Source organism: Enterobacter sp. CC120223-11, assembly GCF_900215375.1.
In the GTDB taxonomy this organism is placed as follows: Bacteria; Pseudomonadota; Gammaproteobacteria; order Enterobacterales; family Enterobacteriaceae; genus Scandinavium.
The window spans coordinates 1-57,490 of record NZ_OBEF01000011.1 but is presented as its reverse complement, the minus strand read 5'-3'; the positions used below and the strand labels follow the sequence as shown (position 1 = coordinate 57,490).

Genomic DNA, 57,490 nt, shown 5'->3' with positions numbered 1-57,490 from the left:
CTGCCTGCAGATTTTCAGTGTTTACCTGCAGAACTTTACGCCGCTCTTCAAGAGCGCGCAGCTTATCTACATCCAGCTTAAAGCCCCGGCGTGCCAGTTTTTCTGCGACTGCGTCTGGCTCGGTACGCAGCAGATTGGGATCGAGCATGCTTATCCTGTGCTTATCGAATTAAAGTGAGGAAAAGACCGCAGCCTGCGGTCTTTAGGGATACAGCGATAACCTTACCGCAACGTCTTGTTTAGCGGTAGCGTTTTATGGGGCTATTTTGATCCTGTTCGGCAAGCCAGGCGAGCTTTTCACCAATCTTCCCTTCAAGGCCGCGCGATGTTGGCTGGTAATAGCGCGTTGACGACATTTCCGGCGGAAAATAGGCTTCACCTGCCGCGTAGGCGTTAGGCTCGTCGTGGGCGTAGCGATACTCCTGCCCGTAGCCCATCTCTTTCATCAGTTTGGTTGGCGCATTGCGAAGGTGAACCGGCACGTCATAGTCCGGGCGCTCGCGCGCATCCGCCATTGCCGCTTTGAAAGCGGTGTAAACGGCGTTGCTCTTCGGTGCGCAGGCCAGATACACGATGGCTTGCGCGATGGCACGTTCACCTTCAGAGGGGCCGACGCGGGTAAAGCAATCCCAGGCAGAGATAGCCACCTGCATCGCACGCGGATCGGCGTTGCCGACATCTTCTGACGCTATGGCCAGGCAGCGACGAGCGACATACAGGGGATCGCCCCCGGCGGTGATAATACGCGCATACCAGTACAGCGCCGCATCCGGGGCGCTGCCGCGAACGGATTTGTGGAATGCGGAAATTAAATCGTAAAAGCGGTCGCCTTTATTATCAAAGCGCGCGCTGCGCTCCCCGGCGATTTCCGTCAGCAACTCTGGCTGCAGAACCCGCTTGCCGGAGGCATTCAGCTCCGCCATGTCGGCCATCATTTCCAGCGTGTTCAACGCCCGACGCGCATCGCCGTTAACTAACTCCGCAATCGCCTTGCGGGTTTCGTCCGGCAGAACGATGTCCTGGCCGCCGTAGCCGCGCGCGCTGTCGGTCATTGCCTGGGTCAGCACCTGTTCGATGTCTTCGACGGTCAGCGATTTCAGCAGGTATACGCGAGCACGGGAGAGCAGTGCAGAGTTGAGTTCAAAAGAGGGATTTTCGGTCGTCGCGCCAATAAAGAAAATGGTTCCGTCTTCAATGTGCGGCAGAAACGCATCCTGCTGACTTTTGTTGAAGCGGTGGACTTCATCGACAAACAGGATAGTGCGCCGCCCGGCATTGCGGTTTTGTCGGGCGCGTTCAATGGCTTCACGAATTTCCTTCACGCCGGACGTAACCGCAGAAATACGCTCCACGTCGGCGTTGGCATAGCGGGCAATCACTTCTGCCAGCGTCGTTTTTCCCGTACCCGGCGGCCCCCACAGAATCATCGAATGCAGATGCCCTGCTTCAATGGCCCGGGGCAGCGGCTTACCGCTGGCCAGCAGGTGCTGCTGACCAATGTACTGCGCTAAATTTTCTGGCCGCATACGGGCGGCCAGAGGTTGAAACGCATTATCGGAAAAATCGAGCGACAGATTGCTCACGTACGCCTCTTATTTACGCTGATCGTCTACCGTTACGCCTTTTGGTGGAGTAAAGGTGAATTTAGACGCATCCACCGAGCCGTTCTGCTGGGACTTCAGCTGATAGCTGCTGCGCTGGTCGTCCTGCTCGATGGCGCTGAACTGATGAATGGTGCCGTCACGGCCGACGTTGATGGTGAACTCTTTCAGGTTACCGTTGCTGCCTTTTGGGGTCAGCACGAAGTCATCGCCGCTCTGCTTGATGTTGTACTGCTGCCAGTCACTGGACTGGTTACGGGCGATCAGCATGAACGGCGTGTTGCTGGTCGCGTCTTTCAGCCAGGTCGCGGTGGCCTGCTCAACGAACGGGTTGTAGAACCAAAGCGTTTTGCCGTCGGACACCAGAATGCTTTCGTCCGGCTGCGTCATGTGCCAGTTAAACAGGTTTGGACGCTTCACAGAGAGATCGCCCTGCCCGTCCTGCACCGCATTCCCGCTGCCGTCGGTCACTTTTTGCGTGAAGCTTGCGTGGAAGCTGCTTACCTTATCCAGACGACTTTTCAAATCGCTTGCGGCATCGGCCCAGACCTGGCTTGCAACGACGCTGGTCAGTAAGGCACAGGTGATGGCAAATTTTTTCATCTTCATTCCTTAAATGCGTCACTCCCGACGCGGGAGTCTCTTGGTCCACACTCTAGGCTCTGCGCCCGGGGTGTGGACAGGAGAAAATACTTAATTTTTGGCTATTTACGCAACTTTTCAAACGCGTAATTAATCAAATGGCGGCGGAGCCAGCACTTCACGGTTACCGTTATGGCCCGCTTCACTGACAATTCCCTGCGCTTCCATCTGCTCGATGATGCGCGCCGCACGGTTGTAGCCAATACGGAACTGGCGCTGCACGCCCGAAATGGACGCCTTACGTTTTTCCGTCACAAAGTTGACCGCCTGGTCGAACAGCTGATCGAGCTCTTCACCGTTGTCCAGACCGGCGCCACCGCCTTCGCTTTCGGTATCATTCGTAATGCCATCGACATACTGTGGGCGACCGCGCGCTTTCCAGTCCTGAACAACGGCATGCACTTCCTGATCCCTGACAAACGCACCGTGGACACGCGTTGGTGCCGCGCTGGAGTTTGGCCCGGCATAGAGCATGTCACCCATGCCCAGCAGGGATTCTGCACCGCCCTGATCGAGAATGGTTCGGGAGTCAATTTTGCTCGATACAGTAAACGCGATACGCGTCGGGATGTTCGCTTTGATCAGGCCAGTGATGACATCCACCGAAGGACGCTGAGTCGCCAGCACAAGGTGGATCCCCGCCGCACGCGCTTTCTGCGCCAGGCGAGCAATCAGCTCTTCAACTTTTTTACCGACGGTCATCATCAGGTCGGCAAATTCATCCACTAACACGACGATATAAGGCAGTTTCTCAAGGGTCGGGTGTTCCGTCGCCATGCTGTCACCCGGCTTCCAGTATGGGTCTGGAATCGGACGACCCATCTGCGCGGCCTGGGCGATTTTCTCGTTATAACCGGCAAGGTTACGCACGCCAAGAGCCGACATCAGCTTGTAGCGACGCTCCATTTCATTGACGCTCCAGCGCAGGGCGTTGGCGGCGTCTTTCATGTCCGTCACGACTTCTGTCAGCAGGTGCGGAATGCCTTCATAAACCGACAGCTCAAGCATTTTCGGGTCGATCATGATGAAGCGAACGTCATCCGGCGTCGCTTTATACAGCATGCTGAGGATCATGGCGTTCACGCCCACCGATTTACCGGAACCGGTTGTACCGGCCACCAGCAGGTGAGGCATTTTGGCCAGGTCGGCAATCACTGGGTCGCCCGCGATATCTTTACCCAGCACCACGGTCAGCGGTGAAGGGCTTTCACGGAACTTGGCGCAGTCGAGCACTTCACGCAGGTACACGGTCTGACGCTTTTTGTTCGGCAGTTCGAGGCCCACGTAAGGCTTGCCTGGAATCACTTCCACCACGCGTACCGCAACGGTAGACAATGAACGAGCCAGATCGCGCGACAGGTTAGAAATTCGCGCTGCTTTCACGCCAGGAGCCAGATTCAGCTCAAAGCGGGTAATCACCGGGCCTGGTGAATAGTTCACCACGTCTGCCTTGATGCGGAAATCAGCCAGGCGGGTTTCTACCAGACGCGCGGTCTGCTCCAGCGCGAAGGTATCCACCGGTTCGATTTCGCTCGGCGGCTGGGTCAGAAGATCCAGCGACGGCAGTGGCGTAGTCGGTTTCTGCAGCGGGCGGTCGTCGCCGTTGCGCATCAGCAGCGGGTGAATGAGGCTTTCCTCCGGCTGCGGCTGCGGTTGTGACTGTGGTTGATGCACAGCCTGCTGCGCGGGCTGTTGATAGGCCTGCTGCTGCGGCTGGTGTGCTTGCTGCTGCGTATAGCTCTGCTGAGGCTGCTCCGGCATCACGCCAGGTGTGAACATCGGCGCTTTCGGCGTCTCATCAACCAGCGTTTTCATTGGCGAAAATTCGTAATCCGCTGGCGAGAAGGGATTCGCACCCTGCGGCTGTTCGCTGGAATAGCGCTGCTGTTGCTGTGCAGCAAACTGACGCGCCAGCTCCGCTTCTGCAGCAGAATCTTCGTCATCAGCAGATTCGTCGTAGCCGTTGTCGTCGTACTGCTCACCGTAGCGCTGCTGCTGGGTCGCAGCAAACTGGCGGGCCAGTTCATCCTGATGCAGCGCATCCGTTTCTTCATCTCCCATCAGCTCATCTGAATAGTGCTGCTGGTGCTCCTGTTCACGCGCACGCTCTTCCGCCATGCGCTGTGAAGGCAGCTTAATGCCAAACGAAGCGGAGGCCAGTTCACGACGAGTGGGAACACGAACGCGGTTCGGGCGCGGTAACTGTGGACCGATGCCTTCTTTAACCTGCGTGCGAGGTGTCTCAGCCGGGCTGAACATCTGCGTTGCGGAAGCGGCTGCTGCAATAGTGCTCGCGGCCCCGGTGGCCTGATGCACGCTTGCTGCGACGGGTGCAACAGCGGCCAGAGGATCAACCGCTGGTGCAGAAGGCACAGGCATGGTCGGCATGACCGTTGCCGGTTCCGGCGTTGGCTGATACCACGCAGCGAGCTGCTCACGTTCACGTGCGCGCTTCTCTTCCACTTCTTCGAAATAGTAAAGCGGTGGACGCTGTGGTTTGATCTCTTCTTCTGGCTCCGCCATTGGTAAAGAGGGTGTTTCTGGCGCTATGTGTGGCTCAGCCAGTGGCGCAGGCTGATGCTGCGGCTCAGCGTAGAACTGAGCGTCCGGCTGATGTTGTGCCTCAGGCTGCCAGGTAGGTTCTGGCTGAGCATAAGATGGGGCAGGATCCTGCCAGAGTTCCTCAATCGCAGGTGGCTGGCGGAAGGCCTCGGGTTGCACGTACTCGGGTTTAGCAACCGGAGCCTGCGGCGGCCAGTTGTCCGGAGATGGAGCAATCACAGGTTCAGGGGTGTGTGGCGCTGGTACGGCCTGCCATTCTACCTGAGCCACGGGCATTTCGACTGCTGGCGCAGCAGGCTCAGCCCAGGCTTGCGGCGCGGCTGTTGCTGCCGCTGCGGCCGCCAACGGTTCGGCAATGGAATGCCCGTTCATCAACGGATCGTTTTGATCCCATTCCTGAGGGCGCGTCGCGCTGTTGCCAGAGAAAAGGACATCATCAGCGGCTGGCTGACGTGAAGCGCTGCTGCCGGAGAATAAAACATCATCGGCATCCGCGGCCTGCCCGCGAGCGCTGTACTGAACCTCTTCTTCCGACTCGTCCATCCGTTTGCCGGAGAACAGCGCTGCATCTGTTTTACGCCCCATCGGATTGCTGAATTTATCGGTAATTCGCTGACGGCGCGCTAAAGCACCTCGCAGGATACGGGCACGACGGCCTTCATTGCGCGGGGCTTCTGCATGTTCATCTTCTTCGTCTTCGTACTCTTCGTCGTCCACCCAGGTGTCATCCCGGCGCGTACGGTTACTGGCGAAGGTAAGGATGTTCAGGATCCAGTTGCCAATTTTCTCGGCAATGCTGACCCAGGACCAGCCGGTAAACAGCGTGAGTCCTGCTGCCCAGATGCATAACAGCGCCAGGGTGCCGCCGCTGCTGTGCAGCATGGGCTGTAGCGCGGTACTGAGCAGGCTGCCGATAACGCCACCGGAGGCGAAATACCAGATGTCGTCTGCGTTAATCGCCGCCAGCCCACAGGACGTCAGGATGATGGCCAGCACGCCAATCAGCCTCAGCGCAACGGCGAAGTAGTCGACGTATTCATCCGTAGCCCGGTGTCGGTATGCAAACCAGCAGCCGCCAATGATGATCACCGGCAGGGTGTAGGCCATCACGCCAAAAATGAAAAACAGCGTATCCGCAAGCCATGCCCCTGGCATGCCGCCAAGATTGTGGATCGGCTCGTGCCAGGCGGTCTGGGACCAGCTGGGATCGGAGGGATTAAAGCTGAGCAGTGCGGCCATCAGCCAGATGGCAAAAAGAGAACAGAGGATCAGAAGCGCTTCGAGAAGACGGCGCCCGCTGCTTAATCTGCTAATGGTGACTTCTTTTTCTTCAGTGTATTCCTGGCTCAAGAAAGGCTCTCCAGGTCCTTGATGCTAAAACGGACAACAGCGCCGGGTCTCCCCGGCACTGTTGCTGTATGGATTAACAGGAGTGTAATCAACTTACGCCGATTTTGCACCTGTTCCGTGTTAGCGCGTCTTAATAACCAGACGATTACTCTGCTTGACTTCTTCCATCACCACGTAGGTACGGGTGTCGTTTACGCCCGGCAGGCGCAGCAGGGTTTCACCTAACAACTTACGGTACGCTGACATGTCCGGTACGCGTGTTTTCAACAGGTAGTCGAAATCACCGGAAACCAGATGACATTCTTGAATTTCTTCAAGTTTTTGCACAGCGGCGTTAAATTGTTCAAACACATCCGGTGCGCCACGATTCAGAGTTATCTCAACAAAGACCAGCAGCGATGCATCCAGATAATGCGGGTTCAGCAGCGCGGTATAGCCCTGAATAAACCCTTGTCTTTCCAGCCGACGAACGCGCTCAAGGCAAGGCGTCGGAGAAAGTCCCACTCGCTTAGAAAGCTCGACGTTGGAAATTCGCCCATCCTTTTGCAATTCGTTCAAAATATTACGATCGATGCGGTCGAGATCTTTGCCTGGGCGCTTCTTGCTATCTACCATTATTATTGTCTCTCTGTATTCCTTCCCTACTCCCGTCGTGACTCTGTTCACTTCACTGTTCAGAGCCTGTGCCCGTCGTCTGCGTGAAAAATCTGTTACCAGATACCACGCACAACCCAAGGGTACGTGTTGAGAAGCCGTTGCCTGTTGGCAGCCACCGTTATCTCGTATGGCGTCTGTCCACGCCATGCGCCGATAATGCTGACCCGGTTAAAAATGGCGTTTGCATGCATGAAAATTCACCACACGACAAACACTGCTTTTTTTTCTCTTCATTGTTTTCGCAAAAGCACAGGGGATTGTCAAAGCAAAACATCGATTTTTAGTACAACATGCCAGATATTCATTATCGCCCCGGCTTGATCCTCATGTTATCTCCTTATAATCATCCCGATAGCAGTAGAATTTGTTATCACCGTCGTCGATAAAACCAGCAATCGATTGACCGAATCTATTACACATATCGTTAACAAAATTTCTGCACTCTTTTATTAGTTCGGCAAATTCCCTACAATCCCGCCCATTGTCTGCCAACATTTATGGGGATCTCATGGGCACGGCCAAACACAGTAAACTGCTTATTCTTGGTTCTGGACCTGCGGGCTATACCGCAGCGGTCTACGCGGCACGCGCGAACCTGCACCCGGTACTGATTACCGGCATGGAAAAAGGCGGTCAGCTGACCACCACCACCGAAGTGGAAAACTGGCCAGGCGACCCGAACGATCTGACCGGTCCGCTGCTGATGGAACGCATGCATGAGCACGCGGCGAAATTTGAAACCGAAATCCTGTTCGACCACATCAACAAGGTCGATTTGCAGAACCGTCCGTTCCGCCTGTCCGGCGACAGCGGTGATTACACCTGTGATACGCTGATTATCGCCACCGGTGCTTCCGCCCGTTACCTGGGACTGCCTTCAGAAGAAGCTTTTAAAGGCCGCGGCGTTTCTGCCTGCGCGACCTGCGACGGTTTCTTCTACCGCAACCAGAAAGTCGCCGTCATCGGCGGGGGTAACACGGCCGTTGAAGAAGCGCTCTACCTGGCGAACATTGCATCTGAAGTGCACTTGATCCACCGCCGCGATACCTTCCGTGCGGAGAAAATCCTGATTAAACGTCTGATGGATAAAGTGGAAAGCGGCAACATCGTGCTGCACACTCATCGCACGCTGGAAGAAGTGACGGGCGATCAAATGGGCGTCAGCGGTCTGCGCCTGCGCGATACGCAGAACGGCGATAACATCGAGTCTCTCGAAGTCGCAGGTCTGTTCGTCGCTATCGGTCACAGCCCAAACACCGCCATTTTCGACGGTCAGCTGGAGCTGGAGAACGGCTACATCAAAGTGCAGTCCGGCATCCACGGCAACGCCACCCAGACCAGCATCCCTGGCGTGTTCGCCGCCGGCGACGTTATGGACCACATTTACCGTCAGGCCATCACCTCTGCGGGCACCGGCTGCATGGCCGCGCTGGACGCAGAGCGTTATCTTGACGGATTGGCCGATCAGGCTAAATAATCTTTACAAGTCAGTAACAAAGGTAAATAAGGCGACGATAAGTCGCCTTTCTTTTATCCTCGTTGTAACATTGGCGCGCCCGATAATTTCCTATAAGACACCTGCTAAGCGCGCCAATGAATAAAACCCGTCAACAAGAGCTTACCCGCTGGTTAAAACAGCAAAGCATCCTTTCACGCCGCTGGCTGATGCTTTCGCGTCTGCTGGGCGTCGTCAGCGGAGTACTGATCATCGCCCAGGCCTGGCTGCTGGCCCGTATTCTTCATCATATGATCATGGAGAATATCCCCCGCGAAGCGCTGCTGCTGCCCTTTATTCTGCTGGTTCTGGTCTTTATTCTGCGCGCCTGGGTCGTCTGGCTGCGTGAACGTGTCGGGTTTCACGCCGGGCAGCATATTCGCTTTGAGATCCGCCGGAACGTGCTCGACAGGCTGCAGCAGGCGGGTCCCGCCTGGATTCAGGGTAAACCCGCGGGAAGCTGGGCCACGCTCATTCTCGAACAAATCGAAGATATGCATGATTACTATGCACGCTATTTACCGCAAATGGCGCTTGCTGCTTCTGTCCCGCTGCTGATCGTGCTGGCAATTTTCCCGTTGAACTGGGCGGCTGCCTTAATCCTGTTATGTACCGCCCCACTGATTCCGCTGTTCATGGCGCTGGTCGGTATGGGAGCCGCAGACGCTAATCGCCGCAACTTTCTTGCACTGGCACGCCTGAGCGGCCATTTCCTCGACCGCCTGCGCGGAATGGATACGCTGCGTCTTTTCGGACGTGGAGAAGCAGAAACGGATAATATTCGTCAGGCTTCCGAGAACTTCCGCCAGCGTACGATGGAAGTTCTGCGCCTCGCCTTCCTCTCCTCCGGGGTACTGGAGTTTTTCACTTCACTCTCCATCGCCGTGGTCGCGGTCTACTTTGGCTTCTCCTATCTCGGTGAGCTCAATTTTGGCAGCTATGGTGCCCCGGTCGCGCTGCTGGCTGGCTTTTTTGCCCTGATCCTGGCCCCGGAGTTTTTCCAGCCATTACGCGATCTTGGCACGTTTTACCACGCTAAAGCACAGGCCGTTGGCGCAGCAGACAGCCTCAAAACGTTTATGGAAGCGCCGCTGGCACAGCCACAGCGCGGCAGCGTTGTGCCTGAGAAAAATCAAAACGTGAGCCTGATCGCCCGCGACCTGATCATCACCTCTCCGGAAGGGAAAGCGCTGGCCGGGCCAATCAGCTTTGAGCTTGCGGCGGGTGAACGTATCGTTCTGGTGGGTCAGAGCGGGTCGGGAAAAACCTCGCTGCTCAATGCGCTGGCCGGTTTCCTGCCTTATGAAGGCTCCCTGACCGTCAACGGCAGCGAACTTAATACGCTCGATCCTGACGCCTGGCGGCAATTGCTGAGCTGGGTGGGACAAAACCCGCAGCTTCCGGCGCATACCCTGCGCGAAAACGTGCTGCTCGCCGACCCACAGGCCAGCGAACTTATGCTGCAACACGCGCTGGATCGCGCCGGGGTTAGCGAATTTATCGAACAGCTTCCCCAGGGGCTTGATACGCCCGTAGGCGATCAGGCCGCCCGCTTGTCCGTTGGTCAGGCGCAGCGCGTGGCGGTTGCCCGCGCCCTGCTCGCCCCTTGCCGTTTGTTATTGCTGGATGAACCCGCCGCAAGCCTTGATGCCCACAGCGAGCAGCGAGTGATGCATGCGCTGACGGAAGCCTCCGCCAATCAGACGACCGTGATGGTCACACATCAGCTGGAAAACCTTGCCGACTGGGATGCCGTCTGGGTGATGCACCAGGGTCAGATCGTAGAACAGGGCTCGTTCGCAGAGCTTGCTCAGGCGAAGGGGCAATTTGCCCGCCTGCTCGCTCACCGCCAGGAGGAGATTTAAATGCGTGTTTTAGCCCCCTATCTGGCACTTTATAAGCGGCATAAATGGCTGTTGTCATTGGGTATTATTCTGGCAATTGTCACGCTGCTCGCCAGCATTGGTCTGATCACCCTTTCCGGCTGGTTCCTCTCTGCCTCGGCGGTCGCAGGGTTTGCCGGAGCCTACAGTTTTAACTATATGCTGCCCGCCGCGGGCGTACGCGGTGCGGCTATTACCCGCACGGCCGGACGCTATTTCGAGCGTCTGGTCAGCCACGATGCCACCTTCCGCGTGCTGCAACATCTGCGAGTATTCACCTTCAGCAAACTGCTGCCGCTCTCCCCTGCCGGGCTGGCGCGTTTTCGCCAGGGTGAACTGCTGAACCGCATTGTCGCGGACGTCGACACGCTCGATCATCTCTATCTGCGCGTGATTTCACCGCTGATTAGCGCCCTGGTGGTGATTCTGGTGGTCACCTTTGGTCTGAGCTTCCTCGATGTCACCTTAGCGCTTACCCTGGGCGGCATTATGCTGCTGACGCTCGTCGCCCTGCCGCCGCTGTTTTACCGCGCCGGTAAGCCTACTGGTGAAAGCCTGACCCGGCTGCGCGGAGAGTACCGTCAGCAGCTGACGTCCTGGCTGCACGGTCAGGCAGAGCTGACCATTTTTGGCGCCAGCACCCGCTATCGTGAGCAGATGGAACAGACCGAAATGAACTGGCACGACGCCCAACGTCGTCAGTCAGAGCTGACGGCGCTCTCCCAGGCGCTGATGCTACTGATGGGCGCCACTGCGGTTATTGTGATGCTGTGGATGGCCTCAGGCGGCGTCGGCAGCAACATGCAGCCAGGTCCGCTGATCGCGCTGTTTGTCTTCTGTGCGCTGGCCGCTTTTGAAGCGCTGGCGCCGGTCACCGCTGCATTCCAGCATCTTGGCCAGGTGATAGCCTCCGCGTCGCGCATCACGGAACTGACGACACAGCAGCCGGAAGTCACCTTCCCTTCTGCTTCTGCCGCCCCCCCTCAGCATGTCAGTCTGATTCTAAAAGACATCGGCTTCAGCTATCCGCAGCAGACACAGCCCGCTCTGGACAACATTTCGCTTCACATTAACGCGGGCGAGCACGTCGCCATTCTGGGTCGTACCGGGTGCGGAAAATCAACGCTTCTGCAGCTGCTGACACGCGCCTGGGATCCGCAGCGCGGCGAAGTTTTACTCAACCAGCAACCGCTGTCTTCTTTTGATGAAATGACGCTGCGACGCAGCATGAGCATGGTGCCCCAGCGCGTGCACCTGTTCAGCGCCACGCTGCGCGACAACCTGCTGCTGGCCGCACCTCATGCGACAGACGAAGCACTCTCCGCCGTTCTTTTGCGTACCGGTCTGGACAAACTGCTTGAAGACGGCGGCCTCAACAGCTGGCTTGGCGAAGGCGGTCGTCAACTCTCTGGTGGAGAACTGCGCCGTCTGGCCATTGCCCGCGCCCTGCTCCACAACGCGCCGCTGATGTTGCTTGATGAGCCCACCGAAGGACTTGACGCCACTACGGAGGCACAAATCCTTGATTTACTGGCGGATGTCATGCGCGATAAAACTGTGCTGATGGTTACGCATCGCCTTCGCGGCCTGGCAAGATTTAATCAAATAATTGTGATGGACAACGGCCAGATTATTGAGCAAGGTAATCACGCAGAATTGCTGGCCCGACAAGGGCGTTATTACCAGTTCAGACAGCGTCTGTGAGCTACTCTTTCTCTATTATCAGGCGTGGAGTTGTGAAGTATGCGGCTGGTCCAGTTGTCACGTCATTCCATTACCTTCCCGTCGCCGGAAGGTGCCCTGCGCGAGCCTAACGGTTTGCTTGCGCTGGGTGGCGATCTCAGCCCGGCGCGGCTGCTGATGGCTTACCAACGCGGCATTTTTCCCTGGTTTTCCCCCGGTGACCCCATCCTCTGGTGGTCGCCGGATCCACGAGCCGTGCTGTGGCCGGAAGCTTTTCACGTTAGCCGCAGCATGAAGCGCTTTCATAAATCGTCCCCTTACAGAATTACGCTCAATCATGCGTTTGGCCGGGTGATCGAAGGCTGCGCGGATAACCGTGAAGAAGGAACCTGGATAACCGACAGCATCGTTCAGGCCTATCATCGTCTGCACGAACTCGGGCATGCGCACTCGATTGAGGTCTGGCTCGGTAGCGAACTGGTTGGCGGCATGTACGGCGTCGCTCAGGGGGCATTATTTTGCGGCGAATCGATGTTCAGCCAGGCAGAAAATGCCTCCAAAAGTGCGCTGCTGGTGTTCTCGCAGGCGTTTGCCAGCGCAGGCGGTAAGCTGATGGATTGTCAGGTGCTGAACAGCCATACGGCCTCACTTGGCGCAGTTGAAATCCCTCGTCGCGCCTATCTTGAGCACCTTGCCGTGATGCGGACACAGCCTCTCCCAGGTCATTTCTGGGTGCCACGGGTGCTCTTTTCGCCTGCAGTGTAAATGTTTTCGGCACATTTTTTGTCAGGGTGATATAATTGTGCCGGAAGTCGTTTCTGCCTGTTGCCCCGCTATCGTCTCAGGAATCCCCCCTTATACGTTTGCGCTCATCATACAGATGTCATGTTTGAGAGACGGGCAATGCGCAAAAACGATTTCTTTTTTACCCTTCACAGCGGCGTGAGGCTGAAAGATGACGGGTAAATCTTTACTTAATTGCTGAATTTCGGCATTATCTTGCCGGTTCAAAACTATGGTAGTAATACCCCCGAGGACTAGATGGCCAAAGAAGACAATATTGAAATGCAGGGTACCGTTCTCGATACGTTACCTAACACTATGTTCCGCGTAGAACTGGAAAACGGTCACGTGGTAACAGCGCATATCTCCGGTAAAATGCGTAAAAACTACATCCGCATTCTGACGGGCGACAAAGTGACTGTTGAGTTGACCCCGTACGACCTGAGCAAAGGCCGCATTGTCTTCCGTAGTCGCTAATTGACGTCCAGCCTTCGGGCAAATCGAATGCGAGAGGCCGGATAGCGTTATCCGGCCTTTTTTACGCCCTGCCCTTTACTACCCCCGCATCCAGGTTCCTCGCCAGGCCATCGGCACTCTGTTCGGCGTACCCTAACGCTGCGTTATTTTTCGCCCCATCGACACACGTCCGGTGCTCATTAAATCATTCGATTACATTGTACTCATTTTGAATGCCCGGGTTTTATTTTTTATTATCCACCTGAGACATTTAGCTGTATTATATTTTTCAAAATCACATTCATTAACTGTATTTTATAATCCATAAATGATTCAAATTTCACGCACAATGGAAATATTACTATACCTATCATTCGTTTCACTCATTATTATTGCCTGTGAGGAACACCTCAAATAGCTAATAATAAGGATGCTAAAAATGAAAGAACTATCAGCAGTTGAAGTTGCAAACGTAAGCGGTGCAGGTTACGTTCAGGATTCATTGAGCAGCTTCTTCGGTAACATATTTGGGCAAATTACGTCTTCTCTGAACGACAAGCTGAACACAAATTATGACGTTACTGACGCCATCCAGACCGGCAGCAACTTCGGCAACACGCTGGGCCGGTCAATTGAGAATATCTTCACCAAGTTCCTGAATGATATCAGTAAGTACGTAATTGGCTAAGCACCAACGTGTCTGAAAACCCCGCGGTTTAATACCGTGGGGTTTTCAGACACAACCATAGTTTCGTTTCAACTTTCAGGACGCTATTTTAGCCTCTGACATAAAATTCAAAAAGTGACCAAGAAAAATACAACCTCATTATATTTCACCTAAGCACAATGCAGAATGTCTGTGATATTCCTCATTCGCCAATGACGCCTTCCCATTCAATATTCATGACCTGTCACATGTACCAGAATATGAATCCGCTAGCGGCAAAAAATCGGAATGCCTAAAAATAACATTATGCTTAAAATAAAAAAGTTAGATCAGCGATAGCTTTAATATTAGCAATACCGCACGGAAGATAACCGATCATGCTGCCGCAAGTAAAAAAAAAGCCGGGTATACACCCGGCTTTCACACGCAGCATTTAATTAATGCGCCGTTTCCGGCTTGCGCTTCTGAGCCGCCTGGAAGTCGTAGGTCAGCTCGTTTTTCTTGGCGTCCAGCGCCACCGTCACCTGTCCGCCGTCCACCAGCGTGCCAAACAGCAGCTCGTTGGCGAGCGGTTTTTTCAGGTTGTCCTGAATGACACGCACCATCGGACGGGCACCCATCGCGCGGTCGTAGCCTTTTTCGGCCAGCCAGTTGCGGGCTTCCTGACTCACTTCCAGCGACACGCCTTTCTGATCCAGCTGCACCTGCAGTTCGACGATAAACTTGTCGACAACCTGATGGATCACATCCGTTGACAGGTGATCGAACCAGATGATGTTGTCCAGACGGTTGCGGAATTCCGGCGTGAAGATCTTCTTGATCTCTTCCATCGCGTCGGTGCTGTTGTCCTGATGGATAAGCCCAATGGATTTACGCTCAGTTTCACGCACCCCGGCGTTGGTGGTCATCACCAGCACCACGTTGCGGAAGTCCGCTTTGCGGCCGTTGTTGTCGGTCAGCGTGCCGTTGTCCATCACCTGCAGCAGCAGGTTGAAGACGTCCGGGTGCGCTTTCTCGATTTCATCGAGCAGCAATACCGCATGTGGGTGCTTGATAACCGCATCCGTCAGCAGACCGCCCTGGTCAAAGCCCACATAGCCCGGAGGCGCACCAATCAGGCGGCTCACCGTGTGGCGCTCCATGTATTCAGACATATCGAAACGCAGCAGCTCAATGCCGAGCGCTTTCGACAGCTGCACGGTGACTTCGGTTTTCCCGACCCCGGTCGGCCCGGCGAACAGGAATGACCCGACAGGTTTGTGATCCTGACCAAGGCCCGCACGGCTCATTTTGATGGCTTCGGTTAACGCCTCAATGGCTTTATCCTGACCAAACACCAGCATTTTCAGGCGGTCGCCGAGGTTTTTCAGCGTGTCACGATCGCTTTGCGAGACGCTCTTCTCCGGAATGCGCGCAATACGCGCCACCACGGACTCGATATCCGCCACGTTGATGGTTTTTTTGCGTTTGCTGACCGGCATCAGACGTGCCCGCGCGCCCGCTTCGTCAATCACGTCGATCGCCTTATCCGGCAGGTGACGATCGTTGATGTATTTCACCGCCAGCTCCACCGCCGCACGAATCGCTTTCGCGGTGTAACGCACGTCGTGGTGCGCCTCGTACTTCGGTTTCAGGCCGTTGATGATCTGCACGGTTTCTTCCACGGTCGGTTCAGTAATGTCGATTTTCTGGAAGCGACGCGCCAGCGCGCGGTCTTTTTCGAAAATATTGCTGAACTCCTGATAGGTCGTGGAGCCAATTACGCGAATTTTACCGCTGGAAAGCAGGGGTTTAATCAGGTTAGCCGCATCCACCTGGCCGCCCGACGCCGCTCCCGCCCCGATAATGGTGTGGATCTCATCGATGAACAGAATGCTGTTGGTGTCCTGTTCAAGCTGTTTCAGCAGCGCCTTAAAGCGTTTTTCGAAATCGCCGCGGTATTTGGTGCCCGCCAGCAGCGAGCCGATATCAAGCGAGTAAATGGTGCAATCGGCAATCACTTCCGGCACGTCGCCCTGCACGATACGCCAGGCAAGCCCTTCGGCAATCGCGGTTTTCCCGACGCCGGACTCACCAACCAGCAGTGGGTTGTTTTTACGTCGACGGCACAGTACCTGGATGGCGCGCTCCAGCTCCTTGTCGCGGCCAATCAGCGGGTCAATGCCGCCCACGCGAGCAAGCTGGTTCAAATTGGTGGTGAAGTTTTCCATACGATCCTCCCCGCCTGCTTGCTCTTCAGTGTTCGGTTGGCTTCCGGAATCGGAAGACTGGCTCGGCTCGTCTTTACGCGTGCCGTGGGAGATGAAGTTCACCACGTCGAGGCGGCTCACTTCATGTTTGCGCAGCAGATAGGCCGCCTGTGACTCCTGCTCGCTGAAAATCGCCACCAGCACATTGGCGCCGGTGACTTCACTGCGGCCGGAAGACTGAACGTGGAATACGGCACGCTGCAGTACGCGCTGGAAGCTGAGCGTCGGCTGTGTGTCGCGCTCTTCTTCGCTGGCAGGCAGTACCGGCGTGGTCTGTTCGATGAAGGCTTCGAGTTCCTGACGCAGCGCCACCAAATCCACGGAGCAGGCTTCCAGCGCTTCGCGGGCGGATGGGTTGCTGAGCAGAGCCAGCAACAGATGCTCGACGGTCATAAACTCATGACGGTGCTCGCGCGCTCTGGCGAAAGCCATGTTTAAACTGAGTTCCAGTTCTTGATTGAGCATAGGCACCTCCCCCAATTTGAATGCCTGAAATCAGGCCTTTTCCAGCGTACACAGCAGCGGATGATCGTTTTCCTTGGCGTACTTGTTCACCATCGAAACTTTGGTTTCGGCGACTTCCGCGGTAAACACCCCGCAAATCGCTTTCCCCTGATAGTGAACCGCGAGCATCAGCTGTGTGGCACGTTCTACATCATAAGAAAAGAATTTCTGTAACACGTCAATAACAAACTCCATTGGCGTGTAATCATCATTGAGCAATATCACTTTATACATCGACGGCGGTTGCAGCGCATCGCGTACCTGGTCTTTGGTTAGCTGGTCAAAATCCAGCCAGTCACGCGTCTTACCCATTGTCAGTGTTCATCTTCAGTTACGCTCCGGCGGGAAACATCCCGTCACTGACCAGAGCCGGTTTACATTGAATCTACAGTAAAGCGTAGATAACTATCCTCTATTACTGCCATTCGCTATTCCTGCTATTCGCGACCCGGGTCACATTCCTTGCAATAGCGTTAACTGCTTCAAATTTTGATGCATTTTTCACCGTACTTCGCTATCTGTCGCTTGACGCGTTGCCTGATTTATCTAAATTGTACAGGCGAGAGATGGCGAGGTTTTGAACAGCCCGTCGATTTCACCACCGGTTCTTTCCATCTGAAATAGAAGATTCTCGAAGGATGTCGATGTATGGAAATGGGTACTGTTAAGTGGTTCAACAATGCTAAAGGGTTCGGTTTTATTTGCCCTGAAGGCGGTGGCGAAGACATCTTCGCTCATTACTCTACCATCCAGATGGATGGTTACAGAACGTTAAAAGCCGGACAAGCCGTCCAGTTTGATGTCCACCAGGGACCGAAAGGCAACCACGCCAGCGTGATTGTGCCTGTTGAAGCAGAAGCCGCCGCGGTCGCGTAACGCTTCAGTCCATTGTGACCATCCCCTGCACAAAATGCCAGTCCTGACGACTGGCATTTTTCTGTGCTTTATTCACGCGCCAGGGCATCCACCGGATCGAGCCTTGCGGCGTTTCTCGCGGGCAACCAGCCAAACAACACGCCGGTCAGCGTCGAACAGATAAACGCCATCAGCAAAGCCAGCGGCGAAAAACCAATCCCCCAGTCCGGCAGGAACAGCTGGAGCGTAAAGGCGATGATAAGCGACAGCGAAACGCCCAGCGCGCCACCCACCAGACAAACCAGCACCGCCTCAATCAAAAACTGCTGCAACACGTCGCGGGCTCTTGCACCTACCGCCATACGAATGCCGATTTCACGGGTGCGTTCAGTGACGGACACCAGCATGATATTCATCACTCCAATGCCGCCCACGATCAGCGAGACAATCGCCACCAGCGTTAAGAACAATTGTAATGTATGTGTGGTCCGCTCGGCGGTTTTCAAGATGCTGTCCATATTCCAGGCAAAGAAATCTTTCTTGCCGTGGCGCAGCGTCAGCAGGCGGGTCAGCTGCTGTTCGGCAAGGGTGCTGTCGTAACCTTCATTCACGCGCACGGTAATGGAATTGAGCCATGACTGCCCCATCACCCGCCCGGCCATAGTGGTATACGGCAGCCAGACGCGGAGTATTTTACTGCTGCCAAACATCCCCTGTTTTTCCTCTGCCACGCCAATAATGGTGGCGGGCATATTCCCCACGAGGATAATTTCGCCGATCACGCGAGCCTTGTTCGGGAAAAGCTGACGGCGCGTGTTGCTGTCGAGCACCACGACCTGCGCACGCCCGTTGAGTTGCACTTCGTTGAAGGTATTGCCCTCGCTGAAGGTCATGCCGTAGACGTTAAAATACTGTGCGCCCACGCCTTCCACGCTTGCGGACACATCCGTATTGCCCACCCGTAATCGCAGACTTTTCGATACCGCGGGCGTCGCCGAGCGCACCCACGACTGCTTCTGAATCGCCAGCAGATCGTCATACTTCAGCGCCTGCTGGTATTGTGGATCGTCGTCGCCAAAATCTTTGCCGGGGTAGACATCTATGGTGTTGGTGCCAATCGCCCGAATATCGGCGAGCACCAGCTGCTTGGCCGCATCGCCTACCACCACGATAGAAACCACCGAGGTGATGCCGATGATGATGCCCAGCATGGTCAGCAGCGTACGCATTTTGTTGGCCGCCATCGCCCGCCAGGCCATGGTCAGCGCCTCGCGGAAACCGCTAACGAACTGCCGCCATCCGGCAACGTCAGCCGCAGCGGTAATGCGATCGGCGTTCACCGCGGCCGCTTTGGCAGGTGGGTTGCTGATGATTTCACCGTCGCGAATTTCAATGATGCGTTCTGCCTGCGCCGCCACCGCGGGGTCATGGGTGACGATAATCACCGTGTGGCCCTGCGCTTTCAGCTGATGGAGAATCGCCATCACCTCTTCGCCGGAGTGGCTGTCGAGTGCCCCGGTCGGCTCATCGGCCAGAATCACCTGCCCGCCGTTCATCAGCGCGCGGGCGATACTCACGCGCTGCTGCTGGCCGCCGGAAAGCTGGGAAGGTTGATAATCCACGCGATCGCCAAGCCCGAGGCGCTGCAACAGCTGCTGCGCCCGTTCGAGCCTCCGCTTTCGCTCGGTGCCCGCATAGACGGCGGGCACTTCCACATTCTGCGCGGCGCTTAAATGCGCCAGCAGATGATAGCGCTGAAAAATAAAGCCAAAGTGTTCGCGACGCAGGCGGGCCAGCGCATCACCGTCGAGCGTGGCGACGTCTGTACCCGCCACTTTATAGGTCCCGCTGGTCGGTTTATCGAGACAGCCAAGAATGTTCATCAGCGTCGATTTACCTGAGCCGGACGCGCCAACAATCGCCACCATTTCTCCGGCATTGATGCTGAGCGTGATGCCCTTCAGTACCTCCACGCTCTGATCACCGGCAGGATAGCTACGGCGGATCTTGCTGAGTTCCAGCAGCGCCGTCATTTCGCGGCCCCGGGTTTGCCCTCGCCGGTGATCACCTCATCGCCTTCCTCCAGGCCTTTCACCACTTCCACATCGGTATCGTTACGTGAGCCAAGGGTAATTTCGCGCTCTTTGACTTCGCCGTTGCGCAGCAGGCGCACGTTGTAGCGATTATCGCCCGTCGCATCGCCAAGTGCTGAGAGCGGAATGCTTAATACGTTCGTGACGCCGGACAGCTGAATATGCACCTGAGCGGTCATCTCCAGGCGCAGCACGCCCTGCGGGTTCGGCACTTCAAAACGTGCGTAATAGAAAATGGCGTCGTTCACTTTTTCCGGCGTCGGCAGAATGTCCTTCAGCGTGCCTTCATAGCGCGTCAGCGGATCGCCAAGCACCGTAAACCAGGCTTTCTGCCCGGGCTTCAGGTGGATGACGTCAGCCTCTGATACCTGCGCTTTCACAAGCATGGTGCTGAGATCGGCGAGCGTCAGAATGTTGGGTGCCTGCTGGGCCGCAATCACCGTCTGGCCCTGCAACGTGGTGATTTGCGTCACTTCGCCCGCCATCGGGGCAAGAATTCGGGTGTAGTCGAGGTTGGTTTTGGCGGTGTCCAGCGTGGCCTGATTACGCTTGATCTGCGCGTCAATGGTGCCAATCTGCGCCTCTTTTACCGCCACGTCCGTCGCACTGGTGTCGAGATCCTGGCGGGAAATAAGCTGAGTTTTCGCCAGCTGCTGATTACGGGCGTAGGTGACCTGCGCCAGCTTGCGCTCCGCCTGCGCCTGCAGGCGCTGGGCACGCAGCTCCATCAGCGTCGCTTCCACTTCTTTGATCTGGTTCTGCGCCTGCTCAGGATCGATCACGCCCAATAACTGATCTTTTTTGACCTTATCGCCGATCGCCACCGACAGCGTTTTCAGCTGCCCGCTCACCTGTGCACCCACATCAACCTTGCGCACCGCGTCCAGTTTCCCCGTTGCCAGCACGCTCTGCTGCAGATCGCCCTTGCGCACGATCAGGGTCTGATAGTTTGGCACCGGCGCGTTCAGCGTTCGCCACAGCCAAAATCCTGCCAGCAAAACAACCGCGATGAGGAGCAGATATAAACCTTTGCGCTTTCCCTTCAGCTTCATAAAAATCCTAAATATGTGTTTTCCGGGGATGATTGTATCTAAACATTTCTTCAACGGAAGTCCGTCTTTGTTGGCGCCCAGGGGGCCGTTGCGTTTGCGTTGAAGGAAGTGTTGATGAAATAGGGTTTTCCTTTATGGCTCGGACTTTTTTATGTCACATGTTGCAGAATTTTCCTACTCCGGACACCCCACTCTGAAATCAGCCTGGCAGCTGTTCCGCCAGCTGGCGAAAGGAGAGTTGCAGCCCGGGCTTGCCTGGCAAAACCCTGCTTATCGCCGCAAGTTTATGCTGCGCTCCCTGCTGGCGCCCTTCACCACCGCCACGCTGCTTTCCCGCCTGGCCGTTCAGCCACAGCTGAAAGATATGCTGAGCGTGCAGCCAGGTTTACCCTGCCGCCTGCACCGCCCCTGGGTTTCGATGAATATGGCACGCCAGAATGCCGCCGAAGCCCTGACCACACACTATCAGCTTTTTGCGCAGAGATTGCCACACAAGGTGATGAACGCCTACCTCAGCGAAGAGGGAGCCTGGCTGGTAACGCTGACCGGGCGCGATGAGCAGACATTCAGCATCCGCCTGTGCGCCGACGCCATGCTCGATAAAGAAGGTGAAGCGACGCTGACTTTTTGTGATGTCAGTAATACCGTTTTGGCCGAACTCACCTTCACGCTTTGCCGGTTTAACGGCAAAAAAACGCTTTATATTGGCGGGATGCAGGGGGCGAAAAACCACGTGCCCCACGATCTGATTCAGACTGCGACCAAATCCTGCAACGGCCTGTTCCCGAAACGCCTGCTGGTCGAAGTCGCGATGGTGCTTGGGCAGATTTTGGGCACAGAGTCCCTGCGTGCGGTCAGTAACGAAACCCATATTTATCGTAACATCCGCTACCGTAAGAAAAAGCAGGATAAACTGCATGCCGACTACAACAGCTTCTGGGCATCCCTGGGCGCGACGGCAGACAGCAACGGCGACTATCTGCTGCCGCTCGAAATGCCACGCAAGCCGATGGAAGAGATTGCCAGTAAGAAGCGTTCGGAATACCGTCGCCGCTACGAGCTGCTCGACAGCCTGCAGGCGCAGACTATCGGCACCTGCCAGCGTTAATCCGCCCGCCCGCGTGCCAGCCACAGCACGCGGGAGAACATCTTCCTCAGCAAACCGGGCACCGCCTCCACGCCGCGACGGCCTGCCTCCATCGCCACTTCAATCGCCAGATCCGGCTTTGAGGAGCGATGAATCGCCTTCACAATCACCCGCCGCATATTCATCGGAATGCCGTCCGGAATTTGCGCCACGCGGTGATAGACGTCGTCGAAGCCCTGGCGATACATAAAGTGTTCCATATCCAGCGCCGGAAGCGCCGTCAGATGGAGCCGCTCCAGATCCCGATCGTTATTCAGCAGACCGCGCACCGTTGCCGCGTACTTTTTCCCGGCTTCGTCACCGTCCACCAGCACGTGCCACTCAATGCCCATCCGCCGCGCAAATTTAATCAGCGGCTTCAGCCCGGACTGCGCAAACTCAATGACTTTAATCCCTTCGGCATCAAAATGGTGCCCGCACTGGCGCGCCAGTTCGTTAATAACCCAGGTTTCCGTCTCCCCTTCCACCAGCAGCCAGCAGCGAGAAAACAGCGATGAAGCACGGTTGAAACGAATGTGGAAAGCAATGCGTCGGCCATCTTCCGCATTCAGCCCATCGGGCCCCAACCGCCATGTCGCCACGCGCGATGATTCACGCACCAGGCGACAGACGTGCTCAACGGGCGTCATCGACAGCAGCTCGCCGGAATTGGTGGTGGTGATCCGCTGGAGCGGCAGCAGATTAAGCAGGTTCCACGCCACCGACAGCATGATGGGATGCAGCCGCGTTTCCGGGTCTTCCACCAGCAGCAGCGGTCGCGCGTCTTTGTGGAGGCGCACGGTCCCTTTCGCCTGCAACAGCGTGGAGAACAGTCCCAGCAGGATCACCCGATGGCTACGGGTGCCAGGTTTGTCGATCATCCGGTTGATAATATCGAGATAACGCCAGCTGCGCTGCTCGTCATGAGAGCGACGGCGCATCAGGCGATGGCGGGAGTCAGCGGTGCCCTGCTCGGAAAAATAGTGCTCCACCAGCTGCACCATCGCCGACAAGCCCTGCCGAATCTGCCCGTCGGACAAATTCTGTGGGCTGGTGACCAGTTCACGGGAGAGAAAATCAAGCTGCCGGGCGGTGATTTCCACATCGGGCATATTCGGCACCGTGCCGTTGCGAATCCGTCGCATAAAGCGGGCATCCCGCAGGCGCAGGACCGGCATCAGCCGCACCAGATGGCGGGCCTGGGCATCAATATCGTTGAGGGCAATTGATTCACCGGCAGCGTTGATAAAGCTGCGCAGGGTCATCACGCTGTCGTCTTCCGTGAGCTCGCCCTCTAAGCGGTAATAAATGCGCTGATAGCCGTCCTCGCAGGGTACCCAGCACGTTTCCAGCGGCCGGTAGCGTCGCACGCGGTGACGGCCCGGCTCCAGTTCGCGGAAGGTCAGAATGATATGCAGATGATGCTCACGCCCCTGGAGATCGCCGGGCGGAAACCAGAAGTCTTCCCGGACAAAATGATAGAGATCGGATTCCGGCGAGAGCAGCAGCGTCAGCGCATCCAGCAGGCTGGACTTACCCCAGGCGTTCTCACCGATTAAGACGTTGTTCTGCTCCAGCATCAACGATAAACGATTGATACCGCGAAAGCCGACAATCTCAACTCTTTCGAGAAGCATATGCCCTCCCCTAAAACTTCCCTTTCGATAACAGGAGTATAGCGGCAGGCCTCTGACGGTGATACACGGTCAGACTTAATGTTCCAATTAAACGCGGCGGATATCTTTGCTGGACTAAACTAATAACCACACAAATAGTCACGGATATTTATGAATTTAATCCTGGGTTAGAATTATCTGAAAAAAAGTCATCTATACTTAATTAACTTCAACCCTGTACAAGGAATGACCACGCATTAACTTAAATCAGATTTATCGGTTTTATTTCACTGGTGAAGGGATGGCGTTCGTTCTTAAAATAACGGCGCTAAATTATGTCGTCTCCCTTTGCGACGATAAATAAAGTCCGGTGCAGGATCGCCTGACACCGTTACTATTATATTTTTGAGGTGGTTATGTTCAGAAAACTGGCGGCTGAATGTTTCGGTACATTCTGGCTTGTATTTGGGGGTTGCGGTAGCGCCGTACTGGCGGCAGGTTTCCCGGAATTAGGGATTGGCTTTGCGGGCGTCGCGCTGGCATTTGGTTTAACCGTGCTGACCATGGCGTATGCCGTCGGTCATATCTCGGGTGGTCACTTTAACCCTGCGGTCACCTTAGGTCTTTGGGCGGGCGGTCGTTTTCCGACTAAAGATATTATTGGTTATATCGTGGCGCAGGTTATCGGCGGGATTATTGCAGCCGCCGTTCTCTACCTGATTGCCAGCGGTAAAACCGGCTTCGATGCAGCGGCAAGCGGCTTCGCGTCTAACGGCTACGGCGAACACTCCCCGGGCGGCTTCTCTATGCTCTCCGCTATCGTTATCGAAATTGTGCTGACCGCAGGCTTCCTGCTGGTGATCATGGGTTCTACCGATAAGTTCGCTCCGGCAGGTTTTGCGCCAATCGCAATCGGCCTGGCACTGACCCTGATCCACCTGATCAGCATCCCGGTGACCAACACCTCCGTCAACCCGGCGCGTAGCACCGCGGTGGCTATCTTCCAGGGCGGCTGGGCGCTGGAGCAGCTGTGGCTGTTTTGGGTGATGCCAATCATCGGCGGTATCCTCGGTGGCGTGCTGTACCGCACCCTGCTTGAGAAAAAATAAGTCTGCCTGACAGATTGTTCAGAGGCCTGGCAACCGCCGGGCCTTTTCTTTTTCTGGTGGCTTTACTCCCTCCCGCTCTTTCGGTAGTGTCAGTGCGTTTTTACACTCTAAAGGACCGGGCCGTTCATGTTTTCGGGATTGTTGATTATTCTTGTGCCGTTGATTCTCGGCTATCTGATTCCCCTGCGCAGCCGACCTGCGCTCCAGCTGATTAATCGTTTACTGAGCTGGATTGTTTACGTCATTCTTTTCTTTATGGGCATCAGCCTTGCCTTTCTGGATAATCTCGCCAGCAACCTGCTCGCCATTTTTCATTATTCTGCGGTCAGCATTGTGGTTATTCTGCTGTGCAATATTATTGCCCTGCTGTGGCTCGAGCGCACGCTTCCATGGAAACATAACCACAGTCAGGAAAAATTACCTTCCCGAATCGCAATGGCGCTGGAGTCATTACAGCTTTGCGGCGTGGTATTACTCGGATTTTTACTGGGGCTTACCGGCTGGCCCATTTTGCACCACGCCACGGAGGCCAGCGAATATACCTTAATATTCCTGTTATTCCTGATTGGCATCCAGTTGCGTAATAATGGTATGACCCTGAAACAGATTGTCCTGAACCGCCGCGGAATGATTGTCGCCGTGGTGGTGGTCGCCAGTTCGCTGGTCGGCGGCGTGATTAATGCTTTTATTCTTGGCCTGCCAATCAAAACCGGCCTCGCTATGGCCTCCGGGTTTGGGTGGTATTCGCTGTCCGGCATTTTACTGACGGAATCTTTTGGCCCGGTAATAGGCAGCGCGGCCTTCTTTAACGATCTGGCGCGAGAGCTGATTGCGATTATGCTGATTCCCGGCCTCGTGCTGCGCCACCGTTCGACTGCATTAGGGCTGTGCGGCGCAACTTCGATGGACTTTACCCTGCCGGTATTACAGCGCTCCGGCGGCGTGGAAATAGTTCCGGCGGCCATCGTTCACGGCTTTATCCTTAGCCTGCTGGTGCCGCTGCTGATGGCGTTTTTCTCCGCGTAATACCTCCATGGCGGTACGCCCGTGCCGCCAAAATTGCGTTAAATCAATCTCCCTTTAACTTCCCCGACAATTCCCTTTTCAGCGTTCCGCCACAGGCTTACCCTTAAACATGTATATCAAATATAACTTTAATAAAGGTGTGACCATGTTCTGTGTGCAATGTGAACAAACGATTCGTACCCCCGCTGGCAACGGCTGCGCTTATGCGCAGGGGATGTGTGGCAAAACAGCGCAAACTTCTGACTTACAGGATCTGCTGATTGCAACCCTGCAAGGGCTCTCCGCATGGGCAATCAAAGCCCGTGAATACGGCATCGTCAGCCATGAAGTCGACAGCTTCGCCCCTCGCGCCTTCTTCTCCACCCTGACCAACGTTAACTTCGATTCGCCACGCATTGTCGGCTACGCCCGCGACGCTATCGCCCTGCGTGAGATGCTTAAAGCGCAATGCCAGGCAAAAGACGCCAGCGCAGCAGTCGATAACCCGATGGCCGGTTTGCAGCTGGCGAGCGACGATCTGGGCGATTTACAGCGCCAGGCGACGATGTTCACCCCGAATAAAGACAAAGCCGCGATTGGCGAAAACATTCTCGGCCTGCGTCTGCTGTGCCTGTATGGCCTGAAAGGAGCCGCCGCGTATATGGAGCACGCCCACGTGCTCGGCCAGTACGATAATGAGATCTACGCTCAGTACCATAAAATCATGGCCTGGCTTGGCACCTGGCCTGCGGACATGAACGCACTGCTCGAATGTTCCATGGAAATCGGCCAGATGAACTTCAAGGTGATGAGCATTCTGGATGCCGGTGAAACCAGTGCCTACGGCCACCCGACCCCAACCCAGGTCAATGTTAAAGCGGTTGCCGGGAAAGCGATTCTGATCTCCGGCCACGATCTGAAAGATCTTTATAACCTCCTGCAGCAGACCGAAGGCACTGGCGTTAACGTGTATACGCACGGCGAGATGCTGCCTGCGCACGGCTACCCTGAACTGCGGAAATTCAAACACCTGGTCGGCAACTACGGCAGCGGCTGGCAGAACCAGCAGGTCGAGTTCGCCCGCTTCCCGGGCCCGGTGCTGATGACCTCCAACTGCATCATCGACCCGACCGTTGGCGACTATGACAATCGTATCTGGACGCGCAGCATCGTGGGCTGGCCGAACGTCAGCCATCTCGAAGGTGATGACTTCACGCCGGTTATCGAACAGGCCCAGCAGCTGGCAGGCTTCCCTTACGATGAAATTGAGCACCTGATCACCGTCGGCTTTGGCCGTCAGACCCTGCTCGGCGCTGCCGATACGCTGATCGACCTCGTCAGCCGCGAAAAACTGCGCCACATCTTCCTCGTGGGCGGCTGCGACGGCGAACGCACCGAACGCAGCTACTTCACCGATTTCGCGACCAGCGTGCCAGACGACTGCCTGGTGATGACGCTCGCCTGCGGTAAATACCGTTTCAACAAGCTGGACTTTGGCAACATCGAAGGTCTCCCGCGCCTCGTGGATGCCGGACAGTGCAACGACGCCTACTCGGCTATCATTCTGGCAGTTACGCTTGCCGAAAAACTGGGCTGCGGCGTGAACGATCTGCCGCTGTCATTGGTGCTATCCTGGTTCGAGCAGAAGGCGATTGTGATCCTGCTGACGCTGCTGTCGCTTGGCGTGAAAAACATCGTCACCGGGCCGACCGCGCCGGGCTTCCTGACGCCTGATCTGCTCGCGGTGCTGAACGAGAAGTTTGGCCTGCGTGCCATCACCACCGTTGAACAGGATCTGCAGCAGATGCTGTGCGCCTGAGGAGAGAATCATGACGATGCCCACTTCACAGTGCCCGTGGCGGATGCAGGTCCATCACATTCAGCAGGAGACGCCGGACGTCTGGACGCTCTCCCTGCTCTGCCATGACTATTATCCGTATCGCGCCGGGCAGTACGCGCTGGTCAGCATTCGCAATTCCGCTGAAACGCTGCGTGCGTACACCATTTCCTCTACGCCGGGCGTGAGCGAATACATTACGCTGACCGTTCGCCGTATTGCGGATGGACAGGGTTCAGAATGGCTGACCCGCGACGTCAAACGCGGTGACTATCTGTGGCTTTCCGATGCGCAGGGTGAGTTCACCTGTGACGACAAACCCACCGACAAGCTGTTGTTGCTTGCGGCGGGCTGCGGCGTGACGCCGGTGATGTCGATGCGTCGCTGGCTGGCAAAAAACCGTCCTGAAGCCGATGTGCAGGTCATTTTCAGCGTCCGCTCGCCGGAAGATGTGATTTTTGCCGACGAATGGCGAAACTACCCGGTCACCCTGGTGGCAGAAAACAATGCCGCTCACGGCTTTGTGTCCGGCCGCCTGACGACTTCACTGCTGGAATGTGTGCCGAATCTGGCTGCCAGAACCGTGATGACCTGCGGCCCTGCGCCCTATATGGAGTGGGTCGAAGAGAATGTGAAAGCGTTTGGCGTGACAAATTTCTACAAAGAGAAATTCTTCACTCCTGTAGCCGAAGCGGCTACCTGCGGACTGAAATTCACCAAGCTGCAACCGGCTAAGGAGTTTTATGCGCCGGTCGGCACCACGCTGCTGGACGCGCTGGAAAGCAATAAAGTCCCGGTGAACGCCGCCTGTCGTGCAGGCGTGTGCGGGAGCTGCAAAACCCGCGTGATCAGCGGCGAGTACAGCGTCACAAGCAGCATGACCCTGACTGAGGAAGAACAGAAACAGGGCTACGTGCTGGCCTGCTCCTGCCATCCTCAGGGCGATTTGGTTCTCGCCTGATACATCACCTCACGTCGGGCATTGCGCCCGACGTTTTTAATTCCACTTCGACTGACTCCCTAACGCATAGCGCCCCGCCCCCAGGCAGGCAATCGCCAGCGCCGCCATGAAATAAAACACCAGGCTCTCAATCGCCCACGCACCCACCGCATCCAGCGCGAAGGTTTTGCCGGTGCCGACCATCAGCCAGGCTACCACCATCGTAAACGCCAGCACCAGCGCGGAAGGCCGCGTCAGAATGCCAAGAAGAATCAGGCACGGGGCCACCACCTCTCCCACCAGCACACCATAGGCAACAAACCCCGGCAGCCCTTTCGCCACCAGCATGCCGCTGATGCCGTCAACCCCATGAAACAGCTTATGCAAGCCGTGAAACAGCATTAACCCACCAACCGCCAGACGTAGCAACAGCCTGCCAAAGTCGTCCTTCCCCGCTGCGCGGCGGCTATCCATTAACAATGATTTAACCATTTGACCTTATTCCTTATTTTCCCTAAACCCTGGTCAGCTTATGCTGAAGAATCGAACAAATAAACCTGCTGAAAATAAGGGGATTTCAGCGGGCACGCCAGAGAGATTCATCTAAGCTTGTAAGCGGTATCACAAAAAGGAGAAGGAAAACCATGAAACAAACCGTGGCTGCATATATTGCGAAAACGCTCGAACAGGCCGGCGTGAAACGGATCTGGGGCGTCACCGGCGACTCCCTCAACGGGCTCAGCGACAGCCTGAACAAAATGGGCACCATCGAATGGATGGCCACCCGCCATGAAGAGGTCGCCGCCTTCGCCGCAGGGGCAGAAGCCCAGCTGACCGGTGAACTGGCAGTCTGTGCCGGGTCATGCGGGCCGGGCAACCTGCACCTGATTAACGGCCTGTTCGACTGCCACCGCAATAACGTGCCGGTACTGGCCATCGCCGCCCACATCCCGTCGAGCGAAATCGGCAGCGGCTATTTTCAGGAAACCCATCCGCAGGAGCTGTTCCGCGAGTGCAGCCACTATTGTGAACTGGTTTCTTCACCGGAACAGATTCCTCAGGTGCTTGCCCGGGCCTTGCGTGAGGCGGTGCTAAAGCGCGGCGTTTCCGTTGTGGTTCTCCCGGGGGACGTGGCGCTGAAAGCCGCGCCGGAAAGTGCCAGCACTCACTGGTATCACGCGCCGCAGCCTGTTGTGGTGCCGGAATTGGAAGAGCTGCGCAAGCTGGCCCAGCTGCTGCGCTACTCCAGCAATATCGCCCTGATGTGCGGCAGCGGCTGTGCCGGGGCGCATAAAGAGTTACTGGAGTTTGCCGGGAAGCTAAAAGCCCCGATCGTTCACGCCATGCGCGGCAAAGAGCACGTCGAATACGACAATCCGTATGACGTCGGCATGACCGGGCTCATCGGTTTTTCTTCCGGTTTCCATACCATGATGAATGCCGATACCCTGGTGCTGCTCGGCACTCGCTTCCCGTACCGGCCCTTCTACCCGGCCGATGCCAAAATCATTCAGATAGACATCGACCCTGCCAGCATCGGGGCACACAGCAAGGTGGATATGGCTCTGGTGGGCGATATCAAAACCACGCTCGCCACCCTGACGCCGCTGCTGGAAGAAAAAACGGACCGGGCGTTTCTCGACAAGGCGCTGGAGCACTACCGCGATGCGCGTAAGGGGCTGGACGACCTCGCCAAACCGAGTGACAAGGCCATCCATCCACAGTATCTGGCGCAACAAATCAGCCATTTTGCTGACGACAATGCCATCTTCACCTGCGATGTTGGCACGCCCACCGTCTGGGCCGCGCGCTACCTGAAAATGAACGGCAAGCGCCGACTGCTCGGCTCGTTCAACCACGGCTCGATGGCCAACGCCATGCCGCAGGCGCTGGGGGCCAAAGCCACCTTCCCTGACAGGCAGGTGGTGGCGATGTGCGGCGACGGTGGCTTCAGCATGCTGATGGGCGATTTTCTCTCCGTCGCGCAGCTGAAGCTGCCGCTGAAAATCGTGGTCTTCAACAACAGCGTGCTCGGCTTCGTGGCGATGGAGATGAAGGCCGGGGGTTACATGACCGATGGCACAGATCTGCACGACACCAACTTCGCGAAAATTGCCGAAGCCTGCGGCATCAAAGGGATTCGGGTGGAGAAATCCGCCGATCTCGATGAAGCGCTCCAGCAGGCATTCAGCCATGACGGCCCTGCGCTCGTAGACGTGGTAGTGGCCAAAGATGAGCTCGCCATTCCACCGCAGATCAAGCTCGAACAGGCCAAAGGTTTCAGCCTGTATATGCTGCGCGCCATCATCAGCGGACGCGGTGATGAGGTGATCGAACTGGCGAAAACCAACTGGCTCAGGTAAAAAGAGAGGCATACCCCTGATGCAAAAAAGGAAATGCCGTGATCGATTTACGTAGTGATACCGTCACCCGCCCGAGCCGTGCCATGCTGGAAGAGATGATGGCCGCCCCGGTCGGGGATGATGTGTACGGGGATGACCCGACAGTGAATGAGCTGCAGCGCTATGCGGCGGAGCTGGGTGGCAAAGAAGCCGCCCTGTTTTTACCCACCGGCACCCAGGCCAACCTGGTGGCGCTGCTCTCCCACTGTGAGCGCGGCGAAGAGTATATCGTCGGCCAGGGCGCGCATAACTATCTGTATGAAGCGGGCGGTGCCGCGGTGCTCGGCAGCATCCAGCCGCAGCCGATTGATGCCGCCGCCGATGCGACATTGCCGCTCGACAAAGTCGCTGCAAAAATCAAAGCCGACGACATTCACTTCGCGCGCACCAAGTTGCTAAGCCTCGAAAACACCCACAACGGCAAAGTGCTGCCGCGTGAATACCTGAAAGAAGCCTGGGATTTCACCCGCGAGCGTAAGCTTGGCCTGCACGTGGATGGCGCGCGCATCTTCAACGCCTTGGTGGAATATGGCTGCGAACTGAAAGAGATCACCCAGCACTGCGACTCCTTCACCATCTGCCTTTCCAAAGGCCTCGGCACGCCCGTCGGCTCACTGCTGGTCGGCAGCCACGACTACATCAAACGCGCCAACCGCTGGCGTAAAATGACCGGCGGCGGCATGCGCCAGGCGGGTATTCTGGCGGCAGCGGGCCTGTATGCGCTGAAAAATAACGTTCAGCGTCTGAAGGACGATCACACCAACGCCGCGTGGATGGCTGAGCAGCTGAAAGAGATCGGTGCAGACGTGATGCGTCACGACACCAACATGCTGTTCGTGCGCGTCGGTGAACAAAACGCGGCGGCGCTTGGTGAACATCTGAAAGCCAACGGCGTGCTGATTAACGCCTCGCCGGTTGTGCGTTTAGTGATGCACCTGGACGTCAGCCGCGAACAGCTGGCGGAAGTGGTGCGCCACTGGAAAGCCTTTTTAAATCGCTAAGGAGAGAAGCGTGCCGCAAACTATTCTGGTGCTCGGCGCCAGCGGCTATATCGGCCAGCACCTGGTCACCGAACTGAGCGCGCGCGGTCTGACCGTGCGGGCGGCGGCACGTAACACGGATCGTCTGCAAAAACTGGCGCTGCCCGGCGTCAGCTGTCATCACGTGGATCTGAACTGGCCCAAAGAGCTGCCCGCGCTGCTCGAAGGCGTGGACACGGTCTATTTCCTGGTTCACGGCATGGGTGAAGGCGGCAATTTTGTCGCTCATGAACGCCAGGTCGCGCTCAACGTGCGCGATGCCCTGCGCCAGCAGCCGGTGAAGCAGGTCATATTTCTGAGTTCGCTTCAGGCTCCTGAGCATGAACAGTCCGATCACCTGCGCGCCCGCCAGATAACCGGCGATCTGCTGCGTGAGGCGGGTATTCCGGTCACCGAACTGCGGGCAGGGATCATCGTTGGTGCAGGTTCGGCGGCGTTCGAAGTGATGCGCGATATGGTTTACAACCTGCCGGTCCTGACGCCGCCACGCTGGGTACGCTCCCGTACCACGCCCATCGCGCTGGAAAACTTGCTCGTTTATCTCACCGAACTGCTGAATCACCCGGCCGCTCAGCACCGAGTGCTGGAAGCCGCCGGGCCTGAGGTGCTCAGCTATCAGGAGCAGTTCGAACACTTTATGCGCATTAGCGGTCGCCACCGGCCGCTGATCCCCATTCCCTTCCCCACCAGCTGGATTTCGGTGTGGTTCCTGAACGTCATTACTTCTGTCCCGCCAACAACCGCCAAGGCGCTGATCCAGGGCTTAAAGCACGATCTGTTAGCGGACGATCGCGAGCTGCGGGAACTGATCCCGCAGGATTTGATCTCTTTCGACGAAGCGGTAAGGCGCACGTTGAAAGAAGAAGAGCAGCTGATGAACTCGAGCGACTGGGGCTATGACGCCCAGGCCTTTGCCCGCTGGCGCCCCGAATATGGGTATTTTCCGAAGCAGGCGGGCTGTACCGTCGACACTTCCGCAAGCCTGGAGGCGCTGTGGCAGGTCGCGAATCAGCTCGGCGGCAAAGAGCGCTATTTCTTCGGCAATATTCTGTGGGATATTCGCGCGTTTATGGACAGGCTGATTGGCCACAAGCTTGCCAAAGGCCGCCCGGCGCGGGCCATGCTGGAAACGGGCGATGCCGTGGACAGCTGGAAAGTGATCATCGTCGAGCCACAAAAGCAGCTCTCGTTTCTGTTTGGCATGAAGGCACCAGGCCTCGGACGACTCACCTTCAGCCTGAAAGACAAAGGCGATCACCGTGAAATCGACGTTCGTGCCTGGTGGCATCCCCACGGTATGCCAGGCTTGTTCTATTGGCTGCTGATGATCCCGGCGCATTTGTTCATTTTTCGGGGCATGGCAAAGCGCATGGCGAAGCTTGCCGAAGAAATCACGCACAAATCGTCAAAATGAGAATTATTGTTCGCAGTTTCTCATTGCAAGTCAGCGTAATTCACGGAAAAATGCGCACGAAATTCTTTTCAGACACAGTGGATTGATATGAAGGTACTGGTCACCGGGGCCACCAGCGGCTTAGGCCGCAACGCGGTGGAATATCTGCGCCGTAAAGGCATCAGCGTCAGAGCAACCGGTCGCAACGAAGCGATGGGTCGCCTGCTGGAAAAAATGGGCGCGGAGTTCGTCCATGCAGATCTGACCGAGCTGGTATCTTCCCAGGCGAAAGTGATGCTCGCAGGCGTCGATACCCTGTGGCACTGCTCCAGCTTTACCTCACCGTGGGGCACGCAGGAAGCGTTCGACTTAGCGAATGTGCGCGCCACCCGCCGCCTTGGCGAATGGGCCGTGGCCTGGGGCGTGCGCAACTTCGTGCACATCTCTTCACCCTCGCTCTATTTTGACTATCACCATCACCGTGACATCAAAGAAGAGTACCGTCCGCAGCGCTTCGCCAACGAATTTGCCCGCAGTAAAGCGGCGGGGGAAGAGGTGATCAATCTGCTGGCGCAGGCTAACCCGAACACCCGCTTCACCGTGCTGCGCCCGCAAAGTTTGTTCGGCCCGCACGACAAAGTGTTTATTCCGCGCCTGGCGCAGATGATGCACCACTATGGCAGCGTGCTGCTGCCGCGCGGCGGTGCGGCGCAGGTCGATATGACCTATTACGAAAACGCTGTTCACGCGATGTGGCTGGCCAGCCAGCCGGTGTGTGATTCCCTGCCATCAGGCCGCGTCTACAACATCACCAACGGCGAGCCGCGCAGCCTGAAAAGCATCGTGCAGAAGCTTATCGACGAGCTGGACATTCACTGCCGGATTCGCTCAGTGCCTTATCCGATGCTGGACATGGTCGCCCGCAGCATGGAGCGCTTTGGCAATAAAGCGGCCAAAGAGCCCTCCTTCACCCACTACGGCGTGTCGAAGCTGAACTTTGATTTCACTCTCGACATCAGCCGCGCCGAGCAGGAACTGGGCTACAAACCGATCGTCACGTTAGATGAAGGTATCGTGCAAACCGCACATTGGCTGAAAGACCACGGCAAGCTGCCGCGCTAGCCCTGCCCGTATTTCTCCAGCAGCGCTTCTGCGATAGCCTGGGTTTCTGCATCCGCCGTGCCGTCATAGCGCGACGGACGGAAATGCATCTGAAACGCGGAGACGACCCGTTTTTGCTGCTGCCAGGTCATGCCCGGCGTCACTTCGTAGCCATAGCGCGACAGTAAATCCAGCACCGAAGCCATTGCAACCGGCTGCGAAGGCGCGCGCCCGTTCAGGTAAAATCCTACCCGATTTGCATCCGGCCATGCGCCAATTCCCTGCTGCGCCAGCTCCCGCCAGGGAAATTCAGGGCCCGGATCGTCTTTACGCTGCGGGGCAACATCCGCGTGGGCCAGCACGTTCTGCGGCTCAATGTTGTATCGGGCGATAATGTCCTTCGCCAACGGGATCAGGGCATCGATTTGCGACTGCGTAAAAGGCGCGTAGGCTTTTCCTCCTGCCGTTTTCTGCCAGCCCGGGTTTTCCAGCTCGATGCCAATTGAGGTATCGTTGATACGCGTGGCGCCGCGCCAGAAGCTGATACCTGCATGCCAGGCCAGATCCTGCTCCGGCACCAGCTGCCAGATGAGCGGCTTGCCGTTGCGAAGCGGCGTATTTTCCGCAATCAGGTAATGCGTGCTGACGTTTCTCCCCGTCAGCGTTGCCAGCGAGTTATCAAAATCTCCGGCGGTGTAGTGGATAACCAGCTCTTTGATTCGCGGGTACGCATTCGGTGCCGGATGGTTGGTGTCGAGCAGATAGCCAGGTTTGCTGATCACACCCTGGCGGCTGAGTTCCCTTTCACTGGAGCAGCCTGCGAGCAACAGCACCAGCGCCATGAGTAAATAACGTTTCATCGCCGTACTTTCACCGCCGTTCCGCTGACGCTGACCATCAGCATGCTGCTGTCCTTGCCGACGGTTTCGTAATCAATATCAATGCCGACCACCGCGTCCGCGCCCAGCGCTTTTGCCTGTTCGCCCAGCTCCTGAAAAGCGATTTCGCGCGCCTTGCGCAGCTCTTTCTCATACGCGCCTGAGCGCCCGCCAACGATATCGCGGATCCCGGCGAAAAAATCACGGAAGATGTTCGCCCCCAGAATCGCTTCGCCGGTCACGACGCCGCAGTATTCCACAATGGTTTGCCCTTCCAGGGTCGGTGTGGTTGAGAATTGCATTCGGCCTCCTTCTTCAATGCCTTAGCTCGGTTAATCAAACGCATTATCGTACCGATACGCTATGCTTGAAAACATCTAAATACCGTAGTCAGTCTATAAGGAAATCCACTATGCGCTACTCTGCCGCTGCTCTGCTTGTCCCTTGTGCCCTTCTGCTCAGCGCCTGCACCACCGTCACGCCAGCCTTTAAGGATATCGGTACCCGCTCCGGCCCTTGCGTGGAAGGTGGCCCGGACGCCGTGGCCCAGAAGTTTTACGACTACCGCATTCAGCACCGCAATAACGATTTGGCCGGCCTGCGTCCTTACCTGAGCGACGATCTGGCGAAAGTGCTTAACGATGCGAACAGCGATCCGAATAAACGTGCACTGCTTGAGCAGGATCCGTTCTCCAGCCGCACCACCCCGCCGGACAGCGCCAGCGTCGCCAGTGCCTCCACCATCCCGAATACCGATGCACGCAACATTCCGCTGCGCGTTGAATTGAAGCAGGGTTCTCAGAGCTGGCAGGATGAAGTGCTGATGATTCGTGAAGGACAGTGCTGGGCCGTCGATGATGTCCGCTACCTCGGCGGCAGCGTTCACGCTCCGGCTGGCACGCTGCGCCAGACGCTCTCTAAGTAAAATTCCCGCCTAATAACTCAGGGTAAATGTCTGGCATTCTGTGAGGAATGCCAACATTTATTCCTCCGGTCCTGCGCCTTCGCTATTTTGTGCTAACTTTAAGTGTCAACACGGTTTATAGTTAAGTTTTAACGCATAAATATTGCATAACTATTCTGTGAACGTTACTATTTGCGGCCTCAATAGCTATCGGTGTCAGATTTCCCGGATGAGTATAAAACTAGAAGGCATTAACTGCTTTTACGGCGCGCATCAGGCGCTGTTCGACATAACCCTGGACTGCCCGCAGGGTGAAACGCTGGTGCTGCTTGGCCCTAGCGGCGCGGGAAAAAGTTCGCTGTTGCGCGTCCTTAACCTGCTGGAGATGCCGCGCTCTGGTACGCTCTCCATTGCGGGAAATCAGTTCAATTTCAGCAAGGCCCCTTCTGATAAAGCGATTCGTGATTTGCGTCAGAACGTCGGAATGGTCTTCCAGCAGTACAACCTGTGGCCGCACCTGACCGTGCTGCAAAACCTGATTGAAGCGCCCTGCCGCGTGCTCGGTTTAACCAAAGAGCAGGCCTTAGCGCGTGCTGAAAAGCTGCTGGAGCGCCTGCGCCTGAAGCCTTACAGCGATCGCTATCCGCTGCATCTTTCCGGCGGCCAGCAGCAGCGCGTGGCCATTGCCCGTGCGCTGATGATGGAGCCGCAGGTTCTGCTGTTTGATGAGCCAACCGCCGCACTGGATCCGGAAATCACCGCCCAGATAGTCAGCATCATTCGCGAGCTGGCACAAACCCAGATTACCCAGGTGATCGTCACCCACGAAGTCGAAGTGGCGCGTAAAACCGCCAGCCGCGTGGTGTATATGGAAAACGGTCACATCGTCGAACAAGGGGATGCGGGCTGCTTTGCCGCGCCGCAGACCGAAGCGTTTAAAAATTATCTTTCACACTGATGTTTTGGGAATAATGACAATGAAAAAAATCGTGATTGCCGCGCTGCTTGCCAGCGTCAGCCTCTCAGCCAGCGCTGCCCAGACTATTCGTTTTGCGATGGAAGCCTCTTATCCTCCGTTTGAATCCATGGACGCCAGCAACAAGATTGTCGGCTTCGACGTGGATCTGGCGAACGCCCTGTGTAAGCAGATCGACGCCACCTGTACCTTCACCAATCAGGCCTTCGACAGCCTGATCCCAAGCCTGAAGTTCCGCCGTTTCGACGCGGTGATTTCCGGTATGGACATCACCCCTGAGCGTGAAAAGCAGGTGCTGTTCACCCAGCCTTACTATGAAAATTCCGCGCTGTTCGTCGGCCAGAAAGGCAAAATTGCCGATATCGCCGCGCTGAAAGGCAAAAAAGTGGGTATGCAGAACGGCTCCACCCATCAGAAATTCATCACCGACAAGCATCCGGAAATCACCGTTGTGCCTTACGACAGCTATATGAACGCCAAACTGGATATGCAGAATGGCCGTATTGATGCCGTCTTCGGTGACACAGCCGTCGTAACCGAGTGGCTGAAAGCCGATCCGAAACTGGCCGCTATCGGCGATAAAGTGACGGATAAAGACTACTTCGGCACCGGCCTCGGCATTGCGGTCCGCCAGGGCAACACCGAGCTGCAGCAGAAGCTGAACACGGCGCTGGATCAAGTGAAGAAAGACGGCACTTACCAGACCATCTACAGCAAATGGTTCCAGAAGTAAGACTTGATGAACGAAATGTTTCCATTAGCAAGCGCCGCCGGGATGACCGTCGGCCTTGCCGTTTGTGCGCTGGCGATTGGCCTGGTGCTGGCGATGCTCTTTGCAGTCTGGGAGTCAGCCAAATGGCGTCCGGTTGCGTGGGTTGGCACCGGTCTGGTCACTATTTTGCGTGGATTACCGGAGATTCTGGTGGTCCTGTTTATCTATTTTGGCTCTTCACAGCTGCTGCTTCTGCTCTCTGACGGCTTCACGATCAACCTCGGCGTTGCGCAGATCCCGGTGCAGATGCAAATTGAGAACTTCGACGTCAGCCCGTTCCTGTGCGGCGTGATTGCGCTCTCCCTGCTCTATTCCGCTTATGCCTCGCAAACCCTGCGCGGCGCGTTGAAAGCCGTGCCTCAAGGACAGTGGGAGTCCGGCCAGGCGCTGGGGCTTTCCAAAGCGGCGATTTTCTTCCGCCTGGTGATGCCACAGATGTGGCGTCATGCGCTGCCGGGGCTGGGTAACCAGTGGCTGGTACTGCTGAAGGATACCGCGCTGGTGTCGCTTATCAGCGTCAACGATTTGATGCTGCAAACCAAAAGTATCGCCACCCGCACTCAGGAGCCGTTCACCTGGTATATCGTGGCGGCGGCCATCTACCTGGTGATCACCCTGCTCAGCCAGTACATCTTCAAACGCATTGACCTGCGCGCGACTCGCTTTGAACGGAGACCAGGCTGATGCTTGAGTATTTACCCGAACTGCTGAAAGGGCTGCACACCAGCCTGACGCTGACCGTGGCGTCTATCGTGGTGGCGCTGATCCTGTCGCTGATTTTCACCATCATTCTGACGCTGAAAACACCGGTGCTGGTGTGGATCGTGCGCGCCTATATCACGCTGTTTACCGGCACGCCTCTGCTGGTGCAGATCTTCCTGATTTACTATGGCCCGGGCCAGTTCCCGCAGCTGCAAAACTACCCTGCGCTGTGGCATCTGCTCTCTGAGCCGTGGCTGTGTGCGCTGATTGCCCTGTCGCTCAACAGTGCCGCGTATACCACTCAGCTGTTCTATGGCGCGATCCGCGCCATTCCGGACGGTCAGTGGCAGTCCTGCGGCGCGCTGGGGATGAGCAAGAAAGACACGCTGGCGATCCTGCTGCCTTATGCTTTCAAGCGCGCCCTCTCCTCTTACTCCAACGAAGTGGTGCTGGTGTTCAAGAGCACGTCGCTCGCCTACACCATCACCCTGATGGAAGTGATGGGCCACGGCCAGCTGTTGTACGGCCGAACCTATGACGTGATGGTGTTTGGCGCGGCGGGTATCGTGTATCTGGTCGTCAACGGCCTGCTGACTCTGCTGATGCGCCTTATCGAGCGTAAAGCGCTGGCCTTCGAACGCCGCAGCTAACAGCATAAAAAATCAACAACATGGCGGGTATCCCTCTTGATATCCGCTTTTTTTATGTTCATTTTAAAATATTTAATCATTTTTATTGAATATAAATTCACTCAATGGCAAGGTAACGCTCATGCCTCAGACAGGGCACAATTGACAAGATTGACCGACGGGAGCTTTACTATGAAAAAATTAATTCTGGCAGCGCTGCTTGCCACCGTAGCCGCAGGGGCCAGTGCAGCCGAGAAAATCAGCTTTGGCGTCTCCGCCACCTACCCACCGTTTGAATCCCTTGATGCCAATAACCAGATTGCCGGGTTCGATATCGATCTGGCGAAGGCGTTATGCAAACAAATGCAGGCAGAGTGCACCTTCACCAACCACGCGTTCGACAGCCTGATCCCGTCGCTGAAGTTTAAAAAATATGATGCGGTGATTTCCGGAATGGACATCACGCCGGAGCGCAGCAAGCAGGTAGCCTTCACCGACCCGTACTACGCCAACTCAGCGCTGGTGATCGCCAAAAAAGATACGTTCAAAAGCTTTGACGATCTGAAAGGCAAACGCATCGGCATGGAGAACGGCACCACGCACCAGAAGTACCTCCAGGACAAACATCCTGAAGTGAAAACCGTCGCCTACGACAGCTACCAGAATGCGATCATCGACCTGAAAAATGGCCGTATCGACGGCGTATTCGGCGATACCGCCGTGGTGAACGAGTGGCTGAAAACCAACCCGCAGCTGGGTGTTGCCACGCCGAAAGTCACCGATCCGCAGTACTTCGGTACCGGCCTTGGCATCGCAGTGCGTCCGGACAACAAAGCCCTGCTGGAAAAACTGAACGGTGCGCTGAAGGCGATTAAAGCGGACGGCACCTACGAGAAAATCAGCACGCAGTGGTTCCCTGAGTAAAGGGTTCATTGCGGTCTGACGCCCTCACCCCAACCCTCTCCCACAGGGAGAGGGTGCAAACACTAAAAAAGGCATCCGAAGGTGCCTTTTTGCATTTATAACGGTACAAAAAACCGGAAACAGGCGCCGGGCGCCGCATCCATCAGGCGAATTCCCCCGCCGTGCAGTTCCAGCATGCGACGCACAATCAGCAGCCCTAACCCGCCTCTGTCCTCCCGCGCGCTTTTGGCATTGAGCGCTGAAGGGCGCTGGAACAGCTGATCGCGCAGCCCGTGATCCACGCCCGGCCCGCTGTCGGCCACCTCCACCTGCAATTGCGCATTTTCCTGCCAGACCCGCAGTTTTATCGTCCCGCCCTGCGGCGTGTGGCGCACGGCGTTGTCGAGCAGGTTGGTCACCACTCGCTCAATCATCGACACGTCGGCAAACACCTGCGGCAAAGTGCGCGGCATATCCACCTGCAACGTGAGCTGCCGGGTTTCAATCGCCAGGTCGAACTTCTGAGCCACGTCCTGAATCAGCTCGCCGATGGCAAACCGCTCCAGCTGTGGTTTTATGCCGCCGTGTTCCAGCTTCGCCAGTTCAAACAGCTGCTGCGATAAGTGGCGAACTTTGTGCCCCTGACGCAGCGCTATCGCCAGATACTGTCGGTTATCCTCCGGCGTCAGGGTATCGGCCTTCAGCGAAAGCGTTTCCAGATAGCCAAGTAATGACGTCAGCGGCGTGCGTAAATCATGAGAAATGTTGGCGATAAACTCGCGGCGCTGGCGGTCGCTGTCGGAAAGCTCATCCCACTGGCTGGCGATTTTGCGCGCCAGCTCGATAAAAGTGTTGTGCAGGATGGCGACTTCATTAGCCGGCTCCTGCTCCGGCGTCTGCTGCGCCAGCTGTTTGATGGCGCTGATGCTGTCCTGGTCGAGGCCGCGTACGTCCGCGGTCAGCTGCTTCACCGGGCGCGTCACCCAGTACCAGACCATCATCCCCGCGAGGCTGCCAAACAGCGCCACCAGCAGCAACGACCACAGCACCGTGCTCCACAGCGCTTTCTGCCAGGCGCTGTCGGAGAGCGCATTCAAATCTTCGCCCTGCAAAATGATGTACAGATAACAGTGCAGCTCCCCGTTCAGCCGCACCGGGGCGACGCTGAACACTTTGCGTTTATCCAGGCTGCGCGGGTCGTCGCCAAAGATTGGCCACGCAGCACCGCCAAGAAAGGTCTGTAGGGGTGCAATATCAATCTTCTGGCGCTTGACGTGCCCCGCCGGGGCGGCATCTGCCAGCAGGTCGCCTTCCGGAGAAACAAGATAGAGCTCAACGCTTGGATTCAGGGTCATCAGCCTGTCAAACAGCGTTTTGAGCGTCGGACGGTTCACGTTGCCCTGCTTATCGAGCAGCGGTTCGCTGTTAACGATTTGCTGCGCCAGCCCGGCAGAGAGACGCTGTACCATGGCGCTGCCGTACTGGCTGGTGCTGTAGAGCTGGACGCTGCACGCGGCGATGGCGCACAGCAGCAGGATTGCGGTGAACACCAGCGTCAGCCGTTGGCTCAGACTCAGGCGACGGATCATGGCGTGCGCTCCGTTTTGCCGCTGGCAAACTTATAGCCTTTGCCCCACACCGTGAGGATAATTTCCGGCTCTGCGGGGTCGTGCTCAATTTTGATGCGCAGACGGTTGATATGCGTGTTGACGGTATGTTCATAGCCTTCGTGCTGATAGCCCCAGACGCGATCCAGCAGCGACAGCCGCGAGAAAACCTCGCCGGGGTGACGGGCAAACCAATAGAGCAGATCGAATTCGCGCGGCGTAAGCTCAATCTGCTCGTCGCGCAGTCTCACTTCTCGCGCCAGCGGGTCGATGGTCAGCCCGTGGCAGCTGATTTGCCCCCCCTCCATGCGAATGTTTTGCCCCATCGCCTCCTGACGGCGGAAAAGCGCCTTGACGCGCGCAATCAGTTCCAGCACTGAAAACGGCTTGGGCAGATAGTCGTCTGCGCCCATTTCCAGGCCCAGCACCCGATGCGTTTCGCTGGTGCGGGCGCTGATAATAATCACCGGCAAATAGCGCGTCATCTGGCGAATGCGGCGGCAAATCTCCAGGCCGTCAACGCCGGGCAGCATTAAGTCGAGGATCACCGCATCCCACACCTGTTTTTCCAGCTGCACCAGCGCCTGATTGCCATCCGCTTCATGGACAATCTGATAGCCTTCGTCCTGAAGATTAAGGCGCAGCAAAGTGGCGATATCCTGATCGTCTTCCACCAGCAGTATTTTCTTTGGCGTTGTCATCGCATTCCACCCTGAGTCGTTTCTCCAAGCTTAACGCAGGGAGGCGCCGCGAGTTATCACATTTAATTTAAACTTCCGTGAGGAAGTGGGGATGAGTTTTCGTCCATGCTGTGGGCATGTCATTCACGGAGAGCCGACCATGTCCTCTGAGCGCCCCAGGAACATTCACCCGCTGTGGCTGCGCTGCTGCCACTGGGTTAACGCCATCGCCATCGCCGGCATGATGTTTAGCGGATGGCGCATCTATAACGCCTCTCCGTTGTTTGACTTCACTTTCCCGGCGGAAATCACCCTCGGCGGCTGGCTTGGCGGGGCTTTGCAGTGGCATTTCGCGATGATGTGGCTGCTGGGGATTAATGCCGTGGTGTATCTGTCTTTGGGGGTGATGACCGGCCGCTTTCGTCGCAAATTCTTTCCCCTTTCTGTGCGTGAATTGCGCCATGACGTTGTTCAGGCGCTGAAGGGAAAGCTGCAACACACCGACCTCAGCCACTATAACGCCGTGCAAAAGCTGGCGTATCTCAGCGTGATTTTGCTCGGCATCGGGCTGGTGCTTTCTGGCCTGGTGCTGTGGAAATCCGTGCAGTTTCCACTCCTGCGAGAATTGTTGGGTGGTTATGAAACCGCGCGCTACATCCACTTTTTCTGCATGAGTGCGATGGCGGCTTTTGTGGTGATTCATTTGTTGATGGTGCTGCTGGTGCCAAAAACGTTACTGGCGATGCTGCGTGGGCGCTAAGGACAACGCAATGAAAAAACCTACTTTTCTCTCCGAAAGCGATGCGCATGACCTGGTCAGGGATGCCGAAAAATTATTGAGTCCCGAACGTCGTCGCCTGCTGCGCCAGGGCCTGACGCTCGGCGGCATTATGATGCTTACCGGCTGCGACATCAGCGATAACCAGAGTGTTGAGACGGCGCTGTCCCGCATGTCTCGTTTTAACGACCGCGTACAGGGGTTTCTGTTCAGCCATCGGAATCTGGCGCCTGAGTATCGGGAAACCGATATCACCCGCCCTTTCCCGTTTAACGCTTTTTATGGCCGGGATGAGATCCCGCAGGTTGATGGCCGTGATTACCAACTGGAGATCCGCGGGCGGGTACAAACCACCAAAAGCTGGACGCTGCCAGAGCTCTACCACATGCAGCAGGTAAGCCAGATAACGCGCCACATCTGCGTCGAAGGCTGGAGCGCCATCGGCAAATGGGGCGGCGTGCCGTTCCACCATTTTTTGCAGCTTATCGGCGCAGATCGGCGCGCGAAGTATGTCAGTTTCCGCTGCGCGGATGATTACTACACCAGCATTGATATGGCGACAGCGTTGCACCCACAGACGCTGCTGGCCCTGACGTGGGATGGCCGAATTCTCCCTCCTGAATACGGCTTCCCGATGAAAATCCGTATCCCGACCAAGCTCGGATACAAAAACCCGAAGCATGTTTTATCCATAGAAATCACCAATCGCTTCCCCGGCGGTTACTGGGAAGACCAGGGCTACAACTGGTTTGGTGGAAGCTGACACACAACACGTAAACGATGAGGAATGACCATGAAAAAAGTAATGATTGCTGCTGCAGCCCTTTCCGCACTGGTGATGTTTAATGTTCAGGCGGCTGACGGCATGAGCAAAGATGCGATGAAGAAAGACAGCATGGCGATGTCACACGATGGCATGGCCAAGGACGGGATGGCTAAATCGCACGACAAAATGTGCAAAGACGGGATGTGTAAAGACGGCATGAAAAAGGATGAAATGAAGAAAGACAGCATGGGCAAAATGGATAACATGTCGAAAGACGGCATGAAAAAGGACGCGATGAGCCACTGATGGCAAACATCCGCCGGGAGGCACCTTGTTTGCCCGGCCTACAGGAAATTCGTAGGCCGGGTAAGGCGAAGCCACCACCCGGCGTTTTTATTCCCGAATCAGCAGCGTCAGCACCTCATAGTGCGCAGTATGCGGGAACATATCAAACAGCTGCACGCGGGACACGCGATAATCCGGCAGATGGCTAAAATCCTTCGCCATCGACTGCGCGTTGCAGCTGGAGTAGACAATAAACTTCGGCGCCATTTCACTCAAATAATCACACAAAGCTTTGCCAATCCCTCGCCGTGGCGGATTGACCAGCACCAGTTCCGGCACGCTTCCCTGAGCGGTCGCAAACTGCGTGGAATCCAGCGCCTGGAACTGCAGGTTTTGCAGCCCCAATTCTTGCGCCGATTGCTTCGCGCAGGCAATCGCCTCTGCCGAAATTTCTATTCCGGTGAGCGTCATCTCTGGCGTGGCGCAGTGCAGGCCAAACCCGCCAACGCCGCAGAACAGATCCCACATATGCTGTACCGGCAGCTCGCGCACCCAGTCACGCGCGGTGGCGTAAAGCAGGCCTGCAACCGTCGGGTTGGTCTGGAAGAAGCTTTGCGGGCGGATCCACAGCGGCACGCCGTTAAACCGTTCAGGCAGCGCCTGCTGTTCGGTGAGAAAGATCTCCTGTTCGCCTTCCATGATCGCCATATGAACGGGCTGAATGTTCACCGAAATCACTTTCAGCTGCGGCAGCTGCGCCTGTAATTCGGGCAGCGCCGCACGCAGCTGGGCCAGCTTCGTTTCTGAACGCAGCACGAAGCGCAGCATCATTCCGCCATCCAGCTGGCTTTCGGTCAGCAGCAGGTATTTCAGCTCACCGCGCTTACGGGCGACGTTGTAGGGAGTGAGGCCCGCGCGGGCGATAAAGGGCTTTAATGCGCTGAACACTGGCGCAAAAGTGTCGGGATAGAGCGGGCAGTTGCAAAGATCTTCCGGCGTGCCGTCGCGGTGCAGCATGCCGAGCAGCGGTTTTTCCACGCTGCCGCTGACCACCATTTTGGCTTTGTTACGAAACCCCGCTTCAGGGCCGCTGACGGGCGCACTCCAGGCTTCCACGTTTGTCGCAGAGAGTAAATGCCGGAGATCCGCCATTTTGGCGGCAAGCTGTTGCGATACCGGTTGTTCGAGCCACTGGCAGGAGCGGCAGCGGCCGGCATCATAGAGTGCGCACTGCATAGATTAACCTTTGCGATTTCGGGGCCGGGATTGTAGCACCGTTATTGCAGACGGAAAAACCGACGGCTGGCAGCGGGGACAAAAAGCAGTAGCAACACCAGCACATCCGGCAATTTTTGCATCACCAGCGAGCGGAAAATCTCCCGTTTTGACTCGCCCGCAATACTGAACAGCTCAGGATAACCATAGCCTAATGATGCGGCCCACAGGTAGCCTGCCGCGAGCACCTGGGTAGACAGATAGAGCCAGCGGGCCCAGTTTCGCCCTTTCACAAGCGAAAAGGCACACCAGATTTCGACGAAAACCAGAATCAGGCTTGCCAGAAAAACCGACGTTAAGGTCCAGGTCTGCACGCTGCGGTGGATAAACTCCTCCATGCCACGTAAGCCCAGCACGTTAAAAATCATCAGTAAATCGAGGGCGCGAATAAGAATAATGGCGAGCGCCGCCACCTGCACCAGCGCAGGGACGTTCAGACTGGCATGAGACTGTCGGGTTTTAGCAAAGAGTCGCAATTGTGGCCTTCCATGAAAACGCCTCCCCCAACCGGGAGAGGCGATGACACAACGGGCACGATTTTATGCGCTTCAGCCGCGTCTTGCACGCTGGATATCGCGCATACGCTGTTTTTCAGCCCTTGCCATGAGGAGCCAGGCAAATAAACCGACGATTCCTACCACGCCGAGGATCAGCGTTGCCAGGGCGTTGATTTCCGGATTGACCCCCATGCGCACGTTGGAGAAGACCAGCATCGGCAAAGTGGTTGCCCCCGGCCCGGAGACGAAGCTGGCGATAACCAGGTCATCCAGCGACAGCGTGAACGCCAGCAGCCAGCCCGAAATGACCGCAGGCATAATCATCGGCAGCGTGATAACGAAGAAGACCTTCAGCGGCGTGGCACCCAGATCCATCGCGGCTTCTTCAATCGATTTGTCGAGTTCACGCAGGCGCGAGTTAATCACCACCGCGACATATGCGGTACAGAACGTCACGTGTGCCAGCCAGATGGTCAGCATTCCACGCTCTGACGGCCAGCCAACAGCGTGCCCAAGCGCCACAAACAGCAGCAGCAGCGACAGCCCGGTGATGACGTCCGGCATAACCAGCGGCGCGGTTATCATAAACGCAAAGCCGTTAGCCCCGCGAAAACGCCCGAAGCGCACCATCACCACCGCCGCGATGGTGCCGAGGATCGCGGCCATCGTCGCTGCCCCGGCGGCAATCGTCAGGCTGAGCCCTACGGCATGCATCATAGCGTCGTCACGGAACAGCTCGCCGTACCAGCGGGTCGACCAGCCAGCCCACACCGTCACCAGCTTCGAGCTGTTGAACGAGTAGATGACCAGCATCAGCATCGGCGCGTAGAGGAACGTAAAACCGATGACCAGAATCAGGATCCGCCACGGCGAACGGACTACCGGTAAATTGTTCATCCGTGATCCCCCATCTGTTTTTGCTGATGCTTGTGGAACCACATGATCGGCACGATCAGCAGCAACAGCATCACCACGGCCACGGCAGACGCCACCGGCCAGTCGCGGTTGTTGAAGAACTCCTGCCACAGCACGCGCCCGATCATGATGGTGTCCGGGCCGCCGAGCAGTTCAGGTATCACGAACTCACCCACCGCAGGAATAAACACCAGCATCGAGCCTGCGATAATCCCGCCTTTAGTCAGCGGCACAATCACGCTAAAGAAGGTTTTCAACGGCTTCGCACCAAGATCGAGCGAGGCTTCCACCAGCGAATAATCAATGCGCGTCAGCGCGGTGTAAATCGGCAGCACCATAAACGGCAGGTAGGCGTAAACGATGCCGATATAGACCGCCAGATTGGTGTGCAGGATTTCCAGCGGCTGATCGATGATCCCGGTCCACATCAGGAAGTTGTTCAGCACGCCGTTGCCTTTCAGGATGCCTATCCACGCATACACGCGGATCAGGAACGACGTCCACGACGGCAAAATGACCAGCAGCAGCAGAATATTGCGGGTGGAGGGCTTACTGTGCGCCACCGCCCAGGCAAGCGGGTAACCCAGCAGCAGGCAGCAGATTGTGGAAATGGCCGCCACCTGCAATGACTGCAGATACGCCTCAAAATAGAGCGGATCGTCCGTCAGCTGGAGGAAGTTGCCGAGGTTCAGCGTCAGCGTGATCTGGTCGTCGGCCCATTCCCACAGGTCCGTGTAGGGTGGAATGGCACGCGCCATGTCGGCGAGGCTAATTTTAAAGACGATGAGAAACGGCACCATAAACAGCAGGACAAGCCACAGATACGGCAGGGCTATCACCAGTTTACGGCCATGCTTCATCTGCATTTTGGCCAGCCACGCGGCAAAGCCTTGCGGCGGTTTTGCGCGGACCGAAGGTTCTAATGTGCTCATTGCGCCCTCCCCTACACCGTCAGAACCACACAGCTGTCGGCATCCCAGCACAGACGCACCTCATCGCCCCAGGTCGGCTGACCTTTGCGATAGCGGTGTTCGTTCTGCAACTGGGCGCTGATCATCTGGCCGCTTTTCAGCCGCACGTGGTAAATCGACAGATCGCCGAGATAGGCGATGTGCACCACTTCCCCGACGGCAAAGTTATAGCCATCAGCAGGCGGCTCTTCGCAGAGCATAATTTTTTCAGGACGCAGCGCCACATACACCGGCACGTTATCCACCACTGACGCGTCCGGGTCGACCTTGAGCGGATGCACCAGCCCCGGCGAATCAATCACCAGGCCATCTTCCTGCCGATCTTTCAGCAGGCCTTCGAACACGTTCACCGAGCCGATAAACTCGGCGCTGTAGCGGGTCGTCGGGTGCTCGTAAATCTCTTCCGGCTCGCCAATCTGCACGAATTTTCCGCGGTTCATAATGGCAATGCGGCCCGCCATGGTCATCGCCTCTTCCTGATCGTGGGTCACCATTACGCAGGTAACGCCAACGCGTTCGAGGATATCCACCACTTCAAGCTGCATTCGGTCGCGCAGTTTTTTATCCAGCGCGCCCATCGGTTCGTCGAGCAGCAGCAGCTTTGGCCGTTTGGCGAGGCTGCGGGCCAGGGCTACGCGCTGGCGCTGGCCGCCGGAAAGCTGATGCGGCTTACGTTTGGCGTACTCCTGCATGTGAACGATGGCGAGCATCTCCTGCACGCGGGCAGCGATCTCCGCCTTCGGCAGTTTGTCCTGCTTGAGGCCAAAGGCGATGTTCTGCTCCACGGTCATGTGCGGGAAAAGCGCGTAGGACTGGAACATCATATTGATCGGACGCTGGTATGGCGGCACCTGCGAAAGGTCTACGCCATCGAGCACGATTTGCCCGGCGGTGGGTGATTCGAACCCGGCTAGCATGCGAAGCAGCGTGGACTTCCCACAGCCGGATGCGCCGAGCAGGGCAAACAGTTCGCCTTTGTATATGGTGAGGCTGACGTCATCCACGGCGTGCTGGCCGTCGAAGGATTTAGTCAGATTGCGGATTTCCAGCAGCGGGGTCAGCGCTTTGCGGGTTTTCGCCTGTGGGCGTGGGATTGCGTCAGTCACGATGGTGCTCTCCGGCAAAAAACAACATTTGCATGGTCCGGTGCCATACAAAGAACTTCACAGTGCAGATGCCCACTTTTGGTGCACATCTGCCAGACGGCTTTTTGTTAGTCCGGCCCGTTCGGGAATTTGCCCGGCAGCGTTTAAGTTACCGGGCAAGACGGGTTACTTCCCGGTTTTCACTTTGGTCCACGAACGAGTGATCACACGGTCAATTTTTGGTGACAGTACGGACTGGGTGAACAGCTTCGCACGCACATCCGCTGGCGGATAAATGCCTGGGTTGTCGCGCACTTCAGGGTTCAGCAGCGCCGTCGCTTCTTTATTGGCGTTGGCGTAATAGACGTGGTTACTGATATTCGCCACCACATCCGGACGCAGCAGGTAGTTCAGGAACTGATAGGCTTCCTCGGTGTTTTTCGCATCTTTCGGAATCGCGAACATATCGAAGTAGACCATCGCCCCTTCTTTCGGAATGGTGTAGGCAATGTTCACCCCATTTTTGGCTTCTTTCGCGCGGTTTGCCGCCTGCAAAATATCGCCGGACCAGCCAATCGACACGCAGATATCGCCGTTTGCCAGGTCGTTAATGTACTGAGATGAATGGAAATAGCGGACGGAAGGACGCAGCTTCAGCAGCAGGTCGTTCGCCGCACCGCTGTAGTCTTTCGGGTCTGAGCTGTTCGGATCTTTGCCCAAATAGTGCAGCACGGCGGCATACACTTCGCTTGGGGCATCAAGGAATGAGACGCCGCAGCTTTTCAGTTTTTCGAGGTTTTCAGGCTTGAGGATCAGGTCCCAGCTGTTCACCGGGGCATCTTTGCCCAGCGCCGCTTTTACCTTGTCGACGTTATAGCCGATGCCGGTGGTGACCATCATGTACGGAATGCCGTATTTGTTGTCGTGGTCGTTTTGCGCCACCAGTTTGAGCATTTCCGGATCGAGGTTTTTGTAGTTCGACAGTTTGCTCTTATCAATCGGCTGGAATATGCCCGCCTGCGACTGACGCTCAAGGAACTGCGAAGACGGCACCACGAGGTCATAACCGGTGCTGCCCGCCATCAGTTTGCCTTCCAGCACTTCGTTGGAGTCAAAGACGTCGTACACAACCTTGATGCCGGTTTCTTTGGTGAAATTATCCAGCGTGTCCGGGGCGATATAGTCAGACCAGTTGTAAATATGCAGCGTTTTTTGTTCAGCGGCGAGCGCACCTGCGGAGACGGCCATCAGCGCCCCCGCAACCAGACCCGCTAACCATTTCTTATTTAAGGCGGTCATATCTCTTTTCCTTATCAACGTCCGTTAACATTTGGACCAAAACAGATGCCAGCCGATACATGCAAAAAGCATGCATATTTTGTCATTCTGCAAAGAAAAGGAGACAGGTCCTCTCCTGGCAGGGTTTGCTCGCGATTGCTTCAGGATAATGCGCGACACATCGCGATAAACGCAGTGTTTCGCGCGCCCTGATTGAGGCTTCGCAAGAATAACTTTAGCCAGGGTTGGCCGCTATAGCCCGGGTGAAAAAACGTCTTTTATCAATTTTTTATGCAAGATCACTTTATGGCGTAAGCCATCCGTCGCATTGCAGCAGTGAATAATTCTTTAAGAAGAGGTTAACGACAGAATATTGCGGGGGTTTACGCAGCCGCGCTGGTGGCGACTGCGTCGGGAAAGGACAGGCTTAGTGAAGAAAATGGAGCTGCGACTCTTCGACAGGTTGTTCTTCTTCATCGCCTTTAAACAGCAGCTGGTGAGAGGCGGCTTCAAGGATCACCATTGAGACCTGCTCTTCACTCTGGCGGAAGAACCATTCGAACTGCTCGCGGGTGACGCCCACGTTCACCGAAAGCGACTGACACACCACCAGCTTCGGCAGGTTATCATCCTGAATATCGAGGAACGCTTTCACCGTCAGCGAGCTGGCGTTGATGGAAGAGAGGTCCGAGGCCAGCGGCAGCAGGGCTGAAGGCCGGACTTCCGCCAGCGCCGAGAACAGCACCACGTTATCCAGCAGATCGAGCTTAGCGTCAAAGATGCCATCAAAATTCTGCATATGCGGCAGGTGCAACGCCTGACAGGTATCGCACTCATAGAAGCTGATGCCCATTTCGTCGAGCCATTTACGCAGCGTGTCCAGACCCGGAACGACGAGTGAATCCATAAACCCTGAAACCTCATGCTGTGAAAGAAAAGCGTAACCCTAATGAAACGCGCTACAGGTTACGCAAAAAAGCGTTCAGATGCTACGAAACAGGTGAAATCCTGTGCTAGCCACCCGTTTTCAGACAAAATCCAGGCCGGGCCTGGCGTTCAATCCATTCGATCATTTTCCCCGCGATATCCATCCCGGTGGTTTTTTCGATCCCTTCGAGGCCCGGCGAGGCATTCACTTCCATCACCAGCGGGCCACGACTGGCGCGCAGAATGTCGACACCAGCCACGTCCAGGCCGAGGGTATGAGCTGCTTTGATGGCGATTTCACGCTCAAGGGGCGTGATATTTGCCACGGTCGCCACACCGCCGCGGTGCAGGTTCGAGCGGAAATCCCCCTCCTTTGCCCGACGTTCAATGGCCGCCACAACGTCATTCCCTACAACCAGGCAGCGAATATCACAGCCTTTGGCCTCCTGAATATACTCCTGCACCAGGATGTGCGCGTTCAGCCCGCGAAAGGCGTCAATCACGCTTTCCGCCGCCTGGCGCGTTTCGGCCAGCACCACGCCGATGCCCTGAGTGCCTTCCACCAGCTTGACCACCAGCGGCGCGCCGCCAACCATATCGATAAGATCGCTGGTGTCGTCCGGCGAATGGGCAATGCCGGTCACGGGCAAATCAATGCCCTGCCGGGCAAGCAGCTGCAACGAACGCAGCTTGTCGCGGGCGCGGGTAATGGCGACGGATTCATTGAGCGGATAGCTGCCGAGCATTTCAAACTGGCGCAGCGCGGCGGTGCCGTAGAAGGTAATCGCCGAGCCGATACGCGGGATCACCGCGTCATAATGCGGAAGCTGGCGGCCCTTGTAATGAATCGAAGAGGCCGCCGGGCTGATGTTCATATAGCAGGAAAGCGGATCGAGAATTTCGACCAGATGGCCGCGCTTTATCGCGGCCTCACGCAGACGTTTACAGGACCAGAGCGTTCCGTCCCGGGACAAAATGGCGATTTTCACCCTGCACCTCACTGTGATGACCTGAAAAAAACAGCCACATCATACCCGGAGAGAAATTTATCGGATAGCCCAGCCCTGCTTGTGCAGGTAGTCGAGAATGAACGGGCGAGTCTCTTTGACGATCGTGCGGCGAATATGATCGCTCCAGGTATCCGCCCGCGTGTTGCTGCCGCGCGAGAGATAGTAATTCGCCATCTCTTCGTCGTAGTGCGCCAGTTCGGCTTCATCGACCGGATGGTACTGGTTTTCATGCACCACAATGCTCGCGGGCAGGCGCGGCTTAACGCCCGGGTCGTCCGCAGGCCAGCCGAGACACAGGCCAAACAGAGGCAGCACATGCTGAGGAAGTTTCAGCAGTTCGGTAACGGCTTCAATACTGTTGCGGATCCCGCCGATATAAACGCCACCGAGGCCCAGCGATTCCGCAGCAATCATGGCGTTCTGCGCCATCAGCGCCGTATCCACGGTGCCGAGCAAAAGCTGTTCCGCACGCCCCAGCTGTGCTTCAGGGCAAATTTGCAGATGGCGATTAAAATCAGCGCAGAATACCCAGAACTCCGCCGCCTGCGCCACGTGCTGCTGCCCGCCGGTCATTTCTACCAATTGCTGGCGAAGCTGCGGATCAGTGACGCGCACGATGGAGCTGCACTGTAAAAAACTGGAGCTGGCCGCCGCCTGAGCGCTGGCGATAATCGCCTCGCGCTGCGCCTGAGTCATGGGCTTATCGGTGAAATGGCGAATGGATCGGTGACTTAACAGCAGATCAATGGTCGGCGTCATTGCGTTTTTCCTGGTCAGGCGAAGTGGGTTTATCGTCACGCTGCATCAGCTGTGGGGCGATGGTCTGTGCCACCCCGCGCAGCAGCGCGACCGCCGCGGGGATCATCAACAGAATGCCCGCGAAAATCATTATTATTCCCGCCGTTGGGCTGGCCAGCAGCGCGGGTAAGGCGACGTAGTGATTCAGCGAAAGCCAGGCCAGCAGCATCAGCGCCATGCCAAACATTTCCAGAATCAACACGCTTTTAGGCAAACGGCCCAGTGAGCGCATGGTCAGTCTCCGGTCGAAGAGTATAACGGGGAGGATAGCAACTGTAGTTGGCGAAACAAGTCTTCGGGAATCGGAACGAAAGGTACAACCTTCTTTCAACGGCGCGCAAGGACGGGCATGATAAACGCCATTCGCCGTCAGGCTCAGTTTCAGGAGAGAAAACAATGTTTACCGTTATTTTTGGTCGTCCAGGTTGCCCTTACTGCGTTCGTGCGAAAGAGCTGGCAGAAAAGCTGACCAATGAGCGTGATGATTTTAACTTCCGTTACATCGACATCCATGCGGAAGGGATCAGCAAAGCGGATCTGGAGCAGACCGTTGGCAAACCGGTTGAAACCGTGCCACAGATCTTCGTCGATCAGCAACACATCGGCGGCTTTACCGATTTTGAAGCCTGGGCCAAAGAGAACCTCGGCCTCTACGCGTAAGACTTTGCGTGGGCGTTAGTCGCGCCCACGCTTTGCGCCAATCAGCACGCTGATAAACAGATAACCAAGCGCACCTAACGCGCACCAGAACACCGCACTGAAAATCCACGCCAGCTCCTGCCAGAACGAGCGATCGGAAAAGACCCCTACCCGCATCAGCACCAAACATACCGGCGTCGCCAGAATGGCACCCAGCAGAGGGAACAACACGCGCTGTTTGCTTGAGATAAAACTCGCCGCCACTCCGGGGATAACAAAGAACAGCAGGCCCAGTTCAGGATGGCCGGACGCACGAAGGGCACCGTTCACATTCAGTAACAGAAAAAGGCACACCATAATAAAGAGAATAAAGCTGCAGATAACCCCTGCCCAGGCTCGTTCCGATCTCAAAATTCCTCCTGATCATTCTCTATCAAACCCAATTACGCCCAGTGAGATAAAGTTTTCCGGCAATCCATGCCGTAAAGCACTTACGTAAGGACAAAAGATTGTGACTAGCCGCCGCAATCAGAAACAATTAAACTAACGACCTAAATTTGATGGTGAAAAACGTCGTCCTGTTTATAGAAAATTCTTAGGCGACACAGGGAAAACCTTAGCCCAAATAGCCATTCCTTTCAACAACTTACTAGTAAACAAGAAGTTAGCTTCCGTGAATATAAACGTCGCAGACTTGTTAAATGGGAATTACATCCTGTTATTATTTGTGGTACTGGCGCTGGGCCTCTGTCTTGGCAAAGTACGGCTAGGATCCATCCAACTCGGTAATTCCATTGGCGTTTTAGTGGTCTCTTTGTTATTAGGCCAGCAGCATTTCAGTATTAACACTGATGCCTTAAATCTCGGCTTTATGCTGTTTATTTTCTGCGTCGGGGTGGAAGCCGGACCCAACTTTTTTTCCATATTTTTTCGCGACGGCAAGAATTATCTGATGCTGGCGCTGGTGATGGTCGGCTCTGCGCTGGTGATGGCGCTGGGTCTGGGTAAGCTGTTTGGCTGGGACATCGGCCTCACCGCCGGGATGCTGGCGGGCGCCATGACCTCCACCCCTGTGCTGGTCGGTGCGGGCGATACGCTGCGCCACTCCGGCATGTCAGGCAACGAGCTGGCCTCGGCGCTCGACCACCTGAGCCTGGGCTACGCCCTCACCTATCTGATTGGCCTGGTGAGCCTGATCCTCGGCGCACGCTATCTGCCAAAACTTCAGCATCAGGATCTACAGACCAGCGCCCAGCAAATCGCCCGCGAGCGTGGTCTGGACACGGATTCGAATCGTAAGGTTTACCTGCCGGTTATCCGCGCCTATCGCGTGGGCCCGGAGCTGGTGGCCTGGACCGACGGCAAAAACCTGCGCGAGCTGGGCATCTATCGCCAGACGGGCTGCTATATCGAACGTATTCGCCGCAACGGCATTCTGGCGAACCCGGATGGCGATGCGGTATTGCAGATGGGCGATGAAATCGCGCTGGTAGGCTACCCGGACGCCCATGCCCGTCTCGACCCAAGCTTCCGTAACGGCAAAGAAGTCTTCGACCGTGACCTGCTCGACATGCGTATTGTCACCGAAGAAGTCGTGGTCAAGAACCACAACGTGGTTGGCCGCCGGCTGGCGCAGCTGAAGCTCACCGACCACGGCTGCTTCCTCAACCGCGTGATCCGCAGCCAGATTGAAATGCCGATTGACGACAACATCGTGCTCAACAAAGGCGACGTATTACAGGTGAGCGGCGACGCCCGCCGCGTGAAAACCATCGCCGACCGCATTGGCTTTATCTCGATTCACAGCCAGGTCACCGACCTGCTCGCCTTCTGCGCGTTCTTTATCGTCGGCCTGATGATCGGCATGATCACCTTCCAGTTCAGCTCGTTCAGCTTTGGCGTGGGTAACGCGGCGGGCCTGTTGTTTGCCGGGATCATGCTCGGCTTCCTGCGAGCTAACCACCCGACCTTCGGCTACATCCCGCAGGGCGCACTGAACATGGTGAAAGAGTTCGGCCTGATGGTCTTCATGGCAGGCGTCGGCCTCAGCGCCGGGAGCGGTATCGGCCGCGGCCTCGGTGCCGTCGGCGGTCAGATGCTGGTGGCGGGTCTGCTGGTCAGCCTCGTCCCGGTCGTTATCTGCTTCCTGTTTGGCGCATACGTCCTGCGCATGAACCGTGCCATGCTGTTTGGTGCCATGATGGGGGCCCGCACCTGTGCCCCGGCGATGGAAATTATCAGCGATACCGCACGCAGCAACATTCCGGCACTGGGCTACGCAGGCACCTACGCCATCGCTAACGTGTTGTTAACCCTCGCAGGTACGCTGATTATCGTCATCTGGCCAGGCCTGGGATAAATCTGAAGAAAGGCAATCAGCGAAAAAAATCGCAAATGGGCAGAACTTTTCGATAGTCCGTCAGTCATAAGTTATGCCACTGCTTTTCTTTGATGTCCCCATTTTGTGGAGCCCATCAACCCCGCCGCATTCGGTTCAAGGTTGATGGGTTTTTTGTTGCCTGAGATTTTCCGCCCTTATTAATCAACGGGAAGCATGTCAGGAGAAACCTTTTGTCAGACTCTGATAACTTCCATTTATTTCCTCGTTCAGCCCCAACACCTCAGATCAGACCGAATGAAGCACCCAGTCCCGTCACGGCATCAACCACGTTTTTCATTGCCGGCCTTGGCTGCAGCCTGGCGTGCATAGAAACAGCCGTCAGCGCCATCAAGCGAGTAACTGAGTTGATACTGTCGATTGTCTGCCGACGGCTGGCAGTCGTTTTTGGCTAAACGGAAACTGCGCCAGCAGCAACACGCCCGTTCTCTGCTGTAGCATTCAGCACATAATGTGGCATTTTCTCGCTTGCCACTTCGTTCAACGGGACACACGGCAGGCAATGAATCTGGGCCAAAAAGCCATCAACCAGAGTTGAGTCCTCAGTGAGATCAGTATGCAGCCAGATTTCCGGCGCGGTGAGCTGGCGCGGTTGTTCCGGGTTCAGCTTGTTGCGCAGTGTCTGAACGTTCATTTCTGCGCGCTCAGCCAGCTTTGCCATGTTGTGACGTAAGGCAAAGGCTAGGCAGGTTTCTTCAAAATGCGGGGTTTGGAAACACGATAGTCAAACATAGTCAGAGGCTTCGATGTATCTCAAAATGGAACTAACTTATAGCGACATTGCAATCAGAGAGCGCATCTACAGTCAGTGCAACAATGTTAATCATCACCTTTTCGCGCTTCTTGTCCTTACGCAGACGGTCGCGAGGCAAACGACCATCAGCAAGCGTGTCGTTTATGGTGTCTACAGGTAACCCGGTCAGCTCGCTATAACGTTCGATTGTGACGTGCGGCGTATTCAGAGTGATTGAAATGTTAGGGGTCATGATGCAACATCTCCTATTGGCTTGTGGTGAGCTGGGATTAGAAGTGATTTACTCACGTTTGAGATGAATTCAGACTCACGAAACGTGATCTTCAAGGAGTTTACTCACGTTTCGGGATTTTTATGGATTTACGCAAAGGTGGAAAGGCAGCTATTGACCGCATGTTGGAAGCATACGGATATACAACGAAGCAGGCGTTGTGTGATCAATTGGGTATCAGTAGTAGTACTTTGGCAAACCGTTACTTGCGAGATACATTTCCAGCTGATTACGTAATTCAGTGTGCGTTAGAGACAGGTGTCGCCCTGGAATGGTTAGTTACCGGTGAAGGTTCAAAAACACCAGGCGTTTCGTCGTCTAAACATTTAGAGGAGCTACCCGCTTATACATTAAGCAACGGTATCCTTGTTAAAGACGGTGCTATTGCTTTTGACTACAAATTATTACCAGTAGCGTCTAGAAATATTCATGTTATCAAAGATGCAAATATAATTCATTTCGTTGATTATTCTGAAAGTAATTTAATTGATGGTTTTTGGTTAATATCTATTGATGATAATCTGTCGTTTAGAAAGATTTATCGCTTACCTGCAGGACAACTAAAAGTCGAGAATAACCTCATAAGCTTTATAAGTTTTATAAGCTTTATAAGCTTTATAAGCTTTATAAGCTTTATAAGCTTTATAAGCTTTATAAGCTTTATAAGCTTTATAAGCTTTATAAGCTTTAT

Annotated in this window: 55 protein-coding genes and 1 pseudogene (1 of these 56 cut by a window edge); 28 read left to right on the top strand and 28 right to left on the bottom strand. The window is 56.1% G+C overall.

The window, feature by feature from the left end:
• From serS to lrp, 5 genes are all read right to left on the bottom strand, one after another.
• On the bottom strand, window positions 1–148 hold the 5' end (the start) of the coding sequence (gene serS, locus CRO87_RS13960) for a serine--tRNA ligase (protein ID WP_097163548.1). The gene continues 1,145 nt to the left of window position 1, outside the view; the window shows 148 of its 1,293 coding nt (coding positions 1–148); its start codon is at window positions 146–148; its stop codon lies off the left edge, out of view.
• 91 nt (window positions 149–239) lie between these two features.
• Window positions 240–1,583, bottom strand: coding sequence for a replication-associated recombination protein RarA (gene rarA, locus CRO87_RS13955; RefSeq protein ID WP_097163547.1), 1,344 nt, complete (start codon window positions 1,581–1,583; stop codon window positions 240–242).
• A 9-nt stretch (window positions 1,584–1,592) separates the two neighbouring features.
• Window positions 1,593–2,204: an outer membrane lipoprotein chaperone LolA gene (gene lolA / locus CRO87_RS13950; RefSeq protein WP_097163546.1), complete on the bottom strand. Its 612-nt coding sequence runs from the start codon at window positions 2,202–2,204 to the stop codon at window positions 1,593–1,595.
• A gap of 129 nt (window positions 2,205–2,333) precedes the next feature.
• Window positions 2,334–6,155 carry a DNA translocase FtsK 4TM domain-containing protein gene (locus CRO87_RS13945; protein ID WP_097163545.1) on the bottom strand — a complete coding sequence of 1,274 codons (3,822 nt, stop codon included), beginning with the start codon at window positions 6,153–6,155 and terminating at the stop codon, window positions 2,334–2,336.
• 120 nt (window positions 6,156–6,275) lie between these two features.
• Window positions 6,276–6,770: a leucine-responsive transcriptional regulator Lrp gene (gene lrp, locus CRO87_RS13940; RefSeq protein ID WP_000228469.1), complete on the bottom strand. Its 495-nt coding sequence runs from the start codon at window positions 6,768–6,770 to the stop codon at window positions 6,276–6,278.
• Window positions 6,771–7,320: 550 nt separating this feature from the next.
• Here lrp and trxB point away from each other — a divergent pair.
• From trxB to CRO87_RS13910, 6 genes are all read left to right on the top strand, one after another.
• Window positions 7,321–8,289, top strand: a complete 969-nt coding sequence (gene trxB / locus CRO87_RS13935; RefSeq protein WP_176504313.1) for a thioredoxin-disulfide reductase — start codon at window positions 7,321–7,323, stop codon at window positions 8,287–8,289.
• 116 nt (window positions 8,290–8,405) lie between these two features.
• The gene (cydD, locus tag CRO87_RS13930; RefSeq protein ID WP_097163543.1) at window positions 8,406–10,172 is read left to right on the top strand and encodes a cysteine/glutathione ABC transporter permease/ATP-binding protein CydD; all 1,767 of its coding nucleotides are present in this window, start codon (window positions 8,406–8,408) and stop codon (window positions 10,170–10,172) included.
• The gene (cydC, locus tag CRO87_RS13925) at window positions 10,173–11,894 is read left to right on the top strand and encodes a cysteine/glutathione ABC transporter ATP-binding protein/permease CydC (protein WP_097163542.1); all 1,722 of its coding nucleotides are present in this window, start codon (window positions 10,173–10,175) and stop codon (window positions 11,892–11,894) included. It begins immediately after the preceding gene.
• A gap of 39 nt (window positions 11,895–11,933) precedes the next feature.
• Complete coding sequence (aat, locus tag CRO87_RS13920; RefSeq protein WP_097163541.1) at window positions 11,934–12,638, top strand: leucyl/phenylalanyl-tRNA--protein transferase; 705 nt, start codon at window positions 11,934–11,936, stop codon at window positions 12,636–12,638.
• A gap of 276 nt (window positions 12,639–12,914) precedes the next feature.
• Entirely contained in the window at window positions 12,915–13,133 is a 219-nt protein-coding gene (gene infA, locus CRO87_RS13915) for a translation initiation factor IF-1 (RefSeq protein ID WP_002211347.1), read from the top strand.
• A 418-nt stretch (window positions 13,134–13,551) separates the two neighbouring features.
• Window positions 13,552–13,800 carry a hypothetical protein gene (locus CRO87_RS13910; protein WP_097163540.1) on the top strand — a complete coding sequence of 83 codons (249 nt, stop codon included), beginning with the start codon at window positions 13,552–13,554 and terminating at the stop codon, window positions 13,798–13,800.
• Between the two features lie 416 nt (window positions 13,801–14,216).
• Here CRO87_RS13910 and clpA read toward each other — a convergent pair whose 3' ends face one another.
• On the bottom strand, window positions 14,217–16,493 hold the full coding sequence (clpA, locus tag CRO87_RS13905) for an ATP-dependent Clp protease ATP-binding subunit ClpA (RefSeq protein WP_097163539.1): 2,277 nt from the start codon (window positions 16,491–16,493) through the stop codon (window positions 14,217–14,219).
• A gap of 30 nt (window positions 16,494–16,523) precedes the next feature.
• Window positions 16,524–16,844 (bottom strand): ATP-dependent Clp protease adapter ClpS, encoded by a 321-nt coding sequence (gene clpS, locus CRO87_RS13900; RefSeq protein WP_097163538.1) that lies wholly within the window; start codon window positions 16,842–16,844, stop codon window positions 16,524–16,526.
• A 336-nt stretch (window positions 16,845–17,180) separates the two neighbouring features.
• On the opposite strand from clpS, the gene cspD reads away from it, so the two are divergent.
• Window positions 17,181–17,408, top strand: a complete 228-nt coding sequence (gene cspD / locus CRO87_RS13895) for a cold shock-like protein CspD (protein WP_097163537.1) — start codon at window positions 17,181–17,183, stop codon at window positions 17,406–17,408.
• 68 nt (window positions 17,409–17,476) lie between these two features.
• Here cspD and macB read toward each other — a convergent pair whose 3' ends face one another.
• Window positions 17,477–19,420, bottom strand: coding sequence for a macrolide ABC transporter ATP-binding protein/permease MacB (macB, locus tag CRO87_RS13890; RefSeq protein WP_097163536.1), 1,944 nt, complete (start codon window positions 19,418–19,420; stop codon window positions 17,477–17,479).
• The gene (gene macA, locus CRO87_RS13885; protein WP_097163535.1) at window positions 19,417–20,532 is read right to left on the bottom strand and encodes a macrolide transporter subunit MacA; all 1,116 of its coding nucleotides are present in this window, start codon (window positions 20,530–20,532) and stop codon (window positions 19,417–19,419) included. Before macA ends, macB begins: the two co-directional genes overlap by 4 nt.
• Window positions 20,533–20,683: 151 nt before the next feature.
• On the opposite strand from macA, the gene CRO87_RS13880 reads away from it, so the two are divergent.
• Entirely contained in the window at window positions 20,684–21,640 is a 957-nt protein-coding gene (locus CRO87_RS13880) for a VirK/YbjX family protein (RefSeq protein WP_097163534.1), read from the top strand.
• On the opposite strand, the gene CRO87_RS13875 is transcribed toward CRO87_RS13880, so the two are convergent.
• Entirely contained in the window at window positions 21,637–23,295 is a 1,659-nt protein-coding gene (locus CRO87_RS13875; protein WP_097163533.1) for an ATP-dependent endonuclease, read from the bottom strand. The genes CRO87_RS13880 and CRO87_RS13875 overlap by 4 nt on opposite strands.
• Before the next feature lie 395 nt (window positions 23,296–23,690).
• On the opposite strand from CRO87_RS13875, the gene aqpZ reads away from it, so the two are divergent.
• The 4 genes from aqpZ to hcr all read left to right on the top strand — a co-directional run bounded on the left by aqpZ (window position 23,691) and on the right by hcr (window position 28,186).
• Window positions 23,691–24,383, top strand: coding sequence for an aquaporin Z (gene aqpZ / locus CRO87_RS13870; protein WP_097163532.1), 693 nt, complete (start codon window positions 23,691–23,693; stop codon window positions 24,381–24,383).
• Window positions 24,384–24,509: 126 nt separating this feature from the next.
• On the top strand, window positions 24,510–25,409 hold the full coding sequence (locus CRO87_RS13865) for a lysine exporter LysO family protein (RefSeq protein ID WP_097163531.1): 900 nt from the start codon (window positions 24,510–24,512) through the stop codon (window positions 25,407–25,409).
• 145 nt (window positions 25,410–25,554) lie between these two features.
• On the top strand, window positions 25,555–27,207 hold the full coding sequence (gene hcp / locus CRO87_RS13855; protein ID WP_097163631.1) for a hydroxylamine reductase: 1,653 nt from the start codon (window positions 25,555–25,557) through the stop codon (window positions 27,205–27,207).
• 10 nt (window positions 27,208–27,217) lie between these two features.
• Window positions 27,218–28,186: an NADH oxidoreductase gene (gene hcr, locus CRO87_RS13850; RefSeq protein ID WP_097163530.1), complete on the top strand. Its 969-nt coding sequence runs from the start codon at window positions 27,218–27,220 to the stop codon at window positions 28,184–28,186.
• A gap of 36 nt (window positions 28,187–28,222) precedes the next feature.
• On the opposite strand, the gene CRO87_RS13845 is transcribed toward hcr, so the two are convergent.
• On the bottom strand, window positions 28,223–28,657 hold the full coding sequence (locus tag CRO87_RS13845; protein ID WP_097163529.1) for a DoxX family protein: 435 nt from the start codon (window positions 28,655–28,657) through the stop codon (window positions 28,223–28,225).
• A gap of 152 nt (window positions 28,658–28,809) precedes the next feature.
• Between CRO87_RS13845 and poxB the strand changes: the two genes are divergently transcribed.
• The 4 genes from poxB to CRO87_RS13825 all read left to right on the top strand — a co-directional run bounded on the left by poxB (window position 28,810) and on the right by CRO87_RS13825 (window position 34,122).
• Window positions 28,810–30,528: a ubiquinone-dependent pyruvate dehydrogenase gene (gene poxB, locus CRO87_RS13840; protein ID WP_097163528.1), complete on the top strand. Its 1,719-nt coding sequence runs from the start codon at window positions 28,810–28,812 to the stop codon at window positions 30,526–30,528.
• A 38-nt stretch (window positions 30,529–30,566) separates the two neighbouring features.
• Window positions 30,567–31,568, top strand: a complete 1,002-nt coding sequence (gene ltaE, locus CRO87_RS13835; protein WP_097163527.1) for a low-specificity L-threonine aldolase — start codon at window positions 30,567–30,569, stop codon at window positions 31,566–31,568.
• A 10-nt stretch (window positions 31,569–31,578) separates the two neighbouring features.
• Window positions 31,579–33,021, top strand: a complete 1,443-nt coding sequence (locus CRO87_RS13830; RefSeq protein ID WP_097163526.1) for an SDR family oxidoreductase — start codon at window positions 31,579–31,581, stop codon at window positions 33,019–33,021.
• Window positions 33,022–33,108: 87 nt separating this feature from the next.
• Window positions 33,109–34,122, top strand: a complete 1,014-nt coding sequence (locus CRO87_RS13825) for an NAD(P)-dependent oxidoreductase (protein ID WP_097163525.1) — start codon at window positions 33,109–33,111, stop codon at window positions 34,120–34,122.
• Here CRO87_RS13825 and CRO87_RS13820 read toward each other — a convergent pair.
• Together CRO87_RS13820 and CRO87_RS13815 are read right to left on the bottom strand one after the other, a co-directional pair.
• Window positions 34,119–34,961, bottom strand: a complete 843-nt coding sequence (locus CRO87_RS13820; RefSeq protein WP_097163524.1) for an N-acetylmuramoyl-L-alanine amidase — start codon at window positions 34,959–34,961, stop codon at window positions 34,119–34,121. The genes CRO87_RS13825 and CRO87_RS13820 overlap by 4 nt on opposite strands.
• Window positions 34,958–35,281, bottom strand: coding sequence for a heavy metal-binding domain-containing protein (locus tag CRO87_RS13815; RefSeq protein WP_013366920.1), 324 nt, complete (start codon window positions 35,279–35,281; stop codon window positions 34,958–34,960). Before CRO87_RS13815 ends, CRO87_RS13820 begins: the two co-directional genes overlap by 4 nt.
• Before the next feature lie 110 nt (window positions 35,282–35,391).
• Here CRO87_RS13815 and CRO87_RS13810 point away from each other — a divergent pair, with 110 nt between their 5' ends.
• The 6 genes from CRO87_RS13810 (at window position 35,392) to artJ (CRO87_RS13785) (ending at window position 39,886) form a co-directional block, all read left to right on the top strand.
• A complete protein-coding gene (locus tag CRO87_RS13810; protein WP_097163523.1) occupies window positions 35,392–35,904 on the top strand; it encodes a lipoprotein in 513 nt (170 codons plus the stop codon).
• Between the two features lie 208 nt (window positions 35,905–36,112).
• Window positions 36,113–36,841 carry an arginine ABC transporter ATP-binding protein ArtP gene (gene artP / locus CRO87_RS13805; RefSeq protein ID WP_097163522.1) on the top strand — a complete coding sequence of 243 codons (729 nt, stop codon included), beginning with the start codon at window positions 36,113–36,115 and terminating at the stop codon, window positions 36,839–36,841.
• Between the two features lie 19 nt (window positions 36,842–36,860).
• The gene (gene artJ / locus CRO87_RS13800) at window positions 36,861–37,592 is read left to right on the top strand and encodes an arginine ABC transporter substrate-binding protein (protein ID WP_097163521.1); all 732 of its coding nucleotides are present in this window, start codon (window positions 36,861–36,863) and stop codon (window positions 37,590–37,592) included.
• Between the two features lie 6 nt (window positions 37,593–37,598).
• The gene (gene artQ / locus CRO87_RS13795; protein ID WP_097163520.1) at window positions 37,599–38,315 is read left to right on the top strand and encodes an arginine ABC transporter permease ArtQ; all 717 of its coding nucleotides are present in this window, start codon (window positions 37,599–37,601) and stop codon (window positions 38,313–38,315) included.
• Window positions 38,315–38,983: an arginine ABC transporter permease ArtM gene (gene artM, locus CRO87_RS13790; RefSeq protein ID WP_097163519.1), complete on the top strand. Its 669-nt coding sequence runs from the start codon at window positions 38,315–38,317 to the stop codon at window positions 38,981–38,983. The genes artQ and artM overlap by 1 nt, the downstream gene beginning before the upstream one ends.
• 171 nt (window positions 38,984–39,154) lie before the next feature.
• Window positions 39,155–39,886: an arginine ABC transporter substrate-binding protein ArtJ gene (gene artJ / locus CRO87_RS13785; protein WP_097163518.1), complete on the top strand. Its 732-nt coding sequence runs from the start codon at window positions 39,155–39,157 to the stop codon at window positions 39,884–39,886.
• Window positions 39,887–39,981: 95 nt separating this feature from the next.
• Here artJ (CRO87_RS13785) and CRO87_RS13780 read toward each other — a convergent pair whose 3' ends face one another.
• Window positions 39,982–41,454: a HAMP domain-containing sensor histidine kinase gene (locus CRO87_RS13780; protein WP_097163517.1), complete on the bottom strand. Its 1,473-nt coding sequence runs from the start codon at window positions 41,452–41,454 to the stop codon at window positions 39,982–39,984.
• Complete coding sequence (locus CRO87_RS13775) at window positions 41,451–42,173, bottom strand: response regulator transcription factor (protein WP_097163516.1); 723 nt, start codon at window positions 42,171–42,173, stop codon at window positions 41,451–41,453. The genes CRO87_RS13780 and CRO87_RS13775 overlap by 4 nt, the downstream gene beginning before the upstream one ends.
• A gap of 139 nt (window positions 42,174–42,312) precedes the next feature.
• On the opposite strand from CRO87_RS13775, the gene CRO87_RS13770 reads away from it, so the two are divergent.
• The 3 genes from CRO87_RS13770 to CRO87_RS13760 are packed head-to-tail and all read left to right on the top strand — an operon-like array spanning window position 42,313 to window position 44,002.
• Window positions 42,313–42,912, top strand: a complete 600-nt coding sequence (locus tag CRO87_RS13770) for a cytochrome b/b6 domain-containing protein (RefSeq protein WP_097163515.1) — start codon at window positions 42,313–42,315, stop codon at window positions 42,910–42,912.
• Between the two features lie 10 nt (window positions 42,913–42,922).
• Window positions 42,923–43,693, top strand: a complete 771-nt coding sequence (locus CRO87_RS13765) for a molybdopterin-dependent oxidoreductase (RefSeq protein ID WP_097163514.1) — start codon at window positions 42,923–42,925, stop codon at window positions 43,691–43,693.
• 30 nt (window positions 43,694–43,723) lie between these two features.
• A complete protein-coding gene (locus CRO87_RS13760) occupies window positions 43,724–44,002 on the top strand; it encodes a pentapeptide MXKDX repeat protein (protein WP_097163513.1) in 279 nt (92 codons plus the stop codon).
• 87 nt (window positions 44,003–44,089) lie between these two features.
• Here CRO87_RS13760 and rlmC read toward each other — a convergent pair whose 3' ends face one another.
• From rlmC to CRO87_RS13710, 10 genes are all read right to left on the bottom strand, one after another.
• Window positions 44,090–45,217 (bottom strand): 23S rRNA (uracil(747)-C(5))-methyltransferase RlmC, encoded by a 1,128-nt coding sequence (gene rlmC, locus CRO87_RS13755; RefSeq protein WP_097163512.1) that lies wholly within the window; start codon window positions 45,215–45,217, stop codon window positions 44,090–44,092.
• 41 nt (window positions 45,218–45,258) lie between these two features.
• Window positions 45,259–45,732 (bottom strand): YbjO family protein, encoded by a 474-nt coding sequence (locus tag CRO87_RS13750; RefSeq protein ID WP_097163511.1) that lies wholly within the window; start codon window positions 45,730–45,732, stop codon window positions 45,259–45,261.
• 72 nt (window positions 45,733–45,804) lie between these two features.
• Window positions 45,805–46,650 (bottom strand): putrescine ABC transporter permease PotI, encoded by an 846-nt coding sequence (gene potI / locus CRO87_RS13745; protein WP_097163510.1) that lies wholly within the window; start codon window positions 46,648–46,650, stop codon window positions 45,805–45,807.
• Window positions 46,647–47,600, bottom strand: coding sequence for a putrescine ABC transporter permease PotH (potH, locus tag CRO87_RS13740; RefSeq protein WP_097163509.1), 954 nt, complete (start codon window positions 47,598–47,600; stop codon window positions 46,647–46,649). Before potH ends, potI begins: the two co-directional genes overlap by 4 nt.
• Before the next feature lie 11 nt (window positions 47,601–47,611).
• Complete coding sequence (gene potG / locus CRO87_RS13735) at window positions 47,612–48,745, bottom strand: putrescine ABC transporter ATP-binding subunit PotG (protein ID WP_176504312.1); 1,134 nt, start codon at window positions 48,743–48,745, stop codon at window positions 47,612–47,614.
• Between the two features lie 165 nt (window positions 48,746–48,910).
• On the bottom strand, window positions 48,911–50,023 hold the full coding sequence (gene potF / locus CRO87_RS13730; RefSeq protein WP_097163507.1) for a spermidine/putrescine ABC transporter substrate-binding protein PotF: 1,113 nt from the start codon (window positions 50,021–50,023) through the stop codon (window positions 48,911–48,913).
• A gap of 406 nt (window positions 50,024–50,429) precedes the next feature.
• Entirely contained in the window at window positions 50,430–50,909 is a 480-nt protein-coding gene (locus tag CRO87_RS13725) for a YbjN domain-containing protein (protein WP_097163506.1), read from the bottom strand.
• A 106-nt stretch (window positions 50,910–51,015) separates the two neighbouring features.
• Window positions 51,016–51,918, bottom strand: a complete 903-nt coding sequence (gene rimK, locus CRO87_RS13720) for a 30S ribosomal protein S6--L-glutamate ligase (RefSeq protein ID WP_097163505.1) — start codon at window positions 51,916–51,918, stop codon at window positions 51,016–51,018.
• 57 nt (window positions 51,919–51,975) lie between these two features.
• Window positions 51,976–52,698, bottom strand: coding sequence for an oxygen-insensitive NADPH nitroreductase (gene nfsA / locus CRO87_RS13715; protein ID WP_097163504.1), 723 nt, complete (start codon window positions 52,696–52,698; stop codon window positions 51,976–51,978).
• A complete protein-coding gene (locus CRO87_RS13710; RefSeq protein ID WP_097163503.1) occupies window positions 52,682–52,969 on the bottom strand; it encodes a YbjC family protein in 288 nt (95 codons plus the stop codon). Before CRO87_RS13710 ends, nfsA begins: the two co-directional genes overlap by 17 nt.
• A gap of 164 nt (window positions 52,970–53,133) precedes the next feature.
• Between CRO87_RS13710 and CRO87_RS13705 the strand changes: the two genes are divergently transcribed.
• Window positions 53,134–53,397, top strand: coding sequence for a GrxA family glutaredoxin (locus CRO87_RS13705; RefSeq protein ID WP_097163502.1), 264 nt, complete (start codon window positions 53,134–53,136; stop codon window positions 53,395–53,397).
• Between the two features lie 15 nt (window positions 53,398–53,412).
• Here the strand turns inward: CRO87_RS13705 and CRO87_RS13700 are convergent, their stop codons facing one another.
• A complete protein-coding gene (locus CRO87_RS13700; RefSeq protein ID WP_097163501.1) occupies window positions 53,413–53,787 on the bottom strand; it encodes an inner membrane protein YbjM in 375 nt (124 codons plus the stop codon).
• 262 nt (window positions 53,788–54,049) lie between these two features.
• Between CRO87_RS13700 and CRO87_RS13695 the strand changes: the two genes are divergently transcribed.
• On the top strand, window positions 54,050–55,735 hold the full coding sequence (locus CRO87_RS13695; protein ID WP_097163500.1) for an aspartate:alanine antiporter: 1,686 nt from the start codon (window positions 54,050–54,052) through the stop codon (window positions 55,733–55,735).
• 262 nt (window positions 55,736–55,997) lie between these two features.
• Here the strand turns inward: CRO87_RS13695 and CRO87_RS13690 are convergent.
• Together CRO87_RS13690 and CRO87_RS13685 are read right to left on the bottom strand one after the other, a co-directional pair.
• A pseudogene (locus CRO87_RS13690) lies at window positions 55,998–56,506 on the bottom strand (phage regulatory CII family protein).
• A 32-nt stretch (window positions 56,507–56,538) separates the two neighbouring features.
• Window positions 56,539–56,760, bottom strand: a complete 222-nt coding sequence (locus CRO87_RS13685; protein WP_097163499.1) for a regulator — start codon at window positions 56,758–56,760, stop codon at window positions 56,539–56,541.
• Between the two features lie 122 nt (window positions 56,761–56,882).
• Between CRO87_RS13685 and CRO87_RS13680 the strand changes: the two genes are divergently transcribed.
• Window positions 56,883–57,490: phage repressor protein CI (locus CRO87_RS13680; RefSeq protein ID WP_141398703.1), on the top strand; the 608-nt coding region annotated here is incomplete at its 3' end.

Coding starts and splice junctions, on each gene's coding strand:
- lolA (WP_097163546.1), bottom strand. CDS start 2,204: ATGAAAAAATTTGCCATCACCTGTGCCTTACTGACCAGCGTCGTTGCA.
- lrp (WP_000228469.1), bottom strand. CDS start 6,770: ATGGTAGATAGCAAGAAGCGCCCAGGCAAAGATCTCGACCGCATCGAT.
- trxB (WP_176504313.1), top strand. CDS start 7,321: ATGGGCACGGCCAAACACAGTAAACTGCTTATTCTTGGTTCTGGACCT.
- cydD (WP_097163543.1), top strand. CDS start 8,406: ATGAATAAAACCCGTCAACAAGAGCTTACCCGCTGGTTAAAACAGCAA.
- cydC (WP_097163542.1), top strand. CDS start 10,173: ATGCGTGTTTTAGCCCCCTATCTGGCACTTTATAAGCGGCATAAATGG.
- aat (WP_097163541.1), top strand. CDS start 11,934: ATGCGGCTGGTCCAGTTGTCACGTCATTCCATTACCTTCCCGTCGCCG.
- infA (WP_002211347.1), top strand. CDS start 12,915: ATGGCCAAAGAAGACAATATTGAAATGCAGGGTACCGTTCTCGATACG.
- CRO87_RS13910 (WP_097163540.1), top strand. CDS start 13,552: ATGAAAGAACTATCAGCAGTTGAAGTTGCAAACGTAAGCGGTGCAGGT.
- clpA (WP_097163539.1), bottom strand. CDS start 16,493: ATGCTCAATCAAGAACTGGAACTCAGTTTAAACATGGCTTTCGCCAGA.
- clpS (WP_097163538.1), bottom strand. CDS start 16,844: ATGGGTAAGACGCGTGACTGGCTGGATTTTGACCAGCTAACCAAAGAC.
- cspD (WP_097163537.1), top strand. CDS start 17,181: ATGGAAATGGGTACTGTTAAGTGGTTCAACAATGCTAAAGGGTTCGGT.
- macB (WP_097163536.1), bottom strand. CDS start 19,420: ATGACGGCGCTGCTGGAACTCAGCAAGATCCGCCGTAGCTATCCTGCC.
- macA (WP_097163535.1), bottom strand. CDS start 20,532: ATGAAGCTGAAGGGAAAGCGCAAAGGTTTATATCTGCTCCTCATCGCG.
- CRO87_RS13880 (WP_097163534.1), top strand. CDS start 20,684: ATGTCACATGTTGCAGAATTTTCCTACTCCGGACACCCCACTCTGAAA.
- CRO87_RS13875 (WP_097163533.1), bottom strand. CDS start 23,295: ATGCTTCTCGAAAGAGTTGAGATTGTCGGCTTTCGCGGTATCAATCGT.
- aqpZ (WP_097163532.1), top strand. CDS start 23,691: ATGTTCAGAAAACTGGCGGCTGAATGTTTCGGTACATTCTGGCTTGTA.
- CRO87_RS13865 (WP_097163531.1), top strand. CDS start 24,510: ATGTTTTCGGGATTGTTGATTATTCTTGTGCCGTTGATTCTCGGCTAT.
- hcp (WP_097163631.1), top strand. CDS start 25,555: ATGTTCTGTGTGCAATGTGAACAAACGATTCGTACCCCCGCTGGCAAC.
- hcr (WP_097163530.1), top strand. CDS start 27,218: ATGACGATGCCCACTTCACAGTGCCCGTGGCGGATGCAGGTCCATCAC.
- CRO87_RS13845 (WP_097163529.1), bottom strand. CDS start 28,657: ATGGTTAAATCATTGTTAATGGATAGCCGCCGCGCAGCGGGGAAGGAC.
- poxB (WP_097163528.1), top strand. CDS start 28,810: ATGAAACAAACCGTGGCTGCATATATTGCGAAAACGCTCGAACAGGCC.
- CRO87_RS13825 (WP_097163525.1), top strand. CDS start 33,109: ATGAAGGTACTGGTCACCGGGGCCACCAGCGGCTTAGGCCGCAACGCG.
- CRO87_RS13820 (WP_097163524.1), bottom strand. CDS start 34,961: ATGAAACGTTATTTACTCATGGCGCTGGTGCTGTTGCTCGCAGGCTGC.
- CRO87_RS13815 (WP_013366920.1), bottom strand. CDS start 35,281: ATGCAATTCTCAACCACACCGACCCTGGAAGGGCAAACCATTGTGGAA.
- CRO87_RS13810 (WP_097163523.1), top strand. CDS start 35,392: ATGCGCTACTCTGCCGCTGCTCTGCTTGTCCCTTGTGCCCTTCTGCTC.
- artP (WP_097163522.1), top strand. CDS start 36,113: ATGAGTATAAAACTAGAAGGCATTAACTGCTTTTACGGCGCGCATCAG.
- artJ (WP_097163521.1), top strand. CDS start 36,861: ATGAAAAAAATCGTGATTGCCGCGCTGCTTGCCAGCGTCAGCCTCTCA.
- artQ (WP_097163520.1), top strand. CDS start 37,599: ATGAACGAAATGTTTCCATTAGCAAGCGCCGCCGGGATGACCGTCGGC.
- artM (WP_097163519.1), top strand. CDS start 38,315: ATGCTTGAGTATTTACCCGAACTGCTGAAAGGGCTGCACACCAGCCTG.
- artJ (WP_097163518.1), top strand. CDS start 39,155: ATGAAAAAATTAATTCTGGCAGCGCTGCTTGCCACCGTAGCCGCAGGG.
- CRO87_RS13780 (WP_097163517.1), bottom strand. CDS start 41,454: ATGATCCGTCGCCTGAGTCTGAGCCAACGGCTGACGCTGGTGTTCACC.
- CRO87_RS13775 (WP_097163516.1), bottom strand. CDS start 42,173: ATGACAACGCCAAAGAAAATACTGCTGGTGGAAGACGATCAGGATATC.
- CRO87_RS13770 (WP_097163515.1), top strand. CDS start 42,313: ATGTCCTCTGAGCGCCCCAGGAACATTCACCCGCTGTGGCTGCGCTGC.
- CRO87_RS13765 (WP_097163514.1), top strand. CDS start 42,923: ATGAAAAAACCTACTTTTCTCTCCGAAAGCGATGCGCATGACCTGGTC.
- CRO87_RS13760 (WP_097163513.1), top strand. CDS start 43,724: ATGAAAAAAGTAATGATTGCTGCTGCAGCCCTTTCCGCACTGGTGATG.
- rlmC (WP_097163512.1), bottom strand. CDS start 45,217: ATGCAGTGCGCACTCTATGATGCCGGCCGCTGCCGCTCCTGCCAGTGG.
- potI (WP_097163510.1), bottom strand. CDS start 46,650: ATGAACAATTTACCGGTAGTCCGTTCGCCGTGGCGGATCCTGATTCTG.
- potH (WP_097163509.1), bottom strand. CDS start 47,600: ATGAGCACATTAGAACCTTCGGTCCGCGCAAAACCGCCGCAAGGCTTT.
- potF (WP_097163507.1), bottom strand. CDS start 50,023: ATGACCGCCTTAAATAAGAAATGGTTAGCGGGTCTGGTTGCGGGGGCG.
- CRO87_RS13725 (WP_097163506.1), bottom strand. CDS start 50,909: ATGGATTCACTCGTCGTTCCGGGTCTGGACACGCTGCGTAAATGGCTC.
- nfsA (WP_097163504.1), bottom strand. CDS start 52,698: ATGACGCCGACCATTGATCTGCTGTTAAGTCACCGATCCATTCGCCAT.
- CRO87_RS13710 (WP_097163503.1), bottom strand. CDS start 52,969: ATGCGCTCACTGGGCCGTTTGCCTAAAAGCGTGTTGATTCTGGAAATG.
- CRO87_RS13705 (WP_097163502.1), top strand. CDS start 53,134: ATGTTTACCGTTATTTTTGGTCGTCCAGGTTGCCCTTACTGCGTTCGT.
- CRO87_RS13685 (WP_097163499.1), bottom strand. CDS start 56,760: ATGACCCCTAACATTTCAATCACTCTGAATACGCCGCACGTCACAATC.